General features: G+C 61.7%; 53 protein-coding genes and 1 pseudogene (1 of these 54 running past the window's edge). 34 read left to right on the top strand and 20 right to left on the bottom strand.

What is annotated here, in order from left to right; all coding sequences use genetic code 11:
- The 3 genes in view from AC628_RS13920 to AC628_RS13910 are tightly spaced (at most 34 nt apart) and all read left to right on the top strand, a layout consistent with a single transcriptional unit that may run on beyond the window.
- Positions 1–87, top strand: the 3' portion of a protein-coding gene (locus tag AC628_RS13920; RefSeq protein WP_074127370.1) for a thiolase family protein. Its footprint begins 1161 nt before the window's first position; the window shows 87 of its 1248 coding nt (coding positions 1162–1248); its start codon lies beyond the left edge, outside the window; its stop codon occupies positions 85–87.
- A gap of 34 nt (positions 88–121) precedes the next feature.
- On the top strand, positions 122–880 hold the full coding sequence (locus AC628_RS13915; protein WP_074127391.1) for an enoyl-CoA hydratase: 759 nt from the start codon (positions 122–124) through the stop codon (positions 878–880).
- A 22-nt stretch (positions 881–902) separates the two neighbouring features.
- Entirely contained in the window at positions 903–1865 is a 963-nt protein-coding gene (locus tag AC628_RS13910) for an NAD(P)H-dependent flavin oxidoreductase (RefSeq protein ID WP_074127368.1), read from the top strand.
- Positions 1866–2646: 781 nt separating this feature from the next.
- Here the strand turns inward: AC628_RS13910 and AC628_RS13905 are convergent.
- The 5 genes from AC628_RS13905 to AC628_RS13885 all read right to left on the bottom strand — a co-directional run bounded on the left by AC628_RS13905 (position 2647) and on the right by AC628_RS13885 (position 7301).
- The gene (locus AC628_RS13905) at positions 2647–3102 is read right to left on the bottom strand and encodes a VOC family protein (protein WP_074127390.1); all 456 of its coding nucleotides are present in this window, start codon (positions 3100–3102) and stop codon (positions 2647–2649) included.
- A gap of 17 nt (positions 3103–3119) precedes the next feature.
- On the bottom strand, positions 3120–4883 hold the full coding sequence (locus tag AC628_RS13900; protein WP_074127367.1) for an MOSC and FAD-binding oxidoreductase domain-containing protein: 1764 nt from the start codon (positions 4881–4883) through the stop codon (positions 3120–3122).
- A 65-nt stretch (positions 4884–4948) separates the two neighbouring features.
- Positions 4949–5812: a DUF427 domain-containing protein gene (locus AC628_RS13895; protein ID WP_074127365.1), complete on the bottom strand. Its 864-nt coding sequence runs from the start codon at positions 5810–5812 to the stop codon at positions 4949–4951.
- 42 nt (positions 5813–5854) lie between these two features.
- The gene (locus AC628_RS13890; RefSeq protein WP_074127364.1) at positions 5855–6715 is read right to left on the bottom strand and encodes an alpha/beta fold hydrolase; all 861 of its coding nucleotides are present in this window, start codon (positions 6713–6715) and stop codon (positions 5855–5857) included.
- On the bottom strand, positions 6681–7301 hold the full coding sequence (locus tag AC628_RS13885; protein ID WP_074127389.1) for a TMEM175 family protein: 621 nt from the start codon (positions 7299–7301) through the stop codon (positions 6681–6683). Before AC628_RS13885 ends, AC628_RS13890 begins: the two co-directional genes overlap by 35 nt.
- A gap of 210 nt (positions 7302–7511) precedes the next feature.
- On the opposite strand from AC628_RS13885, the gene AC628_RS13880 reads away from it, so the two are divergent.
- Positions 7512–9497, top strand: coding sequence for a transcriptional regulator (locus AC628_RS13880; RefSeq protein ID WP_143201591.1), 1986 nt, complete (start codon positions 7512–7514; stop codon positions 9495–9497).
- Between the two features lie 376 nt (positions 9498–9873).
- Positions 9874–10299 (top strand): YkgB family protein, encoded by a 426-nt coding sequence (locus AC628_RS13875; RefSeq protein ID WP_245321168.1) that lies wholly within the window; start codon positions 9874–9876, stop codon positions 10297–10299.
- A gap of 669 nt (positions 10300–10968) precedes the next feature.
- On the opposite strand, the gene AC628_RS13870 is transcribed toward AC628_RS13875, so the two are convergent.
- Together AC628_RS13870 and AC628_RS13865 are read right to left on the bottom strand one after the other, a co-directional pair.
- On the bottom strand, positions 10969–12114 hold the full coding sequence (locus tag AC628_RS13870) for a thiolase family protein (protein WP_074127361.1): 1146 nt from the start codon (positions 12112–12114) through the stop codon (positions 10969–10971).
- An 18-nt stretch (positions 12115–12132) separates the two neighbouring features.
- Positions 12133–12531: a Zn-ribbon domain-containing OB-fold protein gene (locus AC628_RS13865; RefSeq protein WP_083632878.1), complete on the bottom strand. Its 399-nt coding sequence runs from the start codon at positions 12529–12531 to the stop codon at positions 12133–12135.
- Between the two features lie 111 nt (positions 12532–12642).
- On the opposite strand from AC628_RS13865, the gene AC628_RS13860 reads away from it, so the two are divergent.
- The 6 genes from AC628_RS13860 to AC628_RS13835 all read left to right on the top strand — a co-directional run bounded on the left by AC628_RS13860 (position 12643) and on the right by AC628_RS13835 (position 18635).
- Complete coding sequence (locus AC628_RS13860) at positions 12643–13296, top strand: TetR/AcrR family transcriptional regulator (protein WP_143201590.1); 654 nt, start codon at positions 12643–12645, stop codon at positions 13294–13296.
- Positions 13293–14846 carry a class I adenylate-forming enzyme family protein gene (locus AC628_RS13855; RefSeq protein ID WP_074127356.1) on the top strand — a complete coding sequence of 518 codons (1554 nt, stop codon included), beginning with the start codon at positions 13293–13295 and terminating at the stop codon, positions 14844–14846. Before AC628_RS13860 ends, AC628_RS13855 begins: the two co-directional genes overlap by 4 nt.
- Positions 14843–15634 (top strand): SDR family NAD(P)-dependent oxidoreductase, encoded by a 792-nt coding sequence (locus tag AC628_RS13850; RefSeq protein WP_074127355.1) that lies wholly within the window; start codon positions 14843–14845, stop codon positions 15632–15634. Before AC628_RS13855 ends, AC628_RS13850 begins: the two co-directional genes overlap by 4 nt.
- Positions 15635–15643: 9 nt before the next feature.
- Positions 15644–16417 carry a crotonase/enoyl-CoA hydratase family protein gene (locus AC628_RS13845; RefSeq protein WP_074127354.1) on the top strand — a complete coding sequence of 258 codons (774 nt, stop codon included), beginning with the start codon at positions 15644–15646 and terminating at the stop codon, positions 16415–16417.
- A gap of 80 nt (positions 16418–16497) precedes the next feature.
- The gene (locus AC628_RS13840; RefSeq protein WP_083632876.1) at positions 16498–17394 is read left to right on the top strand and encodes an NAD(P)H-dependent flavin oxidoreductase; all 897 of its coding nucleotides are present in this window, start codon (positions 16498–16500) and stop codon (positions 17392–17394) included.
- A gap of 23 nt (positions 17395–17417) precedes the next feature.
- Positions 17418–18635 (top strand): ABC transporter substrate-binding protein, encoded by a 1218-nt coding sequence (locus tag AC628_RS13835; protein WP_074127387.1) that lies wholly within the window; start codon positions 17418–17420, stop codon positions 18633–18635.
- Between the two features lie 649 nt (positions 18636–19284).
- On the opposite strand, the gene AC628_RS42865 is transcribed toward AC628_RS13835, so the two are convergent.
- Entirely contained in the window at positions 19285–19557 is a 273-nt protein-coding gene (locus AC628_RS42865; RefSeq protein ID WP_143201588.1) for a hypothetical protein, read from the bottom strand.
- Positions 19558–20121: 564 nt separating this feature from the next.
- Between AC628_RS42865 and AC628_RS13830 the strand changes: the two are divergent.
- From AC628_RS13830 to AC628_RS13810, 4 genes and pseudogenes are all read left to right on the top strand, one after another.
- A pseudogene (locus AC628_RS13830) lies at positions 20122–20572 on the top strand (Hsp20 family protein).
- A 91-nt stretch (positions 20573–20663) separates the two neighbouring features.
- Complete coding sequence (locus AC628_RS13825; protein WP_210190203.1) at positions 20664–21182, top strand: hypothetical protein; 519 nt, start codon at positions 20664–20666, stop codon at positions 21180–21182.
- A 512-nt stretch (positions 21183–21694) separates the two neighbouring features.
- Positions 21695–21913, top strand: coding sequence for a Lar family restriction alleviation protein (locus tag AC628_RS46120; RefSeq protein ID WP_074127350.1), 219 nt, complete (start codon positions 21695–21697; stop codon positions 21911–21913).
- 146 nt (positions 21914–22059) lie between these two features.
- The gene (locus AC628_RS13810; protein WP_074127349.1) at positions 22060–22431 is read left to right on the top strand and encodes a TetR-type transcription factor C-terminal domain-containing protein; all 372 of its coding nucleotides are present in this window, start codon (positions 22060–22062) and stop codon (positions 22429–22431) included.
- Between the two features lie 73 nt (positions 22432–22504).
- On the opposite strand, the gene AC628_RS13805 is transcribed toward AC628_RS13810, so the two are convergent.
- From AC628_RS13805 to AC628_RS13775, 7 genes are all read right to left on the bottom strand, one after another.
- Positions 22505–23707, bottom strand: coding sequence for an ABC transporter substrate-binding protein (locus tag AC628_RS13805; protein ID WP_074127348.1), 1203 nt, complete (start codon positions 23705–23707; stop codon positions 22505–22507).
- A 99-nt stretch (positions 23708–23806) separates the two neighbouring features.
- Complete coding sequence (locus AC628_RS13800) at positions 23807–24577, bottom strand: enoyl-CoA hydratase/isomerase family protein (protein WP_074127347.1); 771 nt, start codon at positions 24575–24577, stop codon at positions 23807–23809.
- Between the two features lie 28 nt (positions 24578–24605).
- Positions 24606–26606 (bottom strand): acetyl/propionyl/methylcrotonyl-CoA carboxylase subunit alpha, encoded by a 2001-nt coding sequence (locus AC628_RS13795; protein WP_074127346.1) that lies wholly within the window; start codon positions 26604–26606, stop codon positions 24606–24608.
- A 17-nt stretch (positions 26607–26623) separates the two neighbouring features.
- Positions 26624–28231 carry a carboxyl transferase domain-containing protein gene (locus AC628_RS13790; protein WP_074127345.1) on the bottom strand — a complete coding sequence of 536 codons (1608 nt, stop codon included), beginning with the start codon at positions 28229–28231 and terminating at the stop codon, positions 26624–26626.
- Between the two features lie 168 nt (positions 28232–28399).
- Positions 28400–28819 carry a Zn-ribbon domain-containing OB-fold protein gene (locus tag AC628_RS13785; RefSeq protein ID WP_074127344.1) on the bottom strand — a complete coding sequence of 140 codons (420 nt, stop codon included), beginning with the start codon at positions 28817–28819 and terminating at the stop codon, positions 28400–28402.
- Positions 28816–29997: a thiolase C-terminal domain-containing protein gene (locus AC628_RS13780; RefSeq protein WP_074127343.1), complete on the bottom strand. Its 1182-nt coding sequence runs from the start codon at positions 29995–29997 to the stop codon at positions 28816–28818. Before AC628_RS13780 ends, AC628_RS13785 begins: the two co-directional genes overlap by 4 nt.
- A complete protein-coding gene (locus AC628_RS13775) occupies positions 29994–31535 on the bottom strand; it encodes a class I adenylate-forming enzyme family protein (RefSeq protein WP_083632870.1) in 1542 nt (513 codons plus the stop codon). Before AC628_RS13775 ends, AC628_RS13780 begins: the two co-directional genes overlap by 4 nt.
- Positions 31536–31667: 132 nt before the next feature.
- Between AC628_RS13775 and AC628_RS13770 the strand changes: the two genes are divergently transcribed.
- Positions 31668–32477, top strand: a complete 810-nt coding sequence (locus AC628_RS13770; protein ID WP_074127342.1) for an enoyl-CoA hydratase/isomerase family protein — start codon at positions 31668–31670, stop codon at positions 32475–32477.
- A 72-nt stretch (positions 32478–32549) separates the two neighbouring features.
- On the opposite strand, the gene AC628_RS13765 is transcribed toward AC628_RS13770, so the two are convergent.
- Positions 32550–34496, bottom strand: coding sequence for an AMP-binding protein (locus AC628_RS13765; protein WP_074127341.1), 1947 nt, complete (start codon positions 34494–34496; stop codon positions 32550–32552).
- 95 nt (positions 34497–34591) lie between these two features.
- On the opposite strand from AC628_RS13765, the gene AC628_RS13760 reads away from it, so the two are divergent.
- Complete coding sequence (locus tag AC628_RS13760; RefSeq protein WP_074127385.1) at positions 34592–35377, top strand: enoyl-CoA hydratase/isomerase family protein; 786 nt, start codon at positions 34592–34594, stop codon at positions 35375–35377.
- 7 nt (positions 35378–35384) lie between these two features.
- Here the strand turns inward: AC628_RS13760 and AC628_RS13755 are convergent, their stop codons facing one another.
- The 3 genes from AC628_RS13755 to AC628_RS13745 all read right to left on the bottom strand — a co-directional run bounded on the left by AC628_RS13755 (position 35385) and on the right by AC628_RS13745 (position 39095).
- Positions 35385–36185 carry a TetR/AcrR family transcriptional regulator gene (locus AC628_RS13755; protein WP_210190202.1) on the bottom strand — a complete coding sequence of 267 codons (801 nt, stop codon included), beginning with the start codon at positions 36183–36185 and terminating at the stop codon, positions 35385–35387.
- Between the two features lie 184 nt (positions 36186–36369).
- Positions 36370–37578 carry a TetR/AcrR family transcriptional regulator gene (locus AC628_RS13750; protein ID WP_074127340.1) on the bottom strand — a complete coding sequence of 403 codons (1209 nt, stop codon included), beginning with the start codon at positions 37576–37578 and terminating at the stop codon, positions 36370–36372.
- Positions 37578–39095 carry an AMP-binding protein gene (locus AC628_RS13745; protein ID WP_074127339.1) on the bottom strand — a complete coding sequence of 506 codons (1518 nt, stop codon included), beginning with the start codon at positions 39093–39095 and terminating at the stop codon, positions 37578–37580. The genes AC628_RS13750 and AC628_RS13745 overlap by 1 nt, the downstream gene beginning before the upstream one ends.
- Before the next feature lie 286 nt (positions 39096–39381).
- On the opposite strand from AC628_RS13745, the gene AC628_RS13740 reads away from it, so the two are divergent.
- The 12 genes from AC628_RS13740 to AC628_RS13690 all read left to right on the top strand — a co-directional run bounded on the left by AC628_RS13740 (position 39382) and on the right by AC628_RS13690 (position 53964).
- Positions 39382–40980: a carbohydrate porin gene (locus AC628_RS13740; protein ID WP_143201587.1), complete on the top strand. Its 1599-nt coding sequence runs from the start codon at positions 39382–39384 to the stop codon at positions 40978–40980.
- Positions 40981–41058: 78 nt separating this feature from the next.
- Positions 41059–42594: an MFS transporter gene (locus AC628_RS13735; protein ID WP_143201586.1), complete on the top strand. Its 1536-nt coding sequence runs from the start codon at positions 41059–41061 to the stop codon at positions 42592–42594.
- A gap of 7 nt (positions 42595–42601) precedes the next feature.
- Positions 42602–43822: a serine hydrolase domain-containing protein gene (locus AC628_RS13730; RefSeq protein ID WP_074127336.1), complete on the top strand. Its 1221-nt coding sequence runs from the start codon at positions 42602–42604 to the stop codon at positions 43820–43822.
- Between the two features lie 58 nt (positions 43823–43880).
- The gene (locus AC628_RS13725) at positions 43881–44756 is read left to right on the top strand and encodes an SDR family oxidoreductase (RefSeq protein WP_074127335.1); all 876 of its coding nucleotides are present in this window, start codon (positions 43881–43883) and stop codon (positions 44754–44756) included.
- A gap of 153 nt (positions 44757–44909) precedes the next feature.
- Entirely contained in the window at positions 44910–46160 is a 1251-nt protein-coding gene (locus tag AC628_RS13720; RefSeq protein ID WP_083632862.1) for an AGE family epimerase/isomerase, read from the top strand.
- A gap of 107 nt (positions 46161–46267) precedes the next feature.
- Positions 46268–49249, top strand: coding sequence for an alpha-mannosidase (locus AC628_RS13715; protein WP_074127333.1), 2982 nt, complete (start codon positions 46268–46270; stop codon positions 49247–49249).
- 136 nt (positions 49250–49385) lie between these two features.
- Positions 49386–50111: a helix-turn-helix transcriptional regulator gene (locus AC628_RS13710; RefSeq protein WP_074127332.1), complete on the top strand. Its 726-nt coding sequence runs from the start codon at positions 49386–49388 to the stop codon at positions 50109–50111.
- A gap of 189 nt (positions 50112–50300) precedes the next feature.
- Positions 50301–50936, top strand: coding sequence for an acyl-homoserine-lactone synthase (locus AC628_RS13705; RefSeq protein WP_074127331.1), 636 nt, complete (start codon positions 50301–50303; stop codon positions 50934–50936).
- A gap of 123 nt (positions 50937–51059) precedes the next feature.
- Positions 51060–51584, top strand: a complete 525-nt coding sequence (locus AC628_RS13700; protein WP_074127330.1) for a cysteine hydrolase family protein — start codon at positions 51060–51062, stop codon at positions 51582–51584.
- 306 nt (positions 51585–51890) lie between these two features.
- Positions 51891–52901, top strand: coding sequence for an ArdC family protein (locus AC628_RS13695; protein WP_074127329.1), 1011 nt, complete (start codon positions 51891–51893; stop codon positions 52899–52901).
- Between the two features lie 280 nt (positions 52902–53181).
- Entirely contained in the window at positions 53182–53328 is a 147-nt protein-coding gene (locus tag AC628_RS43960; protein ID WP_168193369.1) for a hypothetical protein, read from the top strand.
- A 15-nt stretch (positions 53329–53343) separates the two neighbouring features.
- A complete protein-coding gene (locus tag AC628_RS13690; RefSeq protein WP_245321166.1) occupies positions 53344–53964 on the top strand; it encodes a thermonuclease family protein in 621 nt (206 codons plus the stop codon).
- Positions 53965–54212: 248 nt separating this feature from the next.
- On the opposite strand, the gene AC628_RS44760 is transcribed toward AC628_RS13690, so the two are convergent.
- Complete coding sequence (locus tag AC628_RS44760; protein ID WP_210190201.1) at positions 54213–54359, bottom strand: hypothetical protein; 147 nt, start codon at positions 54357–54359, stop codon at positions 54213–54215.
- Between the two features lie 95 nt (positions 54360–54454).
- On the opposite strand from AC628_RS44760, the gene AC628_RS13685 reads away from it, so the two are divergent.
- From AC628_RS13685 to AC628_RS44755, 5 genes are all read left to right on the top strand, one after another.
- Positions 54455–55453 carry a DUF2285 domain-containing protein gene (locus AC628_RS13685; RefSeq protein WP_083632858.1) on the top strand — a complete coding sequence of 333 codons (999 nt, stop codon included), beginning with the start codon at positions 54455–54457 and terminating at the stop codon, positions 55451–55453.
- A gap of 162 nt (positions 55454–55615) precedes the next feature.
- Entirely contained in the window at positions 55616–55825 is a 210-nt protein-coding gene (locus AC628_RS13680) for a helix-turn-helix domain-containing protein (protein ID WP_083632857.1), read from the top strand.
- Between the two features lie 40 nt (positions 55826–55865).
- Positions 55866–56351 (top strand): S26 family signal peptidase, encoded by a 486-nt coding sequence (locus AC628_RS13675; protein WP_083632855.1) that lies wholly within the window; start codon positions 55866–55868, stop codon positions 56349–56351.
- Positions 56352–56998: 647 nt separating this feature from the next.
- Complete coding sequence (locus AC628_RS13670) at positions 56999–57310, top strand: DUF736 domain-containing protein (RefSeq protein WP_074127325.1); 312 nt, start codon at positions 56999–57001, stop codon at positions 57308–57310.
- Between the two features lie 104 nt (positions 57311–57414).
- The coding region (locus AC628_RS44755; RefSeq protein WP_210190200.1) for a hypothetical protein at positions 57415–57671 on the top strand (257 nt) is incomplete at its 3' end.

The raw sequence follows: 57671 nt of genomic DNA, 5'->3' as shown, positions 1-57671 counted from the left end.
ATCGCCGTCCAGGAAAATGGCGGTGGGCTCTGGGGGTTTGAGGAAGCCGTCGCCCATATTGCCGTGTTCGAGCGATCCGTTGCCTGAGCCGCCGATCTCTGTGACTGAAGGACCGCTCGTGATGGACGACGTGCTGACCGAAATCTGTGATCGGGTTCTGACCATTCGCGTGAACCGGCCGGACAAGCGAAACGCGCTCACGCGCGCGATGTATTCATGCCTCGCAGAAGCTCTTGAACGGGCCGAGACCGACGCTTCCGTCCGGGTCGTCGTCCTGACGGGGAGCGCTGATTGCTTTACGGCCGGCAACGACTTGTCCGACGGCATGATCGAGGGGCCAGACGGGCCGCACGGTCGGTTCATGCGTGCGTTGACGGAGTGCAGCAAGCCGATCATTGCCGCGCCATGCGGCATTGCCGTCGGCATTGGCGTGACGATGCTTCTGCACTGCGATCTCGTCTACTGCGGATCGCACACGAACTTCAGAATTCCATTCGTGCCGTTGGCGGTTTGTCCGGAGTGTGCATCGTCTTATTTGCTGCCCCGGCTGGTCGGACATCATCGCGCCAGCGAAATCCTGTTTACCGGAGAAGCGTTCGACGCGACGACGGCGCTGAAGCTCGGGATTGTGAATGGAGTGTTTCCCAACGATCAGGTTGAGGAGATTGCCAAGGCGAAGGCGGCGCTCATCGCGGCGCAACCGCCCGCATCGGTTCGAACGACGAAAATGCTGATGAAGCGATCGATTGCGGAGGACGTTCGCGAGGTGATCAAGGTCGAGATAGAGCATCTGGTTCGTCTCCAGCACGGCGCTGAAGCAAAAGAAGCTGTCGATGCGTTCAAGGAGAAACGCCGCGCCGACTTCTCGCGATTTAGCTGACTGTATGTAAAAGGTAATCGAAATGGGAAACTATGGCGATCCACAAGTGACCGCTCGGCTCAAGGCCAAGCTCAAGTTGCCGCTCTTTGTCGCGCCGATGTTTCTCGTTTCCGGTCGAAACCTCGTCGTGGCGTCGTCGTCAAACGGCATTCTTGGGTCCATTCCAGCTCTCAACGCGAGAACCACCGAGATCCTCGACTCCTGGATCAGCGATATTGTCGTGAAACTGGAAACCGCAGGCGCGACGGCTCCATTCGCGGTAAACCTCATTGCCCACGCGAGCAATACGAGACTCGATGCAGACGTCGACTTGATGATCAAGCATAAGGTGCCGATCGCCATATCCAGCGTGGGCGCCCCAGATCGTCTGATAGACAGCATCCATAGTTATGGCGGTCTGGTCTTTTCCGATGCCGCGACGGTTCGCCACGCAAGGCGCGCTGCGTTAGCCGGGGTAGACGGATTGGTGCTTCTAAGCGCCGGCGCGGGCGGCAATACGGGCTGGCTAAATCCATTCGCGTTCCTGGCGGAAGTCCGAAGCTTTTTTGATGGTCCGATCGCACTTGCGGGAGGTATTTCGTCAGGACAGCAGATCGCCGCCGCCGAAATGACGGGAGCGGATTTTGTGCTGATGGGCACCACTTTCATCGCAACGCGTGAAAGCGAGGCCGATCAACGGTATCGAGATATGCTTATCGAAAGTGGCGCTGACGACGTTGTTACGACCGACAAGTTGACTGGCATCCCGGCAAACATGCTGCGCGCCAGTCTGGAAAAGTCGGGCTTTATCGATGGCGGAAATCACAAAGGTTTCAGCGTAAATCGCGATACCGAACTTATGAAAATGTGGCGTGATATCTGGAGCGCCGGCCATGGAGTAGGGGGCGTAACAAAAATTGCGAGTGTACGCGATGAGGTCGAAAGATTAATGCAGGAGAGGGCGGCGGCCCTCAAGAGAAGTCTCTCAGTGGCAGAGGCGTATTAAGCGATCACAATCCGTCGACAGGGATTGCGCGGCCTTTCCAGTGTGACTTGACGTCCTGCCGATGACCGTCTGTTGCCGCCGCCGCTTGGGTTTCGGGTCGAACTGCGACGTACCTTCTGGCGCACAACGGACCATTCTGGCTGGCGCACAGTGGCGAGCGAACAGCAGGGACTAAAGTGTTCCTGATCTGCGACGGTATTTGAAGCGACGCCGCACCGGATCAGGTATGGTGGTCTTGTCTACGCAGGCACCACTGATGACCCGATTGACTCCGATAGGTGGCGAGATGGCCAGCATTGCGGGCAACTCAAATTTTTCTGTGAATTCAAGACCAAAAGAATGCGGCGGGCATACCGTCGGGATTTGTCCGTCAGGTGTGGACATTTGTACTTGCAAATCAAGGAGAAAACGTCGTCCGAAAGGATTGAGTGGGAGTAGTGGCAACGGCTGCTACCGCGTGGTTTGGCGTAGGTTATGTTGGGAGCCGTCCTCCACTTCCTTTCATAGCCGGGCACTCTCCAAAGTTGTGACTTTCATTTAACCTGATCGCGGTCAGACTTTCATCCTGCTTTCGCCAGGTGCGTACTGTGGCGCATTGCAGCGTGCAGAAAGGTCGGAGCTTGCGAGCTTGGGGCGCAAGGCTCAGTTGAAGGGAGGCAGCTCTCGGCGCAAACCGGTCGTTCGGCCGGTCCCGTATGTCTCAGAAGGGCCACGCGGGTGTCGGCATTCGGCAGCGCGTCCTGACGGGCCATCGGCGATTGGCTCGGGGTTCGACAATTCCCTACGAATTTCGGTAGCCCCGTTCCTGCAGCACCCAGCGATTGCCATCTGCGTCCGAGAAGTCAGCGAAACTTGCGTAGTCCCTGCGCGCAGGGTCGAGCCCCGCCGCAAAACCTCCGTTCCAGGCGTCAATGGGGAACTTGTGTCGCATCGCACTGACCTCGACGCCGCGTTCGAGTAGGCGCCTCCGCGCCGCCTCAAGGTCAGTCACGACAAGATATATGTTACGTAGAGATCCGGGGAGCGCATCGGTCAGTCCCTTACCGATCTGGATCGAGCAGCCAGAGCCCGGCGGTGTGAGCTGCACCACGCGAAAAAAATCGCTCGGCGCATAATCGACATCAAGCGCAAAGCCAGCCTGATCGACGTAGAATCGCAGCGCGCGATCGATATCGCTTACAGGTAATGTGATGACCTCAACTGAGAACTTTACGACCTCCGTACTGGTTGTATTCATCGTCAGACCTTTCCCAATCATAAATCGATAACGATGTCACCCGTCGGCTGAGAGCAGCAGATGAGTAGGTTGCCTTCCGGTGGCGTGTCGAGCGGCTGCGGCCCATAGGCGACCGTGCCGGAGATCAGGCCGCTTTCGCAGTTATGACAGACGCCGGTACGGCACGACCAGCGCACAGGCACGTCGCATGCCTCGGCTAGCTCCAGAATGTTTTGATAGGCTGACGCATTCCAGTGCGCAGCGACGCCGCTGCGCGCGAACGAAATCATTGGCCCTGTGTCGCTGTCGCCGGCGGGCGGATGCGGCGCGCGCGGTGCTGCGCCGACAATGCCGGGATTGAGCTGCTCGCCGCCGTTGAACATTTCGAGGTACTGGCGTTCCGGCGCCACGCCATAGGCGGTCAGCGCCACTTTCATGTCCGTCATGAAGCGATTGGGCCCGCAGATGTAGACGTCGGCCTCTCGCGGCATGCTTACCGCATCGAACGCTGATCGCGACAGGTGACCGGCCGCGTCAAAATCCTCGCCCATCCTGTCATGCGGGCCGGGCCGGCTGTAGCAGACATAGAGGCGGCCTTGCGGGAGCGCGCCAATCAGGCGGCGGACTTCAGCGGCAAAGGGATGGTGCTGTTTGTCGCGCGCCGCATGCAGCCACAGGATCCGGCGTGTCGAGCGCGCCTCCGCCAGCGCGGACAGCATCGCCAGCACCGGCGTTGCGCCGATCCCCGCGCTGAGCAGCACCACGGGCCGCTCGCCGGGTTGCAGCAGGAAGTTGCCGCGTGGCGTCGAAACGTCGATGATATCGCCTGTTCGGACATGGTCGCGCAGATAGGCGCCTGCAGTTCCGTTCGGCTCGATCTTCACGCTAATCCGATGCCGCTCCGTCGAAGGCGGACCCGATAGCGAGTAGCTGCGGAGCAGGGGCGGGCCATCGCCGGCCGGTCGCAGGCGCAGCACGACATACTGGCCGGGCTGTGCTGGCGGCAGCAGCCGGCCGTCCGGATCGCGCATCGACAACGAGAGCACGTCGGCAGACTCCCGATCGATCGCGGCGATCGCGAGCCGGCGAAATCCCGGCGCGACCGGATGTGCGGCCGACGCAGGCGCGAGCCCCGCATTGCCGCCCACGCTGCCGTTCGCCTGGCCCTTGAGCAAGGCCTCGAACGACCAGCGCCATCCCGGCGAAAGCGCTCCGATCCGCAAGGCGCGCTCGAGGCGGTCGCGCGGATGCTCGGACGAATAGAGCAGGGCGTTGATCCCGGCGACGGTCATGCGCTCGTCCGCCTCGCCGACCTTGACGATCGCATCGCCCGCGCCGACCTCGCCCTCGGCGAGGACGCGGAAGTAGAAGCCCGGCCGTCCACTCGAGGTCAGCAGGGCCGGCATCCGCGGCTCGCGGACCCGGATGCCTACGCGATAACAGGTCACGCGCGGCTGCGTGACCTCGAACAGCGCGCTGCCGATTCGGTAGCGGTCGCCGATGCACACGGTGTCGTCCGGCAGACCTTCGATCGTGAAGTTCTCGCCGAACTGGCCGTGGACGAAATCGGTCCGCTGTAACTGATCCTGCCAGTGGCGATAGGATTCGATCTGGTAGACGAACACGGCGCGCATCTCGCCGCCATGACCGGCGAGGTCGCCCTGGCCATCACCGGCGAGATTGAGCCGGCCGACCTTGCAGCGGCCCTGCACCGGATCCTTCCAGATCCCGGTGTGCACTGTGCGGCCCTTCCACGCGATGTCGCGCGGCAGTCCGACATTCACCGACAGCAGTCGCGCCATGTCCTGCTCCGCTTGAGATGGGTCAGCCTCGCGGTTCGCAGCGGCCGCGGGCTGCGCGCGACTGTTCACGCGCGGGCGAACTCTTCGACATCGAGGTTGCGGTCGGGGCCGTGCGGCACCACAGACTGGCCCGGCTCAAGACGCAGCTGAACGCCGTCGAGATGGACCGTGACCACGTCAGGCTCGAACGAGACCAGGTTGGCGATGCGGCGCACCTCGGGATAGGGGTCCGGATATGACCAGGCCGCCTGACGCGCGTCGCCGATGGAGAAGTAGCTGCACAGCCCCTTGTAGGGGCAGAAGGTCTGCAGCTTCACCGGCGCGAGCGCCGCTTCGGCGATGTCCTCGCGCGGAACGTACCAGCGCGGCGCGAAGCCGGACTCGTAGAGCACCAGCGGCCGCTTAGTGTCGGCGACGACGCGGTCGCCGTGGCGGACCACGAGATTGCGCGAGGCCTGGCGAATGTCGATGCGGTGGTAGGGATCGGCGGCGTGACCGACGATCCGCTCGTCTTCCTCGTAGAACGCATCCATCGCCCGCCAGGCGAAGGCGATGCGCCCCTGCAGGTCGCTGGCGTGGGCCGGCAGGCCGGTGTGCTGCCACGCCCCGCGCGCCGCAACGTGCTGCGCGTCGGCGCGGACGCTGTACCAGGCGGTAGCTCCGAGATCGGCATGCTGGGTGACTTGCTCGGCGCGCTCGAGGACGCCCGACGCGATATCGGCCTCGGGGAAGTAGGCGACCGGATAACGGGCCGGCTCGAACAGGAGCAGCACGTTTTCGCTATCGGCGACCCAGGCGCCGCCGAAACGCACTCGCATCCGCCGGCGCAGCCGCTCAACATAAAGCAATCGCTTCGGCAATGGCTCGGTCACGAGGAACCGGCCGACCGCGCCCGGTGACAGCGGACCTTGTTGCCAAGACAATCCCATGAGTTTCTCCTAATGCTCGAGGCCCTGAGACATTCTATGTTGTCACGCTTGGTCACCCAAGAAATCGTTGATGACTTTTGCGATTTCAGCGCAATGCGTCTCCAGCGCGAAGTGGCCGGTGTCGAAGAAGCGAACCTTTGCCTCTGGAATGTCTCGCTTGAACGCTTCGGCGCCAGACGGGAGGAAGAACGGATCGTTCTTGCCCCACACCGCCAAAAACGGCGGCTTATGTGTCCGGAAATATCGTTGGAATGAGGGATATAGCGCGACATTGCTTTTATAATCGCCCAGAAGGTCGAGCTGAATTTCATCCGCTCCGGGACGAGCCAAGTAGTAGTTGTCAAGGTTCCGACCGTCCGGCGACACAATCGTGAGATCGGGCACGCCGTGCGCGTACTGCCAAGCCGTCGTTTCGGCCGTGAGAAACGCGCGAAGCGCATTCCGGTTCGCTTGCGACGCGTTTTCCCAGTACGCTCGGATCGGGGTCCACCCATCACTGAGACCCTCTTCGTACGCATTACCGTTCTGCGAAATGATCGCTGTGATCCGCTCTGGATGACGGACGGCCATTCGAAAGCCGGTCGGCGCACCGTAATCGAAAAGATAGGGAGCGAAGCGATCGAATCCGACTATCTCCGTAAAGCGCTCAATCACGCGAGCGATGTTCTCGAATGTGTAAAGAAACTTCTCTCGCGCTGGCATCTCAGATTGGCCGAAGCCGGGAAGGTCCGGCGCGATCACGTCGAACTTTTCGGCAACGAGGGGGAGCAGATCGCGGAACATATGGCTTGCGGTCGGAAAACCGTGCAAGAGAAGCAGCTTCGGCGCGCCGACATTCCGCGCTTCGCGATAGAAAATCCTGATGCCGCTAACTTCGACTGTCTTGTATCTGACCGGACTCATCAGCCGCTCCTATTATTCGCGCTGGACTCAGGTAAACGAATAGACAAAGACAGATCAGCACTATGCCTGCGATCGGATAGCGAAGCGCTGCGATTCCTGCGGCGGCGAACACCGCCAGCGTCGCAAACGAGCGCATACGCATCATCGATCGGACTCTCGGCTCAACTTTGTGAGGCGCGGACCTGTCGACGGCCTCCAGGCACAGCAGCAGATACGTTACGTTGACCAAGAAGAAATCGCCCGCATAGAAGGCGACGGCGGCGGCGCCCAATCGAGTGGTCGCGATCCATGCGGTGGCAAACGGGATCAACGAGACGGCGAACAAATGCGCAAAATTTCCCCAGATTAAGCGTTGTGTTGCAGCATCGGGAAACCGCAAAACGTGATGATGATTTACCCAAACGATTGCGATGAATATGTAGCTGATCGTGTAGCTGATTGCGGTCGGCCATAGTTCCAACAACGCTCCGAAACTCGCTTCCCTTGGAGGGTGCAGTTCCAGCACCAGAACCGTGATGATCACCGCGAATACCCCATCGGAAAAGGCGATCACCCGATCTGGTGTGGCTATCTCTCTATTCGCCATCGCCATGCACCTTGGGCGCTATGATCACGACTGGTTGGCCGGCCTGGCCGGGTATTTGGTCGAGCATGCCGTTCGGAGCCATGCGCCTGATCTCATTGAATTTTCCTCTTCTTCTTGGCATGGCTGGAGTGTGCTAATTTGCTCGGTAGCCAGAAGATATCCTACTCCCCGCTGTACGCGGTCCTCGTTGGAGCGAGCGTTGGAGGGATCATGGAAATGGCGAGTCAGTTGACGGATCGGGTGCTTTTGCTGGGACCGCTTCAGGTCATCCACAATGGTCTCCCTTTGAACCAGCCACCGTCGCGAAAAGTCCGGGCCCTCCTTGGGTATCTCGCGATGTCGCCGCGCCCTGTCACCCGCGAAAAGCTATGCGAGTTGTTTTGGGACGTCGCGGACGACCCTCGCAGCGAGCTGCGTTGGTGCCTTTCCAAGCTACGCTCCCTTCTTGACCGGCCGACAAAGAAGCGGATTGTCGCTGACCGCAAGCAGGTTTGGATCGATGCACGTTCGCTTGATATCGACGCCCAGTCTGTCACACTACGGATGCAAAAGACGCTGGCAGATGCGTCGCCCGGAGAGCTTCGATCGCTATTGGCTTTGTTCAGGGGGAGCTTCCTCGAGGGTCTTTCGGTAGATGGCGCTCCATCGATCGACAACTGGCTTGCCGGCCAGCGGCACCGCTTCAGTCAGATGCGCCAGCAGCTTCTCGAACGGCTCAGTTCGGTCCTGCCGCCGGAGAGTGACGATCGTATCGAATTCCTGCGAGAATGCATCGAGGTGGCGCCGTTCGACGAAGCGGTGCACCTCGAACTCGTTCGCACGCTGCTCCGCCGCGGTCTTTATGCTGAGGCTCAGCACCAGATCGATGTGTCCTTGGCGCGCTTTCGCACTGAAGCCATCGATCCAGGACCGCTTGAGGCCGCTTTCGCCGCAGCACAACGAGTCACCTCGAAGCCTGGCGTCGTAAGCTTGATCGATAACGCCCGTTTCGACACTCCTTCGAGCTCACCAACCGCGAACACGCGAAAATCGACCCTACTTTTGCTGCCTTTCACGGCGGCACCGGAAAGCGTTGCAGACGCTGACAGCATCACCAGCGACATCATCTTTGGTTTTGCAAAATTGCGAAGCTTCAGCGTCATTGCCCGAGGAACGGCTTTTTCGCTGCGCAGCTTGCCTCCAGGAACGGCAGCAGCCCTGGTGAGTGCGGAATACGTGGCGTCCGGCCATTTGCGACGGGACGGGAATGCCTATGTTGTTTCGGTAGAATTGATCGACCCCAAAAGCGATCGCATCTTCTGGGTTGACGAGTTCAGATGCAATGCCCATGACTCCTACGCCGTACCTCCCTTGCTGGCCACGCGCATCATAACGGGTCTCGACGCAGAGATTCATGTCATCGAACGAAACCGCGCGCTGCTCATACCGCCGGCTTCGCTCGATGCATGGCAGGCCTACCATCGAGGTCTTACCAGCATGTCGCGCTTCACAAGAGACGGTAACCTGGAGGCTCAGCACTTCTTCAACAGGGCGATAGCCGGCGATCCGACTTTCTCGAGAAGCTATGCGGGATTGTCTTTCACGCATTTTCATAACGCCTTTCACCTGAACGTACGTGAAACAAAGCGCGAGATCGCTTTGGCCTTGGAGACTGCCGAGCAGGCGCTCTTGGCGGATCCGAGCGACCCGGCGGCACATTGCGCGGTTGGTCGCGCAAAATGGCTCGCGTATTCCCACAAGGGCGCCGTCGACGGCCTCAATCGATCCATTAATCTAAGTCCCAACTACGCTTTCGCTCACTACTCTCTTGCATTTGTGCAATGCCAGACGGGCGATCCCGAGAGCGCGATAGCTGCCGCCGATATCGCGGCTCGTCTCAGCCCGTTTGATCCGATGATGTTTGGAACCTATAGGGTGCGGACATTCGCGCTGCTTCGTCTCGGCAAAGTTCAAGAGGCCGCTCAGTGTGCCAAGCTTGTTGGGCTAAATGCCGGCGATCATGTTCATGCTCATGCAGTGTCGGCGCTGACGCTTGCGGCAGCCGGACGGCTAGACGAAGCTCGCGCAGAGCGTCGACGCATCGGCGATCTACGGCCGGATTACAATTTCAGGCAGTTCAAAGAGGTCCTTCACATGCTCGACGATCTTACGGATATTTATCGAAGTGCCGCAAAGTTGCTGGAGATCCCCGAGTAAGGCACGATCAACTCAACCCCCTGCGACGAACAGAAACAAAGAGGGTCCTCTGAGACTTTCGCTTGGTATGGCCTTAGCTTGGGTGACATGGACCCGACCGGCGGAATTAGCCCCGCTGGCCCCGACGCCGCAAACCGCGCTAAACGCTGTCGTATGGCTTGTCGATGTAATATTCCCAACATAACCTGCACAAAATCGTGACCCTTCATCAGCGGCGCCGCGCGTAACGAGTCGGTGGAGCCCGCGTACAGAGTGCAGCTGTGACGCGGTAGATCGCAGCGCGCCAATTGGCTGTGAGGGATCTGATGAAGGAAATGTTCAATATAGCCGAGAGCGGCGCGGGATCTTATCGATTCTGGCCATCTTGCGGTGGGTCATGGTTATCATATTCGTGTCGTTCGGAATGCAGAAGTTTACGCCGCAATCGGCGCAAGGAATCGCGCAGTTCATAACCAACAGCCCCTTCATTTCTTGGCTCTCGGTGCTCGGCTTGAGGGGCGAGGCATACTTCTTGGGAGTTGCGGAGTTCATCATCGCGGCGCTCCTTGTGGGAGGTGCGTTCAACCCACTTCTTTCAGCCTTGGGCTCATTTCTTGGCATCGTTACGTTCGCGATTACATGGTCGTTTTTCTTTACGACGCCCGGCGTCGTGAAGTGGAGCCTTTCGACCGATCCGATGGCCTGGAATCTGGCAGGAGAGTTCTTGTTCAAGGATATTGTCTTGCTATGCGTCTGCGTCGTTCTGTTTCTAGCGTCATTGCCACGAGCAGGGACGTGGTTACGCACCAAATCGTCGCCGTAGGCCCTCAACAGCGGCGGGGACGAGGAGTGAAAGCCCAATGTTGGGTCTTCAACTGTGTCAACAAGGGCAGCATCTACGTGTTTGAATGCGAAGCGGACTATGGCCGGCACACAGCAGTGGGAGTAGGCGGCGCCCGGGGCCAAGGCGCTTTCCTGATCTCTGACGGTAGCTGAGGCTCGGTGCCAGTGCGAGCAATGCCAGTCTTAGTCACGCACGCGGCGCGCCACCCAGTCGATAGACTCCGATAGGTCGCGAAATTGCCAGTGCTTCGTGAGGCGCAATTTTTTCTGTGAATTCAAGAGAAGAAAGATGCGGCGGGTATGCCGTCCGCATTTGTCCGTCAGAACTAGAAATTTGTGCTTGCAAAACAAGACGAAACGTCCTTCGAAATGATAGAGTGGGAGTAGTGCGATCGGTCGCTACTGCGCGGTTTGGCGTAGTCTTAGTGCGGGTGGTCTCATTTAGCTTTTTGCGTCCCGGCGGTGACAAGAGTTGTACACCTCGACTTGCCCCGATCGAGGTCCAGATTCCAACGCGGTCTTGCCGACGGCGTACCGCGGCGAATAACAGCGTGCAGATGGCTGGAGGTGCTTGGTCAATGCCTTTGCTTGGATGGCTGGCAGCTATTGGCGCTTGATTGGATAGCGATCTGCGTCGATCAGCCGACGGTCATCTGCAGCGCTCTAATATGTGCACGTAACATACAGCCCCGACACCGACCATATGGGCGAGCCCGACGAGTGCGTCGCGGTGCTGACGCGGTCCCGCTTCGCCACGCAACTGCATCACGATCTCGCCGATCTGACCGACCCCGGTCGGGCCGATGGGGTGACCCATCGCAATTAGGCCGCCGGACGGATTGACCGCGCAACGCCCGCCGATGTCGAGCGCGCCTTCCTTGAGCATCGCAATGCCATGGCCCTCGGGGCAGAGACCGATGCTTTCGATGTAGTGCAGTTCCTCGACGGTGAACGCGTCATGGAGCTCGATGATGTCGAGCTCGTGCGCTGACCGCTTTGCTTCCGCAAGCGCGAGCTCCACGGTCTCGCGTGTCAGCGCGGCGTCGAAGCCGACACCAGGCGGATAGACGCGTTCGCTGCGCCCGACCGAGGCGGTGACGCGAACGGCGCGATCGGGATTGATGCCGTGGCGCCTGATGCCCTCGTCGGAGGCGACGATGACGGCGGCTGCGCCTTCGCCGACCGGCGTGCATTGCAGCGCGGTCAGCGATCCCGAGACCTTCTTGCCGCCCAGCACTTCCGCCAGAGTTCGTTCCTGCTGACGCTGCGCGTTGGGGTTTTTGGCGCCGTTGCGATGGTTCTTCACCGCGACGCGTGCGATGTCGTCGACCGGCACGCGATGGCGGCTCGCATATTCATTGGTGAGTAGTGCGAAATGCGTGAAGGGGACGATGGCGTCGTCGGCGAGATGATCGATACCGGTGTCCGAACGCCTGACTGGATTGCGCTTGTCGACGCCGATGGCGAGTGCGACATCGCTGATGCCGCTGGCAACCTCGATGCAGGCATGCCGGAACGCAGTCGATCCCGACGCCGATGCGTTCTCGATGTGAACGAGCGGCGCGCCGCTCGCGCCGAGATGGCGCAGCATCTGTCGGCCCGAAGCCATGCCGAGCAGAGCGGTTGCCACATAGCTCGATTCCACCGCCGGCCATTCGATCCGCGCATCGGCCAAAGCCTCGCGAATCGCTGTTAGCCCGAGCGCGACATAGGGTGTCTCGCCCGGATTCTGGTAGCGGTGCCAGCCGATGCCGACGACGTAGACCGGCCGCAGTTCATTGAGGGTTCGTGCCATGGTGCAACTCCGATGATGTTAGCCAGCCGCGACGAAACGGAGATCGAAGACGGTTTCGCCATCGTCGCGCTGAAGGGACACCAGCTTCGCCGTCATGCGTTGCCCAGGTACGATGTCGCAGCTGTCGTCAGCCAGTAGCGTTCGAACGACCGGGCCGTCATCGAGCGCGACCTTGACGATGGTGAACGGGGCAGGGCGGCTCTTGTCCGCATGGAGATGCACCAAGGCCGAGGCGAGCAGCGTTCCGCGCGTCGACAGCGGCTGCGGCGTCAGTGCATTGCCACGACTGCCGCAGCGCTCGCAGCCGTAAACCTGCATCGGGAAAAACACATATCCGCAGCGGCATCGGCCGCCTTGCAGGATTGGATCGGCTGGACGTCCAGCACCGGGGTCTTCCGAATAGAGCTGCGACTTCAATAGTTTGATTGGCTGCATCGGGTTCCCTAAATACTTGTTGACTGACCAACAAACATTGTTCTAGATCGTTTGCAAGCAAAAACTGGCGACGAACAGGGAGTGGAGCAGAGCATGATCCGGACAGTGCGGCGCATGTCGGAGCGGCAGAGTGACACGCCTCTGCGCGAAGGGCGCACGCAGGCCGAGCGCCGCGACGAGGCCGAGCGCCGCATCCTGGAAGCCGCCGCCGACATCGTTGCCGAGGGCGGGTTCGAGGCGATCACGCTGGCGCTCGCCGGCGAGCGCGCCGGCTACAGCCGCGGGCTGCCGTCGCACTATTTCCGCACCAAGGACGACCTGCTGTCGGCACTCGGCGTCTACGTCGTCGAGTCCTTCATCACGCGACGCCGCGCGAGCGCGGGCGCTGCGACCGGCTTCGAAGGCCTCATCGGGTCGATCCGCTACTACTTCCAGATGCCGCCCGAGAGGCCGAACATGGTGCGCGCCTTCCACGCGGTGCTGGCCGGCGCGCTCAACACGCCGGCGATCGCGGCGACAGTGGCAAAGCTCAATCAAGACTCCGCAGCGGAGATCTCGGCGGGGCTGAGGGCCGGCGTCGCCGCCGGACAGCTGCGCGATGACATCGATCCGGACCTCGAGGGCAGGCTGATCCTCGCCACTCTGCGCGGATCGGTGGCGCAATGGCTGGCCGATCCCGAGCGGATCGACCTGACGCGCCTCGGCGCGCATTTCATTGCGAGCCTCGAACGGAGCTTGGCGAAATGAGCGGAATACAGCCGAATACTGTCGAGCACTGGGCGGCGACGAGGCCTGACGCGATCGCCTTCATTGAGGGCGACCGGCGTCTGACGTGGGCCGAGCTCGACGATGCGGCCAATCGCGTAGCGCATGGCCTGGCGGCGCGGGGAGTCGTCGCTGGCGATATCGTGGTGGTGCGAACCCAGATCCGGATCGAGTGGCCGATCCTGAGCGAAGCGATTAGCAAGCTCGGGTGCTCGCTCTTGGGGCTGAATTGGCGCCTGACGCCGACCGAGACGCAGTACGTCTTGTCGAACAGCGGTGCGACGGTCGTCGCCTGCGACGACGAGGATCCTGCCGCACTCACGCCTGCGTTCTCGGGCCTGCCGATCAAGCTCGCCGTCTCCATCGGAAAGCAGGCCCCGGGGTTCGTCACCTTCGACGACTTGCTGAGAGCCTCAGCGGAACCTCCGCTGTTCGGCAGGGGGCGTCCGCCGCTGATACTCTATACCTCTGGGACGACCGGTCTGCCCAAGGGCGTCGTCTCGGTGCTGCAACCCGGCGTGCAGATAGACGCCAGGACCAATGAATATCTGGCCGACGTCGCTCAAACCCGGCGGGGACAGCCCGGCGGCGTGTCGCTCCTGACGCTGCCGCTGCATCATGGCGCCGGCCCGTCGCAGATCTGGGGCGCGATCCAGCTCGGCAATCCCACGGTTCTAATGCGTCGGTTCGACCCGGAAGGTGCGCTGCGGCTAATAGATAGGCATCGCGTCAGCAACTGGGTCGGTGTTCCCACCATGTACAAGCGCCTGGCGGCGCTACCGCGTGCGGTGCTGGACGGCTGCGACGTCTCCTCGATCCGCTCGCTCTCGGTCGGCGCCGCGCCGGTGCCCTATGAGCTGAAGAAGTGGATCATCGGTTATTTCGGCGAAGGCTGTCTCGGCGAAGGCTATGGCGCAACGGAAGTCGGGATGATCAGCTTCCTGCCGCCGGACATGCAGGAGAAGAAGCCTGGCTCGAGCGGCCTGCCGCACAAGCATGTCGAGATCAGTATCCGTGACGCCGCCGGATGCGAGCTCCCGCGCAACCAATCCGGTGAGATCTGGATCAGGACGCCGGTGACGATCCGCAGCTATCTGAACGCCAAGCCGCTCGCTCCCGATACGCTTGATGCCGATGGATTCTTCCGCGTCGGCGACGTCGGCAAGCTCGATGATGACGGCTATCTCTTCATCACCGATCGCGCCAAGGACATGATCATCGCCGGCGGCGTCAATATCTACCCCGCCGAGATCGAGGCCGCGATCCTCAGGCACCCCGACGTGCAGGACGTTGCTGTCATCGGCATTCCCGACGACGAGTTCGGGGAGCAGGTCAAGGCCTTCTGCGAATTGAAGCCCGGTCATCGCGCCAGCGAGAGCGCCATCATCGACTTCTGCCGCGAGCATCTCGCCTCCTACAAGCGGCCGAAGTCGCTGTCGATCGTCGACGAACTGCCACGCAACACGATGGGCAAGCTCCTCAAGCGGGAGTTGCGCGAGCCTTACTGGAAGGGACGGGAGAGGAACGTATGAGTGAACTGCTCGATCTCAGGGACAAGGTGGCGCTGATAACAGGTGCGGGGCAGGGCGTGGGACGCCAGATCGCGCTGCATTTCGCGGCCCACAACGCCGCCGGCATCGTCGTCAATGATTACTTCATGGACCGTGCGGCGCAGGTCGCAAAGGAGATCAATGACGGCGGCGGCAAGGCGATCGCCGTACAGGCCGATGTCACCGATCTCGTCTCGGTGAAGGCGATGGTGACGAAGGCTGAAGAGGCGTTCGGCCCGATCGACATCCTCGTCAACAATGCCGGCAATGCCGGCGCGGTACCTGATCCGGACGCGCGAAAACCGTTCTGGGAGACGGGGCCTGCGGTCTGGAACAGCTTTATCGGCGTCAATCTCTACGGTGTCATCAACAGTGCGTCGGCCTGCATCCCGCGCATGATCGAGCGCCAGGGTGGCCGCATCATCACCATCATCTCCGACGCCGGCCGCGCCGGCGAAGCGGGCCTCGAGGTTTATTCGGGTGCCAAGGCGGGAGCTGCGGGATTTACCCGCGCGATCGCGCGCTCGCTCGGTCGCTACCAGATCACGGCCAACTGCGTCGCGATCGCCGCTACCATGACGCCGGCAATCGAGGCGCGACTGAAGGCCAACCCTGAGATGGCGAAGAAGATGATGGAGAAATACGTCATCCGCCGCCCGGGCCAGCCGACGGATGTCGCCAACATGGCGCTGTTCCTCGCCTCCGGTGCCAGCGCCTGGATCACGGGACAGACCTATCCGGTCAATGGCGGCTTCACCTTCGCACTCTGAGGCGGATCGATGACAGACAGCAATGAACAGGCAGTTCTGACCGAACGCCGTGGCCACATCCTCGTCGTCACGTTGAACCGGCCGGAGGCGAAGAACGCCTGCAACCTCGCGGTCGCACAAGGCGTCTCCGCGGCGATGGACCGGCTCGATGCCGAGGACGAGCTCTTCCTTGGTGTGATCACCGGAGCCGGCGGCAATTTCTCGGCCGGCGCCGATCTTAAGGCGGTCGCGCGCGGCGAACGCGCGGTGACCGATCGCGGTGGTTTCGGACTGTTCGGCCGACCTCCGCGCAAGCCGTTGATCGCGGCGGTCGAGGGCTATGCCGTCGGCGGCGGACTGGAGCTCTGTCTCTCATGCGATCTCATCGTCGCCGCGCGCGATGCCAGGATGGGATTGCCTGAGGTCCGGCACAACGTCGTCGCCATCGGCGGCGGACTGTTCCGGCTGCCGAAGCGGATTCCCTATCACGTCGCGATGGAGCTCGCGCTGACGGGCCAGTTCAAGACGGCAGAGTTCTTCGAGCGGATCGGGCTGGTCAACCGGCTGGTCGACCCGGGCCAGGCGCTGGAGGCGGCGGTGGCGTTCGGCAACGAGCTGCTGGCCAACGGACCGACCGCGCTCGCGGCGTCGAAGGAGATCGTCTTCCAGTCGGCCAACTGGACCGACGTGGACGGCTGGGCGCACCAGAGGCCGATCGCCGAGCGCGCGCTCAACTCCGAGGATCGCACCGAGGGACTGAAAGCTTTTGCCGAAAAGCGCAAACCGGTGTGGAAGGGCAGGTAGCTGTGCACACTCCGCGATCCAATAGAGCCCTGCCGGCCGCGATCGCCGCCCGGCTTCGCCTGCCGCTGATCGCGGCTCCAATGCTGCGGGTGTCGGGTGTCGATCTCGTGACCGAGGTGTGCCGGGCGGGCGCGATCGGCGCGTTCCCGACCGCGAATGCGCGCTCGGTCGAAGAGCTCGACGCCTGGCTCGGCCAGATCGCGAGCAATGTTGCCGGCCTCGATCGGCCAGCGGCGCCGCATTGCCCAAACCTCATCATCCGCCAACCGCGCTTCAAGGACGATCTCGCCTGCCTCGTGCGACACAAGGTGGAGATGGTGATCACCAGCGTCGGCTCGCCGGCCGCTGCGGTCGCGCCGCTGCACGACGTCGGCTGCCTCGTATTCGCCGATATCGCCTCGCTCCGCCATGCGGAGAAAGCGATCGAGGCCGGCGCTGACGGCCTGATCCTGCTCACTGCCGGCGCCGGCGGACAGACCGGCTGGGCCAATCCGTTTGCCTTCGTACGCGCGGTCCGCGCCATGTTCGATGGTCCGATTGTGCTTGCGGGCGGTGTCACCGATGGCGCTTCGCTGGCAGCGGCACGGCTGCTTGGTTGCGACCTCGCCTATATGGGCACGCGATTCATCGCGACGCGCGAGAGCATGGCAAGCGACGCCTATCGCCGGATGCTGGTCGACAGCACGCTCGACGACGTGATGCTGACAAAGGCCTTCACCGGGCTCGACGCCAGCATGCTGCGGCCATCGATCGTGGCGGCCGGTCTCGATCCATCGAACCTCGATGAATCGGTATCGGAGGCCCGCGCGAAGGAAAAATTCGGCGGCAAGAATTCCGGCGACGGACCGCGGCGCTGGACCGAGGTCTGGAGCGCAGGACACTCGGTGTCGGGTGTACGCGCGATTGAAGGTGCAGCCGAGCTCGTGGCGGAACTGGTCAGACAATATCAAGCGGCGTTCGCAGACTGCGTTCCATGAGCCGCGCATCCAGGGAGGACATCATGACGATCAATCGGCGGACGCTGCTCGCGGGAGCGGCGACGGGTCTAGCGGCTGGGCTGATATCGCGAACTGCACGTGCCACCGGGTCATACGATCCGGGCGCCAGCGACAAGGAGATCCGTATCGGGCAGTTCGGTCCCCTGAGCGGCCCGGTGTCTTCGTTCGGCGTGCTGGCGAACGCGATGGACGCCTATTTCCGTATGGTGAACGAACAGGGCGGGATCAACGGCCGCAAGATCACCTTCATCAACTATGACGACGCCTACAGTCCGCCGAAGTCGGTGGAGGCGGCGCGTCGGCTGGTCGAGGGCGACGAGGTCCTGTTTATCGCAGGCGCGATGGGAACGCCCGGCAACATCGCCGTCCAGAAATACATGAATGCACGGAAAGTCCCGCATCTATTCCTCGCGGCCGCTGCAGGCAAGCTGTCCGATCCCGCCAACAATCCGTGGACGATGGTGAGCGGCACGACCTACGAGGTCGAAGGTGCGGTGATCGGCCGCCACATCTCAAGCGCTTTTCCGGACGCGAAGATCGCGGTGCTCTACCAGAATGACGATGCGGGCAAGGCGACCCTGACCGGGCTGAAGGGCGGCCTTGCTGCCAGGGCATCGCAGATCATCTCCGAGCTCAGCTATGCGACCGGCGACCCGACGATCGATTCCCAGATCGTGCAGATGAAAGTTTCGGGAGCCGATGTCGTCAGCCTGATCACGATCCCCAGGATGGCGAGCCAGGCGCTGCAGAAGATGGCCGCACTCAACTGGAAGCCCCAAGTGTATCTCGGCTCCGGCAATTCCTCGACCCGCTCGAGCTTGAAGCCTGCAGGCTTCGAGAACGCGCAGGGCGTGCTGGCAGCAACTACGCGTCAGGATCCGGGCAATCCGCTGTGGGCCGTGCAGAGGGGTATGCAGGATTATTTGGCTTTCCTCGACCGGTACGTGCCGAATGCCGACCACGCCGACGATCTCTACGCGATCGGCTACACGATCGCGGCAACAACGTCGCATGTCATTCGCTCTTGCGGCGACGATTTGACCAGAGCGAACGTTCTTCGGCAGGCGACGAACCTCTCCAACTTCGCGGCTCCGCTGCTTGTTCCCGGGATCAGTATGAGTACGACGCCAACCGACTACGTTCCTATCAAGAAGTTTCAATTGATGCGGTTCAGAGGCAATGCGTATGAGAAGCTGGGTGATCTGCTGAGCGTTTCCTAACTTGAAACGCCACGAGAGCTGCCGCTCTCTGGACGAATCGGACGGTGGCCGAGGTCCAATGGTCCGTGAAAGGTCAACACGTGACCTCACCAGAGTGGCAGCTCTTGGGCGCAAAGCGGGCCTGAATGTCTGGGAAACGGAGTGGTCCGGTGAGCGGTACGGACGATCACTGTACAAACCGAACCAGGGATTTCCTGATCGTTGACGGTATCGGAAGCAAAGCCGTGCGAGTGTGGCGGTGTTTCTTACGGCAAAGCACGCGCGGCCACTTAGTCGATTGACTCCGATACTTGCCGATGCCGCCATTCCTCCAAGCGGTTTGAATTTTCCTGTGAATTCAAAACCAAAAAGTTAGCGCGGATATACCGTCGGGATTTGACTGTCGGCTTTGAAAATTTGCACTTACAAATCAACGCGGTAGTGTTGTCCTAAATGATTGAGTGGGTAGTGTGGTCGGCGGCTGACGCGCAGTTTGGCGTAGGTTTTCCTAGGGTTATTCTCACTCCTTTCATCTTGGTCGATGACCACCGTTGTATGCGTTGGCTTACGCAAAGGCGGAGTTGCTCTGAAATGGCTCATGCTGGCCTCAAGCCGCGTAACCATCGCACTGATATCCTTTCGAACGATAGGAGGATGAGATGATCTCGCATCAAATCATTGGCTCCGCTCGTGCGGAGAAGCACCAAAAGGGCCGTTCGCGCGTTGTCATTCGCAATTTGATGACAGCCTTGCTGGCTTCGGCTTTGACATTACCCTCGCTGGCCGCTTGGGGAACGGAGAATTCGCCGGTGCGAGCAGTGACGAGAACTGGTGGGACGCTGCCGTTACCGCCGCTCCGGTATCTAGACTCGATGCCCTGGATGAAATGGAACGCTTCGGCGCCGACGTTGAAGATTGATACACTGATGTCTCCAACTGTCACGCCCTGGGGTATCCTGGAAACTCCTCAGGATCGGACAAAGGCGCAACCAGCGTTCAGTTGACCGTCGTGTGGCTTGCGCAGTGCGGGCGGCGAGCGCCCTTACTGTGCTGAGACGTCTTTGCTTTGCTCATGTTGGAATTGCAAACCGCGACAAGATGGCCGTCCCCGACTGGCTGGCCCGTTCCGGCTGCGGACGATCACGTTCGTAGCTTTCTGATCGAAAGCGAGCAGCGGGTCGTTTTGCATTGCAAAAAATTACTCTGCGCCCCGAACTTATCCAGCGAAGAACAGCGCCGGCTGATGCGGCTGCTTGAGGATGCCGAAGCCAGGCTGCGGGATCTCGCTCCATGAGCCGCACCCCAAAATTGACCGCGGGAAATTCAGCCAAAAATTTTTGAGCGTGCTCTTGAAATCGCGTCGAACTCTTCTAGTTCGATTTTTGCCGCCTGTCGGCGGCGCCGGGCGCCAGCTTTGGGTCCGGCGGACTGACTGGGCGCCGGACAGGTGTCTTCACTGGTGTCTTGCGCTCCTTCGTACCCATCTTGCTCTTAGGAGGACCTGGCTATGAGGACTTACGATTTCGCTCCCCTGTGGCGCTCGACCGTCGGCTTCGACCGTCTTTTCGATCTCCTCGACGAAACCCAGCACCGGACAGAGGACAACTATCCGCCCTATAACATCGAGCGGCTTGGCGAAGATCGATATCAGATCTCGCTGGCATTGGCTGGCTTCAACCCGGATGAGATTGCGGTGACAGCCGAGCAGAACGTCCTGACAGTGGAGGGCCGGAAAGGCGATAAGGACCAGCACGAATATCTCTACCAAGGTATCTCGGCTCGGCCATTCAAGCGGCAGTTCAATCTTGCAGACTACGTCCAGGTGAAGAATGCGGCGTTCGACAACGGTCCTGCTTCGGATCGAACTCGTCCGCGAAATCCCCGAGGCCATGAAGCCTCGTCGCATCGCAATCGACGGTGCGACTGCTAGCGCGCAGATCACGAAGAAGGCGGCCTAAGCCTCGAAGGCGGCGACGTCATTGCCGCCGCCTTTGTCCCTAGACACACATCAACCCGTCTCTCGACGAAAGGAGCAAAAGGAGACAAGAGATGAGCCAGGTCGATCGCACCATCAAGAACGTTGTGCCCTTCTTTCACCCTGTATCGCACTACAACGCACCCCGAGACGTGTTGAACGATGCCAAACTCTCGACTGATGAGAAGCGAGTGATTCTCTCGTCGTGGGCGTCGGATATGTATGTTGTCGAATCCCATCCGGCTTTGCGTGAAATCCCGGGTATTCCGCACAGGTTGCGTCTAGATGATATTTTGGCGGCGCTGAAGCAGTTGGACGGCGAGGATGACCCGCCGCCACGCGGAGGATTGGCGATGCGACTGCCTCGTTTCAGCAGGCTCGATTGCATTGCTCTCGACCAGCCGCAGCGTTCGATCGGCAGGCAAGGGATGACGAGACGGCATGCGTCGATGCAAGCCTCACGTGCGCAGAGTCATTCGCGATGGACTCGCGAAGCAAATGTGAGGCGATATCGCAAACTCCTCAACACGCGACTGACCGACATCGAACGCAACTTTATAGAACGGCGGCTCGCTGAAGAATTGCGCGGTTGAGCATCCCAAGCTCAGCTCGTTGAATTACTTTGGCGTCTGCGACAAGGAGCGAAAGGACTGCCCTCGTAGGGAGTGCCTACGGAGAAGCGTAGAACCGAAAAGCAAGAAAGAAGGACGGATGAGTGCAGCTTCATTGGCTCAGGTTAAGATCGGTACCGAAGCTCTCGCTCTCTGCATCGCAGGAGTTCTGTGCGAACGGGATCCGTCACTACTGGCTGCCTTCCGAGAGAGAGTAGAAATACTTTATCGCGTCCTCGATGATCGTGGAGACCGCGAAGCGGCGGCAATGGTTAGCGCGTTTGGGAGAGCGCTGGTTGATCCGGCATTCAAACGTCCGTCGAACTAGAACATGGCCTCCCATTGCGGTCATGTGGTCCTTTGAGATGAACCGCATCCGCAGTGTGTATTGCAGCTTCCTGTGCTGATGTCGGCCCAATGACAAGCCAATTATAGCCGGCGCCCAACACGCCGCCCGCATTCTCTCTGGTGCGCAAACTAGACCAGGCTAGCGAATGGCAAGAACAGTTGGAGATAAATCCGCTTCCGATCCAACGCCCACGATCCTCCTCCTCTCTGGGTCGCTACGGCCGTGCCCTTTCTGCGCCTCATCGGACCTTTGGATCAGCAGTGACCTCGAGACGAAGTTCGTTGCCTGCAAGAAGTGCGCGGCGTTCGGCCCCACTGCGCCGACGGTCACCTTGGCCACGGAGCGCTGGAATAAGCGATCCTGATGACGATCGCGCATGGCGACGGGCGCTAACGATGCGAGCTATGAAGTGCTGGACAAAAGATACGTACCACGCGGGTGCGATGTCACACAAGTTCAAGGATATGGTCATAGTGCAGTCCGGCGGCGCGGATCGATCTCGAGACGCAGGTGTTCAGGAAATATCGCTTTCGCGATCGCCTCGAAGCGCTGATCAGGCGGCATCTCGAGGTCTTCGTCTCCGACACTGATCTCTGCCGCCTGTTTATCGCGGAAGTGCGGGGCGCGAGCGACTACGAAGGCTCGGCGATCCGGGAGATGAACCGGCGCTATACCTCGGTGTTGATCCGGATCGTCAAGGACGCCGTCAAGACCGGGGAGGTGAGGCCGGACGTCAATCCAAAGCTGCTGCGCGACGTGCTGTTCGGCGCGATCGAGCATCTGGCTTGGCGATACGTCAACGGTCGCGGGCAGCTCAGGGTGGCCCAGACCGCGCGTGAGCTGGCCGCGATGCTCGCCATCGGCATCTGCGTGGACGGGTAACGAGGAGCGGGCGTGCGAAACACGCCGACTGCATCGGCACGTCGCATTCGCTGAGGTACCTGACCCGATCAGCTTACTTCTTCAGGAGCTGGCATTTCGACTCGGAGACCGGCCGATAGGCGTCCTCGCCTTTGACGGTCTTGACGATGTCGAGGTAGTCCCACGGTTCTTTTGACTCGGACGGCTTCTTCACCCTTGCGAGATACATGTCGCGGACGACCCGGCCGTCCTCGCGCAGCTTGCCACCGTGCACGAAGGTGTCCTCGATCGGCAGTTCGCGCATTTTCGCCACCACCTTTGCCGGATCGTCCGTACCGGCTGCCTGGATCGCCTTGAGATAGTGCAGCACCGAGCCATAGACGCCGGTGTGGATCATCGTCGGCATCACCTTGGTTCTGGCGAAGAACTTCTTCGACCATGCGCGGGTCTTTTCATCCATATTCCAGTAGGAGGCAGTCGTCATGTAGGTGCCTCGTGCGGATTGCAGGCCGATGGCGTGCACGTCGGTATCGAACATCAAGAGGCCGACGAGTTTCTGGCCACCCTGCACGAGGCCGAATTCGCCGGACTGCTTGATCGCGTTGTCGGTATCCTGGCCGGCGTTGGCGAATGCCACCACATCCGCTTTGGAGTTCTGCGCCTGCAAAACGAACGAGGAGAAATCGGCCGTGTTGGTCGGATGCCGCACACTGCCGAGCACCTTGCCGTCCAGCTCCTTGATGAAGCGCACGGCGTCCTTCTCCAGTTGCTGGCCGAACGCGTAGTCGGCCGTCACAAAGAACCAGGATTTGCCGCCTTCATTGATGACCGCCGAGGCCGTCACCTTGGATAGGGCATAGGTATCGTAGGCGAAGTGAACGGTGTTGGGGCTGCACAGTTCGTCGGTCAGCGAGCTTGCACCTGGCCCCGAGAGCAGCGCGATCTTGTTGCGTTCCTTGACCATGTTGTGGATGGCGATCGCGATCCCCGAGTTCGGAATGTCGGCGATGGCATCGACCTTGCCATTGTCGAACCAGTCCCGCGCGATTTGCAGGCCGACGTCGGTCTTCATCTGGTGATCGGCACTGGCGATCTCGATCGGTTTGCCGAGCACCGTCGGGCCGAATTCCTCGACGGCCATTTTGGCCGCTTCGACCGATCCTGGCCCGCTATTGTCGCGTCCCCAGCTCGAAAGGTCGGTCAGCACGCCAATTCGGACGACATCGTCTGAGATCTGCGCTGAGGCTGTCGACGCTGTCGCCACGACGATGGCCAAGGCCAGGAAATGCTTTTTCACGAGTTCTCCCTCATTTTCTTCTGTTGAATTTTGGTGTCGTGCGCCCCGCAGGCGTGCGATCTGCGAAACGATGATGGTTGCGATGACGGCGAAGGTGAGCTACCGCTCGCCGAATTGCGGTTCCCGCTTCTCGCGAAATGCGCTGATGCCTTCGCGGGCGTCGGCATGCGTCAGCAGGAACGGAAAGCCATCGATCGCATGGCGCATCTCATCGCCGCCGAGGCCGCGGTTGTAGAACGACTTTGCCATCCGCACCGCAAGGCGCGGTTGCGCGGCAATGCGTTCAGCGAACGCCAGCGCGTCGGAAAGAAGCCTGTCGTCGGGGACGACGCGTGAAACGATGCCGAGCTGGCATGCCTCGGCGGCGCTGACGGGGTCGCCGAGCATGCTCATCTCCTTGGCTTTCGCGCGCCCGACGATGTCCTTCAGGCGGACGATGGCGAAGCCGGGTAGCAGTCCCAGCTTGATCTCGGGGACGGCGAAGCGGGCGCTTTCGGCGGCGAAGATGAAGTCGGACGCGATCGCAAGCTCGAAGCCGCCGCCATAGGCAATACCGTTGACGGCCGATATCACCGGCTTCAGCGCCCGTTCCGGGGCCGACAACACGTCCATGGCGCCGATGAAGAAGGCGCGGGCCTTGTCTGGATCGAAATCGAAGTTGCCGATATCTGCGCCAGCGCAGAAGGCTTTGCCGCCGGCGCCGGTGATGATGCTGACGCGCACCTGATCGTCGTTGTCGGCGCGCTTCAGGCCTTCGAGGATGCCTGCGCGAATGCCGGTCGTCAGTGCGTTCAGCTTGTTCGGCTCGTCAAGGGTCAAGATCGCGATGTTGTCCCGGACCTCATAGTTCACGCTTTCCAATCGTAACATGTGCTTTCCTGGTATCTCGAGAGGCGGGCTATTGCAGGGCGAGGTCCGGCTCGATTACGGCCACGACGGCATTTCGCTCGACCGTGTCGCCGGGCTTGAAATGGACTGCGGTCACGACGCCATCGACTTCGCTGGCGATGCGCAGTTCCATCTTCATGGACTCCATGATGACGGCGGCATCGCCGGCCTTGACGCGGGTGCCGACCGCAACATTGACCTTGAGCACCACGCCGGTCATCGGAGCACGTAGCTCGCCGCTGATGTCGGGACTTGTGCTGATGTACCGCAGATAGGGAATCGCGGTCATGGTATGGGCGGCGCGCGCGTCGTGGACGAAGATCGCCTGATCCTTCTGGAAGATACGCACGGTCTCGCGACGCGCGTTCACCTCAGTGGCGAAGTCCCCGTCAGGGAGCTGCGAAAGCTTCACCGAAATCCTGGCATCGTTGACGCCGATCAGCATCGTGCCGTCCGCCTGCAACGGCGCAAAGCGGATTTCCGCGCTGGCGCCGGCGCTCTCGAGGTGCAGGAGGGGGATCGGCGACATGCCGTCGTCTCCCTGCGCCATCTGCCAGCCGGTCAGCCCGCTGGATTGCCATGGGTTGTCGGAGCTGACAGCGCGCTGGCGCATCATCCAGAAATAGGCCCCAAGCGCCAACGCGTCGGCGGCGAGGCCATCGGCGCGCGGCGTGAGCGCGTCGATCTGCTCGTCGATGAGGCGGGTATGGAATGTCGCGGCCCGGGTCGCGGGTAGGGCGATCAGGCGCTGGAGGAACTCCCTGTTGGTGATGACGCCGAAGATCGACGTCTCGTCGAGCGCCTTGTGAAGCTGATCGAGTGCCTGGTCGCGGGAAGCCGCGTGAGCGATCAGCTTGGCCAGCATCGAGTCGTAGTAGGGCGTAACGGTCGATCCGCTCTCGATGCCGGTCTCGACGCGGATGCCATCGGACGGAAACCTGACATAGGCGACCTCGCCGGTCGACGGCATGAAGCCGTCGTTCGGATCCTCGGCGCAGATGCGCGCCTCGACCGCATGGCCCCGGCACGTCACATCGTTCTGCGCAACCGGCAGGCCTTCGCTTGCGGCGATGCGCAGCATGGTCTCGACGATGTCCATGCCGGTGACCAGTTCGGTCACGGGATGCTCGACTTGAAGCCGCGGATTGACCTCCAGGAAGTAATAGTCGGTGCCGCTGACAATGAACTCGACCGTGCCGACACCACGATATCGGAGCCTGCGGCCGAGCCGGACGGCGTCGTCGAGGATACGCTGGCGAACATGGGGCGGCAGGTTGGCGGCGGGCGCCTCCTCGATCAGCTTCTGGTGGCGGCGTTGCAGCGTGCATTCGCGTTCGAACAGGTGAATCACGTTGCCGTCGCCGTCTCCCGCGATCTGCACTTCGAGGTGCCGGCCTTGCTGGATCAATTTCTCGACGATCAGTCCCGCGTCGCCGAATGCATTCTTCGCCTCGCGCATCGCGGACTCGATTTCGTCGCGGAGCCTGTCGAGCGTCGTGATCGCCCGCATGCCCTTGCCGCCGCCGCCGGCTGCAGCCTTCAGCATGACGGGCAGTTCGAGCCGGCGAACGCTGCGTTCAATTTCGACGGGATCCTGGCTCGGAATTTCGCTGCCGGGCACCGTGGGGACGCCGGCCGCGACGGCCTCGCGTTTCGCCGATGCCTTGTCGCCGAGCCGTTCGATAGTTTCCGGCGCCGGTCCGACGAACACCAGCCCTGCGGCTTCGACCGCGCGGGCGAAGGCCGCGTTCTCGGCCAGGAAGCCGAAGCCGGGATGAATGGCCTCGGCGCCGGTGGACTTTGCTGCAGCTATCACCGCATCGATCCGCAGGTAGCTTTCCGAGGCCGGCGCGCCACCGATCTCGATCGATTCGCCGATGGTCCTGACATGCAACGCGTCTGCATCGGCGATGGAATGCACGCCGGCCACCGTGACGCCGAGACGGCGGCAGGTGCGGGCGATACGGCAGGCGATTTCGCCGCGATTGGCGATGAGGATCTTCTTGAACATGGCGGGTCTCCTGCCGACTACATCCGCAACACGCCGAAATCGGTGTGCTGATGCGGGATCCGACCGGCCAGATCGAGTAGCAGCGCCATCACGGTGCGGGTTTCGAGCGGATCGATCACCATGTCGCACCAGGTATTGCGGGCGAAATTGTAGGCATTGGCGAAGTCCTCAAATGTTCGCCGGGTCGGCGCCATATAGGCCTCGCGCTCGGCGTTCGTCCAAGTCGTGCCTTCGCGTTTGTGAACCTCGTCGCGGACCATCGCGAGCGTTGTGGCGGCCTGGTCAGGTCCCATGATCGCGGAACGGGCATTCGGCCACATCATCATGGCGTTCGGCCGGAACGCCCGACCGCACATCGCGAGGTATCCCGCGCCATAGGCATTGCCCATGATCAGCGTGTATTTCGGCACGTTCGCGCTCGCCATCGCCGTGATCATCTTCGCGCCGTTCTTGGTGATGCCGCCTTCTTCCGCCTCGCGGCCGACCATGAAGCCGGTGACGTCGGCCATGAACAGCAGCGGAATGTCACGCTTGCAGCAGAGGTCGATGAAGTGCGTCGCCTTCAGCGCGCTTTCGGAGAACAGCACGCCGTTGTTGCAGAGGATGCCGATCTCGAAGCCCATGATCCGCGCGAAGCCGGTGATCAGGGTGTCGCCGTAGAGCGGCTTGAATTCATGGAATTCGCTGCCGTCGACGAGACGAGCGAGGATGTCGCGATTGTTGGTGGGAACGCGGGGATCCGAGGAGATCAGGCCGTAGATTTCGGCCGGATCGAACAGGGGGGCGCGTGCGGGTGCGACCGTCCAGGTCTGCCGCGGGATTTCGCCGAGATTCGCTACGATCTCGCGCGTGATCGCGATCGCGTGTGCATCGTTCTCGGCGAGATGATCGGTCACGCCGCTGACGCGGCTGTGCATCTCGCCACCGCCGAGTGCCTCAATGCCGACTTCCTCCCGCGTTGCAGCATAGACGAGTTGCGGGCCGCCGAGGAACATGGCGCCCTGGTTTCGAATGATCACCGTCTCATCGCACAAGGCGGGAATGTAGGCGCCGCCTGCGGTCGAGGGACCGTGCACCACGGCAATCTGCGGGATGCCTTCGGCGGACATCCTGACCTGGTTGTAGAAGATCGAGCCGAACTGGCCGTCGTCGGGGAAGATATTGGGTTGGTCGGGCAGGTTAGCGCCGCCTGACTGGACCAGGGTCACGCAGGGGAGGCGATGCTGCCAGGCGAAGCACTGGGCGCGAACGTGCTTCTTGCAGGTGATGCCGTAATAAGTGCCGCCCTTCACCGTGGGTTCGTTGGCGATGATCATGCAGGGACGACCGGAGATCATGCCGACGCCGGTGATGATGCTGCCGCCGGGCGGCACTCCTTCGTACAAGCCTTCGCCGGCCAACTGACAGAATTCAAGGAACGGCGATCCGGGATCGACCAGCGCGGCGGTCCGTTCGCGCGGCAGCAATTGGTCGCGATCCTTGTGAAGCTTGCGCGCCCGTTCGGGGCCGCCGATCGCCGCGGCGGCCCGGCGTCGCCGAAGGTCGGCGACGCGCTCGGCGTAAGCGCTGCGGTTGCGTGCGTATTCCTCGCTCGAGGTTGCGACGTCCGATTTCATCATTGCCATTGCGAGTGGTCCTGGCGGCTGCGCGGCAAGCTCGTCGTCGGCTTGCCGTCGGTGTGAATCTTTCCACGGGGGGGGGGGCGCGATCCTCACGACGTGAACGAGGCGCCAAAATCTAACAATTGTTAGAATCGATCGCGCGGCGATGCAAGAGGAACTCATGCGCGCCTCTCAAGCCTTCCTGAATCGCGGCAGGGTGATGTGGTCGGAGACCTGGTCGAAGGCAAGCTCGACATCCATGTCGAACGTGACGTCCTTCGGGTCGCTGCCTATGAGAGTGCTAATCATGCGTGGCCCTTCCGCGAGCTCGACGAGCAACACAGCGTAGGGCACGTCTGCCTTGAATGCCGGGCCCGGAGCCCGGTGGACCACACTGAAGGAGTGAACCTTGCCGCGGCCGGTTGCCGGCCTGTGCTCGAGCTCGTCGCTGCCGCATTCGCGGCAAGTGGCCTGCTGGTAGTATTGCACGTGGTGGCATTGGCGGCAGTGCTGCAGTAGAAGCTTGCCGTGTTGCAGGCCGCGCCAGAACGCGGCCGTGTCGGCATCCGGCGCAGGCAGGGGCTTTCGGGTGGAATCTTCCGAGACCGTCACAGCGCTCCCCGTGTGCCCAGAATGGTCGTGGCGTTGGTGGCGAAACCAGCGCCAAGGCTGTGCACCAGCCCCAGGTAAGCGCCCTCGACCTGCCGTTCGCCACATTGGCCGCGCAACTGCGCGATCACTTCATGGAAGTGGAACAGTGAGCCCGGCATTCCCGAATGCGCGAATGATAGCAAGCCGCCATGGGTGTTGGAGGGAATTCGGCCGCCATAGCTCATCTGCCCGTCGGCGACGAACGGTCCACCTTCCCCCTTCCGGCAGAAGCCGAGGTCTTCGAGCATCATGATCACCGTGCCTGTGAAGCAATCGTAGATGCCGGCGACGTTCATGTCGGTTGGCCGGTAGCCGGCCATCGCATAGGCTCGCTGGCTGGATTCGACGGCGCCGGTCGTGGTGAGGGACGGCATCAGGAAGATGTGCTCATGGGTGTAGCACTCGCCGCAGCCGAGAATATAGACCGGCTTCTCGATCCCGAGCGCCTGCGCATGCTCGGCCGAGGTGAGGACAAACGCCGCACCGCCGTCCGAGATCAGCGAGCAGTCGAGCTTGCGATAAGGCGTCGTGACCATCGGCGAATTCAGCACGTCCGCGGTGGTGATCGGCGTCGTCTGCTGCGCGCCGCGGGTCCGCGCCGCGTGACGCCTGTGCACGACTGCGACCTCCGCCAGTTGCTCGGGCGTGGTGCCGAACTCCTTCATGTGCCGATGGGCCGTCATCGCGAAGGTGTTGGCGACGGGGACGCCGAACGGCATTTCGTATTGCTGATCCCGGCTTTCGGTCAGCGAACGCAGCGCGAGATCCGGCGTCAGCCCGGTCATGAGGCTGTCGGCCGCGACCACCAGCACCACCTTGGCGAGGCCGCCGTGAATGGCGGCCGCGCCGACACTGAACATCGTCGCCGCCGTCGCGCCGGACACCTGCAGCGTATTGGAGAAGGTCGGGCGAATTCCGAAATATTCGCTGAAGGCGACGCTGAAGCGGTGGAACGGGGAGGCGAAAGCGTGGCTCGACAGCACGCCATCCACCTCGCTCTGTTGCAGCCCAGCGTCCGCGAGTGCATTCCTGGCGGCCTCGGCCGCAAGCGAGAGCGGGCTGCGGCCCGGGACCTTGCCGACCGCCGATAGTCCGATGCCGATGACGGCGACCTTCCCGCGAAGACTGGTGTCGCTCATGTGGAAGTCTTCAAAAGCCGTTCGAGTTCGTGGCGCTGGACCTTGCCGCTGGTGGAGCGCGGGAATGCCGTAAAGGAGATGAAGCGGAATTCGCGCGGCCGCTTGTAGCCGGCCAATTCGCGGCGGCACAAATCGGCGAGCTCGGCTTCCGTCATTGGAGCGCCGTTGCGGCAGGCGACAAAGGCGACCGGCGCCTCGCCCCACCTTGCGTCGGCGGCGCGGACGACCGCGACTTCCGTGATCCGATCGTCGCTCAGCAGCACACGTTCGATCTCGGCGGGATAGATGTTCTCGCCGCCCGACTTGATCATGTATTTGGCGCGATCGACGAAATCGAGCGATCCGTCCGGGTTGCGCCTGAACACGTCGCCCATGTGAAACCAGCCGCCGCGGAAGTCGCGCGCATTGGTCTCGTCTGCCTTCCAATAGCCGGAAAACAGCGTCGGGCTGCGGATGGCCAATTCGCCGGGTTCGCCGGGAGCGACCTCGTTGTTGGAGGTGTCCACCAGCTTGATCTCGCAGAATGCGTTCTGTCGCTTGGACAGGCTGGCCGGCACTTCACCGGGCGGGATCAGCGCCCGCGTCGCCGGTGGCAGGCCGGTTTCGGTCGAGCCGAAACTGTTGAGATAAGGAGCGCGGAGCAGTTCGGTGACCGCGGCTATGGCGTGCGGGGGCACAAGGTCCGCCATGGCCCCGCACACACGCACGCCCTTCACCTTCGCGCGCTGCGTCTTCAGGCCGTCGATAAACGCCTCCACCATGCCTGGGATCAGGACCAGCCAGCCAATGTCGTGTTGGGATACGGCCGTCAGCAGCGGTTCCAACTGGAATCCGTCGATCACGATCACGGTTCCGCCGCGCAGCAAGGTCGCAAGTGCGTGGTCGGTCGACGCCATGTGGAACAGCGGCGTCCATGCCACGAACGTGTCGTGCGGCGCTATGCGAAGCTCGGAGGAAAAGACCAGCGCGCGCATCACCATCGCGCGGTGCGAGATGACGGCGCCTTTCGGTAGGCCGGTCGTGCCGCTGGTGTAGAGAATGACGAGTCCGTCTTCCGGCTCTGCCACACACGGGGCCGCGCGCCCGTCCTGCCGTACGAGTTCGCTTTCATATTCCGGCCCGATCTCCAGGATCGGATTCGCCCTGGCGGCGGGCGGGAGGTTTGCTGCGAGATCAGCTTCGACCAAGAGCAGCTTGGGCGACACCAGCTCAATACAGTAGGTGAGCTCGCGCTCGGCCAGCCGCCAGTTCAGGCACGCCGTGATGATCCCGAGATTGGCCGCTGCCAGCTCGATTTCGAGATATTCCGGTCGGTTACGCGACAGCAGGCCGAGCCGGTCGCCCCGCTGGAGGCCCCGCGCGGCGAGCACGGCAGTCAGGCGACGGACCCGGTCGAGCAGCTCGCCATAGGTCACGCGCCGGCCGCGGTGTTCAATTGCAAGTCTGTCGGCATGAAGTTCGGCGCAGGCCTGAAATAGCGTACCGACGGTTCCGATGTCGGATCCGGCGCCTATCTGAGTACTGAACTCGGTTGCCATCGACGTTTCCTCGAGCGCTGTCTTTCGACATTCTTGTCCCAAACCGGTGCTTGCGCCGGCGGATTACAAATTCTAACATCTGTTAGAAATAATTGGTAACGCTTCTTAGGCGCCAACAGCGGGAAGATCAACATGTCCAATCGATACGCCGCCTACACCAGGCTGAGGCTCGACTATCCATCGGAACGGATCCTAAGGATCACCTTCGATCGCCCCGAAACCTACAATTCCGTGGATGCGGAGACCCATACCCAGCTCACCCACATCTGGCGCGACATCGACAACGATCCCGATATCAACGCCGTGATCGTCACCGGGGCCGGAAAGGCATTCTCGGCCGGCGGCGATTTCGAGCTGATCAAGGGACTGCTCGACAATCCGGCGGCGCGGATGGCGACCTGGAAGGAGGCCAAGGACCTCGTCTACAACGTCATCAACTGCAACAAGCCGATCATCTCGGCGATCAACGGCGTTGCCGTGGGGGCCGGTCTCGTGGTCGGCATCCTCGCCGACGTGTCGATCTGCGGCAAGTCAGCACGGATCGTCGACGGTCACACGCGGCTCGGTGTCGCGGCAGGCGACGTTGCCTGCATCATCTGGCCGCTGCTCTGTGGCCTCGCGAAGGCCAAGTATTATCTACTCACATGCAAGCCGCTGTCGGGCGAGGAAGCCGAACGGATCGGCCTGGTTTCACTGTGCGTAGAAGATGCCGAACTCCAGAGGATCGCACTCGAGACGGCCCAAGATCTCGCGACCGGCGCACAGAGCGCGATCCGCTGGACCAAATATGCATTGAACAACTGGCTTCGCGTCAACGGGCCGCTGTTCGATACGTCGACTGCGCTTGAGATCCTCGGCTTTGCCGGCAACGAGGCGCGCGAAGGACTGGCCTCGCACCTGGAGAAGCGCAAGCCCACGTTTCCGAAGGATTGCCCGATCTAGGAGCGATGGGTCCTCGTCAAGGCAACTGACTTGGCCGGTTGCCTTGACGCCTGGATGAATCGGGGCCGGCTGCTACGCCTTGAGCTTGCGTCGGATGTGTTCGATGGCCTCCGGGTTGGCGAGCGCCGACAGATCGCCGGGGTCCTTGTCCTCGAAGACGGCGCGGAGCACGCGGCGCATGATCTTCATGTTGCGCGTCCTTGGCAGGTCGTCGACCAGCAACACCCGCTCGGGGCGGTATGATGTGCCCATTCCGTGCACCAGCGCTTGGGACAATTCTTCGGAGAGCGCGCGGGAATCCTGCGTGGTAGCGCTCGGCACGCAGGCGCACACGATTGCGGAGCCCTTCACCGGATGGGGAACGCTGAAGACTGCAGCTTCCGCCACCTTGCCGGTCGCGGTCAGTATGCCTTCGAGCTCCGCCGGGCCGACGCGCTTGCCCGAGATCTTGATGGTGTCGTCCGAGCGGCCGAGAATATAGTAGAGGCCGTCCTTGCCGCGCATGGCAAAGTCGCCATGCACCCAGATTCCCGGGATCGTTTTCCAGTAACTCTCCAGATAGCGCTGGTCGGCCTTCCACAGGCTCTTGGTCAGCCCGATCGATGCATGACGCAGGACCAGTTCGCCGACCTCGCCGTCGGGGACACGGTGACCCGCCATGTCGACGATGTCTGCGCCGACCCCGAGCGCTGGCCGGGAGAACGCGCACGGATTCATCGGATGGTTCGGGGTGCCGGTGAAGATACAGCCGCCGACTTCCGTTCCGCCGGAAATGTTGATGATCGGGATGTTCGACTTGCAGACATGCTCGAAGAACCATCGCCACGGCGTCTCTGTCCAGGCCTCGCCGCCCGACGCCGTTATCCGCAGGCTCGAGAGGTCGTATTGCTCGACCTCGTCGCCATACCGCATCATGCCGCGCACGATGGTCGGTGAGACACCGAGATAAGTGACCTTGTGTTCGGCGATCAGGCGCCAGAAGCGCCCCGTATCGGGATAGTCGGGGGTCCCCTCGGCGACCAGCAGTCGGCCGCCGGCGAAGCTCGGAATGCAGGCGCACATCGCGCCCACCATCCATCCCATATCGCTGAAGAAGAAAAACAGGTCGGTTGGCTTGAAGTCGCCGCAGATGATCATATCCCGCGTGACCATTGAGCCGATGAAGCTGATGTGTGTCCACACACAGCCCTTCGGCTCACCGGTCGTGCCTGACGTGTAGAGAAGGATGGCGGGGTCTTCGGCGTCCATCACGGCCGTCGGAAGCTCTGCTCCGTCCTGGGCGATCTCGTTCCACCAGTGGTCGCGTCCCGCCTGCATCGGCGTGTCGATGCCGAGGCCGCCGCGGTCGGCCACGATCACATGCTGAACGCTCGGTGCGGTTTCGAGTGCCTCGTCGAGCACCGATTTCAGAGGGGCTGGGGCGCCGCGCCGCCAGGTGCCGTTCGCCGTGATGACCGCCTTCGCCTCGCCGTGGTTGAGCCGCGATCGGATCGGGTCGGGGCCGAAGCCCGAAAACAGCGGCATCACGATCGCGCCGATCTTCAGGGTCGCGAAGAAGGCGACGAAGGTCTCGGGCAGGTTCGGCATGTAGATGGCAACGACGTCGCCCTTGCCGATTCCGAGCTTGCGCAGGCCCGATGCCAGCCGTCCGACGTCGGAGGCGAACTCGGCGTAGGTCAATCGTCGCTGCTCGCGCCTGTCTTCGCCTTCCCAGGCAAGGAACGGCGCGTGCCAGACCGCCGTTCCGCGATGCTTGTCGATGCAATTGAGGACGATGTTGGTGGTCCCGCCGACGCACCAGCGCGCCCACGGCTGGCCGCGTGCAAGATCAAGGATCTTCTCGGGCTGGCGATAGAAGCGGACGTCGCAGAACTTGAGCACTTCCTGCACGAGCCAGGCCGGGTCGGTGTCGGCCCTGGCCGCCAGTATGTCGTAGTCCGGCAGCCCGGTGGCGCGCAGGAACGCGCTGAGGTTGCTCTTGTCCACCAGTTCCGTGGGGGGCGTCCAAAGATACGCCATTGGTTTCCTCCTGCTTCAAGAGCTGCGCCATCTTCTTGCATTTGGCGAGTGGCGATGTATTCTAACAAGTGTTAGAATTCAAGGAAGAAGATATCGTGACCGACAAAGAGCAGGTCCGCTATTCGGCCGAGGGCGGAATCGCAACCGTGACCATCGACCGCCCCGAACGCAAGAACGCGCTCTCCGTCGAGGCGATGAACGGTCTGACCGAAGCGTGGAGCAAGGCCGAAGCCGATCCGTCCGTCCGCGTGATCATCCTGACCTCCGCAGATTGCGGCGTATTCTGCGCCGGGCTGGACCTGAAGCAGGCTGCTGAGATCCGGGCGAGGGACGGGGTGGATATCCTCACGCGAATGCGCGATCCCATGCAACACACGATGCGGAAGGTTTCGAAGCCGATCATTGCCGCGATGACCGGATCCCTGATGGCCGGCGGGATGATGCTTGCGCTGAAGTGCGATCTGAGGGTCGCCTTGCGCGGCACGCGTGCGGGGATAACCGAGGTGAAGATGGGGCGCGGGTCCCCATGGGCGGTGCCGATGCTATGGATGGTGCCGCAGCCGCTGCTGATGGAAATGGTTCTCGCCGGCGAGACGATGCCGATCGAGCGGCTTGCGGAGTACGGCTTTGTCAATTCGCTGGAAGATACGCCACAAGCCGTCCGCGAACGTGCGAACGAGTTGGCGCGGAAGATCGTCGAGGGAGCACCGTTGTCCGTCAAGGCGGCCAAGGCCAGCGTGCTCGCTGCGATGGATCTCGGTCATGCACAGGGGCTTGTCGAGGCCGAGCGGCTGCATGTGGAGGCCTATGCCAGCCTCGATGCGATTGAAGGGCCGAAGGCGTTCGCCGAGAAGCGCAAACCGGTCTGGCAAGGCAGATAGATGGGGGTCAGGGCTTGTTGACGCCTTCGAAGATCAGGGTCTCGGTGCGGCGAGCCAATTCGAGCACGGCATCCCTGTTCTCCAGCCTGAACCATTCGATCGTCCAGTTGAGAGCGCCGATCACGAACATGCGCAATGGCACAACCTCCATGTCGGCGCGGATCTCGCCAGCCTGCCTGGCATCGATGAACAGCTGGTCCCAATATTCTGCGTATGCGCGCCGCAGCGGCCGGTGTGGCCTCTTCAGTTGCTCCGGCAATTGTCCGTAGATTCGAATGTTGGCTGAAGTGAAGTCGCTTGTCTCGAGGAGTGCGACGAGATGGGCCTCGATTGCGAGGCCGATCCTGCGCCGGTGCGGCACCTTGCCGGCTCGTTCGACTGAATTCTTTACGGTCTCGAACACATGGCGGAGGCCCCGGTCCAGCACCTCGTCGAGAATCTGCTCCTTGGAGTCGAAATGGTAGTAGATGCTGCCCGCCTTGATTTTGGCCCTTGCTGCGATCTGACGCAGCGTGGTGGCCGAAAACCCCTGGCGTCGAAACAGCTGCGCAGCTGAGTGCAGGATGAGGTCCCGCGAGCGCTCAGACTTAGATGTTGCGGCCGCAGAGGTTTTGTCAGCCTGGGCCTTGCGCCCTCGGTTTGCGGATGGGACTTTCGGACGGCGCACCGCCGGTCTCGGGCCAGACCGGTCACCGGAACGCAGGGATGACCGCAACGCCTTCATGCTTAGCGCAAACTCCATCTCGAAATATTGGCCTGCCGGCTCGTGCAGCCAATGATCGCTGTCGAAGCAGATTCCGCTGTGCATGGCAACATCTGACAGACGGCACCTGCGATTAGCCATTCTCCATCATCAGCCTTTTTGCTCGGGTAGCTAGTGAGTCTCGGCTCTTCGCCCATGGTGCCGTTCGCGTCCGCCGTCCTGTTGAAGCTGGCTCAAACTGACTGACGAGGGACTGGAATGAGTTAAAGCTTTTCAACCGGTTATCCGGTCAAGCAATAGACCTTCCGTAGCCCTCAAAGAACGGCCGCACGAACAGATCGGCGACGTTCTCGACGGTCAAGTCGGGCACCCACGCCCGCAGGTCGACGGCAGCGTTGATCATCGATGAGAACATCCACGCGGCCACAACGGGCGAAGTGGTTCTGATCGTGCCATCCGCCATACCCTCGCTGAACAATAGGATGAACCCGTTGGTGATGCGGTCGGACTTGTGCAGCAGATCGGCGCGAATGTGCTTGGGGAGTGTCATCAGAGCGGACATCGAGAGCAGCGGCGCCTCTCCGAGCAATTGATGCTCGATCAGGTGGACGGTCAACGCCCAGAGTTTCTCTGCCCCCGAGGCTGGGAGACTGGCTGCCTGTTGTTTCGCCGACTGCACGAGCGCCAGCGAGCGTTCGAAACATGACACGACCAGATCGTCCTTCGCCTCGTTGTGGTGATAGAACGAACCTTTGGTGACGTTCAGCGCAGCCGATATGCGCTCAACCGATGCACCCGCATAGCCTTGCTCATTAAGCACTTTGGTTGCAGCTTTCAGGAAGTCCTCAGCCCGATCATCCCCATGCGGAGATCGATACGCCAAACCGCGAGGCCGTCCGCCGGCGAGGGGGCGGGGCGACACGCCGTCCAACCATATCTTGAGAACGATGCCGGCTATTGCGTCGTATTCGTCTTCGGAGTGCCGCTCGAGCAACGCCGGCATCCAGAAGATCCAGGAGAAGAGCAGGTGAGCATGGGCATTGGAAACCCGGCTCCGCCTGTCTGCGGGATTGCGCAGCAACTGACGAAACTTGCCGAATGTTTGAGCCATGGCATCATCAACGGCTGGGTCCGCAAGGACGCGAACCTCGTCGAAACGGACGATCGCAAGCGCACGTCCGGCCGCCACATCCTGAAGATACCGGCAGTAGTTGGACAGGAAGGACTTGAGCCGACTTTCGACGGTTGTTCCGTCTGCCGAAGCGATGAAGCCCTGGATGCGCTCCAGAGACGAAACGTAGCACGCGCTCGCCAGTTGCTCTTTACGGCGGAAATAATACGCAATGCCGGTTGCAACAATGCCGAGCTTGTTTGCAACTTCGACGAAGGTCATTCCTCTCAGGCCGACTTCGTTGATCAACTGGATCGCGACGCCAAGCACCGCCTCACGGCGACGGAAGCGTTTCGGCCTGGATTGGCTCGCTGCGGTAGGCGCCATCACTGCGATCCACCTTCAAGGGGCATTGGTTCCTTGTCCGGCACGCTCGATACCTCACCAGAAGCCGCCCCTTGTACGCGGTCGGCTCGCAACTGGAATCGTCGTACTTTACCGGCATCGTCTCGCAACGGATAGGCAACTATCTCTATGGATCGTGGGCGCTTGTAGCTGGCCAGGCGTTCTGCCAGATGGTCGTTGAGCTCGTCGAGGTCGATTGTTATGGGGGCCTGCACGATGGCATGAACGCGATGGCCGAGATCCTCGTCGGGAAGGCCGATGACGGCGCTCGTTGCGACAAGCGGATGTTCCTCCAGTGCCGCCTCGACCTCGGCAGGATAGACGTTAGCGCCTCCGACGAGGATCATGTCCGTGCGCCGGTCTGTGAGGTAGAGATAGTTGTCTTCATCCATCCAGCCGAGATCGCCTAGCGTCTCCCACTCTCCGATCCGCTCGGCACTGGCGCCGATGTAGCGGTATGTCGGCTTCCCGCTGCCGGGCATTCTCAAGTATACGGTGCCGACAATCCCGGGCGCTAGCTGTCGTCCTTTGTCATCGAAAATCGCTATGTCGCCGATGACCGGACGGCCGACCGATCCGCGGTGCAACAGCCAGTCTTGGCCTCCGATGACCGTGACTGCCTGGCTCTCTGTCCCGCCGTATAGTTCCCACAGCTTGTCCGCGCCAATCCATCCGATCCAGGCCTCCTTGAGCCGCGGTGGGCAGGGGGCGGCCATGTGCCAGACTGTGCGAAGCGAGGAAATGTCGTTTCGGTCCCGAACCTCCTGGGGCAGTTGCCAGATCCGGCGCATCATCGTCGGTACGAGATAAAGCCAGGATGCCTGGCGATGCGCTACAATTTGCAGAAGCTCTTCGGGATCGAATTTACGCATCAATACCAGGTGGGCGCCTGCAAGAATTGCGATAAGAGCCAGCGAGAACGGGGCGTTGTGGTGGAGCGGGGCGGGCATCAGGGCGATATCGCCCCTTTTGATCCCGTAGAAATCTCCCTCATCCGGTAGGACGACACCTGCTCGACCAGACACGATCAACTTCGGTCGCCCGGTGGATCCTCCAGACGTCGGAGCCTTAAGCGCGGGGGAGATCCGATCGGGTAGATCCGTCTCATCGATGGTTTCCCCAATCAGCATCGCCGGCGTCACGTCAGAAGGCCGCGCCACCGCAGCGCGGATCACCACGCGAGGGCAAGCCAGAGACAAGATTGCCTCGAGCTCTTTGTCCGGCAGCTTGGCGGAGACGGGTTGCGGAATGGCTCCAAGCTTCAGGACCGCACACGTCGCGACCACGAAATCCAGCCCGTTGGGCAAGGCAATGGTGACGAAATCCCCCAGGCTGACGCCTCTCGCTGCCAGTGCGTGAGCCATCCGGTTTGATGAAAGGTGCAATTCCTCCCGCGTCAGGGTGACGCCCTCGAAAGTGATGCAGTCCGCCGACGGCGAATCCCAGGCAAGATTCGCGATTTTTGCGCCGATTGAGATTGCGTGGGGTGTTTCGATCATCGCGCTGTCTGCCTTTTGTTGATCTGGATGGCCTCATCATAACCTGCACTCAACAAACCCAAAACAAAAATAAATGGAATTGAGTTTATTGCGCCATGCGTCGCGGTCGCGTCGTCTCGCGTGCTATCGGCTTGGTTTTGCCAGATATTTCGCAAAAACTTGCAAGATATAGCAGCCGCTTGCTGCGCTTGTGCCGGCGCTTGACGGCGCGATTGTTGGGGTTATAGAGGATACTCGAAACAAAAATAACATACTCAAACATAAAACATGACGGGGAGGATGGATCATGGATGGACTTGAGAGAGATTGCGGTGGCGCGCGGCGCGATCTTGGCGGCGGGCGAGCGCGCAGTCTGGCCGATGCCGCAATTGCACGGCCGACAACGTGGTTTCACGCGGGGATTGCCGCGTGTGCTTCGCTGGCCCTCCTGGTTGGGACGCCGGCGCACGCCGAGACGGAAGACGGCGCGGGGAGGGCGAAGGGGAGCCACCTGCCTGGAAAACAAGTAGCTGGGCGCAAGAAGCCGGCTCAGGCCGCGGCCCCAGCCGCGCCTCCGGCGCAGTCCGAACCTGCTGCGGCTGCAACCGTCTCGCGCGCCTGGTCCGCGGGGCCGAGTACGACATCGGCGCCAGCTGCTGGCGGTGCCATGTCTCCGGAGGTCGCGAAGATGATCAAGTTCGCCGCCTTCGACAAGTTGTCCATGAAGGGCTGGATCACTACCGTTCCGCCCGCTGCGGAATCCATCTTCCAGGATCCCAACGGGCTACGAACGGCGTTGGCCGAATATGGCATCGGCTACGTCGCCTACAGCACGAACACGTTCACCGCCAACATGCTGAACAACGCTCCGCCCAAGCCGCAAACCTATCAAGGGCAGATACCAACGACCTATTCCTTTTCGGAAGTGACGCTCAGCTATGACCTTGGCCGGGTGGGGCTGACGGGCGGCCAGCTCTCGGTCGGAGCCATGCTGACCGGGACAACCTGGGAGCCACTCGGCCCATCCGGAGCAAAGTTTGCGAACCTCTACTACTTCCAGTCGCTGCTGGACGATACCGTGCAGCTTCAGGCTGGCGTGTTCTACAACGCGCAGAACTACCTTGGCCTCCTTGTGGCTGCCAGCATGGCGACGGGGCCTCAGGCCCTTGTCCCCTACGAGCTTGGTCTCTCGCGGCAGGGTGTGCCTGCGCCAGGCGCCAATCTCATGATCAACCTGCCGTACAATTTCTACAACAAGGCTGGCGTGCAGCGGAGCATTTCGCCGGACGGAGCTGACATCGAACAGCAAGCCAATCCAATCGGCCTTGGATTCTCTAGCCCGGATGCCAAGGCTCTGTTCATCGATGAGTTCGGCTACAAGACGTTTTCGTCACCGACGCAGGGATCGGTCTGGGTGCGCGCCGGCGGCATGTACAATACCTCGCCCTATTTCGACTTTTCCGCCGGACGCAAGACCGACACCAACTGGGGATTCTACGCGGCGGCTGACGTTCAGATTTCCCAGATCTCGTCAGCCCCGTATGAGGCCTATCAAGGCTACTACGTGGGAGGTTTCTATATGACCTCCGACCCCAACAAGAACATGTATCAGAACTATTATGAGGGGCGCATCTACGGCATGGGGATCATTCCCGGGCGCCCGATGGATCAGACCGCCCTCATTCTTGGTTACACCACGCTGAGCAAATCCGCTCTCGACTTTCAGGCGGCACTCACCGGGATCAGACCCTTCGGCGACTATGCGTCGGTAACGGTCAGCAACTCGTTCCGGCTGAATCCGGGCGTCTATCTCATGTTGGGCACAAGCTACAACGTTCATCCGAGTGCGACGCCGCGGTTGAGGAATTCGCTCAACTTCATGGCGAGCTTGACGACCGCATTCTGAGCCGCGCGGCGCGTGTCCTTGCGGTTGAAGCCGTCAGACCAACTGGCAAAAGCACGGTGCGGGCTCACGAGCCCGACCGTGCGCCCCAAAAAGGTTTCTAACATGAATCTCAGAGCGAACTTTGACAGGACTGCTCCTTCACCACCGATGGTCGCGAATAGGCCGCCGATCAGTCCGGTCACGCGGTTACTCTACGGGGTTGGCTCCCTTGCATTCGGCATCAAGGACAACGGCTTCAATGTCCTCCTGCTGCTCTACTATAACCAGGTGATGGGGCTTTCCGCGCAATTGGTCGGAACCATCGCGATGGTTGCCTTGCTGCTCGATGCATTCATTGATCCGATCATTGGTCACGTTTCCGATAGGTGGCGCTCCGCTTGGGGAAGGCGTCATCCGTTCATGTATGTCGCCGCAGTACCGGCCGGACTGACCTATCTCCTGCTATGGAACGCACCGTCAAATTGGAGCCACGCGGCGCTCGCGATCTACTTGCTCGTGACCATTATCGTGGTGCGCAGCTTCCTGGCGCTCTACGAGATACCAAGCTCTGCCTTGGTCGCCGAGCTCTCGAACGATTATGACATCCGAACGGGCCTTCTCAGCTATCGGACGTTCTTCGCATGGTTCGGTGGTGTCAGTATGGCATTCGTTGCCTTCATCGTCTTCCTTCGACCGGACAGCGATCATCCTGTCGGCCAGCTCAACCCGGACGGATATGCAAACTACGGAGTTGTCGCGAGCGTCATCATGTGCGTTGCGATCCTCGTTTCTGCAGCCGGTACGCAGCGACAGATTCCCTGGCTTCAGCAGCCTGGACATAGGGCAGGAGGCGTCATCGCTGCCTTAAGAGAGATGGCGGGGAGCTTCTCCAATCGAGCGTTTCTGGTCCTGCTGGCCGCCGGCGTATGCAGTGCCATGGCGGCCGGAATCCAGATTACGCTGAGCACCTATTTCAACACCTACTTCTGGGGCTTCAACTCAGACCAGCTGTCGGTCTTGATGCTGGGAGTGCTCGCGGCGTCGGTCCTTGGTGCTGTCGCCGCGCCAAGGCTGTCGCGCCGTTTTGGCAAGAAACGGTCGGCCATCGCGCTTTGGCTGCTGTCGATCGTCTTCTACTATTGCCCATTCGTTCTGCGGCTGTCGGACTGCTTCCCCGCCAACGGATCTCCACTGCTCCTGCCGGTCCTCCTGGTCACGATCACTATCTCTCTAACATTGATCGTGAGCTCATCTATCCTCACAGCTTCCATGCTTGCCGATGTCAGCGAGGAAAGCGAGCTGTCGACCGGGCGGCGTTCCGAAGGACTGTTCTTCTCGGCAAACACATTCGCACAGAAATGCGTGTCGGGCGTCGGCCTCTTTACGTCAGGCATGATCCTTACCCTCGTGCATTTTCCTGAAGGGGCAGTGCCTGGTCAGGTTAGTGAGGAAGTCTTGAGAGATCTGGCGCTTACCGCGCTACCCATCCAGGCGGCTCTGTATCTGCTCTCAATCGGCTTGATCGCTGCGTTCCCCATCACGCGCGCGGCCCATGAAGCGAACCTGGCGCGCCTTGCATCGCGCCGATCCGTGGCCTCACGCCCGGCGTCGCAACAATCAAGTCATAAGAATTGAGAAGCGGATGCGCGTTATTGATGTTCTCAAGAGAATCGGTGGCAGCCAGATCGAGGGCCGCTACGATCGCGAGTTCGAGCCGGTCATGCAGGCGTTCTGCGCCAATTTTGTGGAGCGTGGCGAGCTCGGGGCAAGCGTTTGCGTCTTGCACGAGGGCCGCAAGGTGGTCGACCTCTGGGGCGGGCAAGCAAGTTCCAACGGCGCGCGCTGGACACGAGATACCATCTCGCTGGTGTTTTCGGCGACGAAGGGGGCAACGGCGCTCTGTGCCCATCTGCTGGTTGAACGCGGGCTGCTCGACCTCAATGCACCCGTTGCCCGGTATTGGCCGGAATTCGCGCAGGCTGGCAAAGAGAAAACAACCGTTGCCATGGTGCTCAACCATACAGCGGGCTTGCCGCACCTCCGGGAGGCAGTCAAGCCGGGCGGCTTCTACGATGCTGCGTACATGACCGATCTCATTGCGCGTGCCGAGCCATTCTGGCCGCCGGGGTCGCAGTGCGGATATCACGCGTTTACGTTCGGATGGATTATCGGCGAGATCGTGCGGCGGATCACCGGACGCAGCCTTGGTAAATTCTTTCGAGAAGAGCTGGCCATCCCAAATGGGCTGGACTTCTGGATCGGACTGCCGGTGGATCTCGAAGACCATGTAGCAGAGCTTTATCAGCCGCATTACGACGAGACGATCCCGTCGTCGCGGTTCATGCTCGCGGCGTTGCAGCAGCCAGACTCGCCGGCACATCTCTTCCTCGCCAATACCGGTGGCTTTGACTTCAGGAGCCGCGAAGGACGCGCGGCCGAAATTCCCGCGGTCAACGGTGTGACCAATGCGCGTGGTCTCGCCGGTCTCTACGCGCTGGTTGCGAGCAATCGGCTGCTGGCGCGGCACGCGATTGCACGCTTGCGCAAAGTGGCGGTGGCAACGAAGGAAGATGCGACGCTCCTGATGCCAACGCGGTTCAGTTTCGGCTTCATGAAGTCAATCGACAATCGCACCCTGCCGGGTCCGGATCAGAGCTGCGTGCTCTCCAGCCCAGCGTTCGGTCACGCGGGAGCGGGCGGGTCGTTGGGATTCGCAGATCCCCAAGCGCGCCTGAGCTTTGGATATACGATGAACCTGCTGGGTACCGGACTTATGCTCAACAGCCGGGGACAATCGCTCGTGGATGCGACTTACCGGGCTCTCGGCTATCGATCGAACCTCAAAGGCGTGTGGAAGAAGTAGGACTCAGGTCCCTTCGTTTGCCCGACTTTACAATCTACTCGAACATGGATCTTCCAACATGCATGTGCGTCAAACATCAATGCCTTTCAGCGACAAGGCATGGTCCCTGGATGGCAAGGTCGCATTCGTCGCCGGTGCATCTGGCGGAATCAATCTTGCTATCGGCCGCGCGCTGGCAAATGCTGGTGCGAGGATCGCCGTCGTCAGTCGCAATCAGGCCCGGATATCGGAGGCCGCCCGAACCCTCCTGGCTGATGGACACGAGGCTATCGGGCTCGTCGCCGACGTGCGGGACTACGGCCCGGTTGATACTGCCCTGGCGCAGACGGTGGAGCGCTTCGGAAGCATCGATATTGTGGTATCCGGAGCGGCCGGAAATTTCCTTGCGCCGGCGATAGGCATGTCGGCCAATGCCTTCAGGACGGTTGTCGATATCGACCTGATCGGCACCTTCAACGTACTGAGAGCGGCATTTCCGTATCTGCGTAGACCGGGTGCCTCCCTGATCTCGATCACGGCGCCGCAGGGCGCGACTCCGAGTATGTTTCAAGCTCACGCCTGTGCCGCGAAGGCCGGGATCAACATGCTGACGAAATGCCTTGCGATGGAGTGGGGTCCCGCTGGCGTGCGGGTGAATGCTATCTCGCCGGGACCAATAGCGGATACTGTCGGCATGGCGCGGCTGGCGCCTACGGCTGAACTCGAAGCACAGGCGAAGGGGCGAATCCCGTTACGTGACTACGGCACCAAGGACGATGTCACGAACCTCGCACTGTTTCTGGCATCCGACCTGGCGAGCTACATTACGGGTGCCATTCTGAATTGCGATGGTGGCGTCAGCCTCGGAGACAGCTCTGCGGATGCGGTCAACTTCTCGCGCGATGAGCCCGAGCGAGCGAAGGAGCTCGGCCGTCTGAAAGTCGACGGATCCTAGGCCGGCGGATCCAGCGTGTGTCCGAAAAATCGAGTGTCCAGATCTTCCGGCCTCCTCGATGATCTCGACACAAAGAGCTCGGAACCACCAAGTGCTCGCGGTCACGTTCGCATGACGGCATACACTTCTTACCACACGATAGGTCTCATATAGATGGAAGGTCAGTCATCTTCGACGCGATTGGCGGATCCGGGGGCAGGCTTCGCCGCGGCCCGACATGTGCATCAAAGGCTGAGAGCATGGCTACTGGATGACGCTGTTCCGCTGTGGACGAGTGTCGGACTCGATGCCGCCGGCAGCTTCTGTGAGGCCATTTCCCAAGGCGGCCACCCCGTGGTGGCCGCCCGGAGGGCCAGAGTGCCGGCGCGACAGATTTATGCTCTGCTCACCGCCAATCGCCTGGGCGCGCGAATGGAAGTTAAGCCAGTGCTGCGCAGCGTTGACAGATACCTCGCCGATTTTCAGCGCGCAGACGGCCTCTTTCGGAGTCTGCTCTCACATGACGGTATGATTCTGTCAGATGGAGCGGCGCTCTATGATCAAGCTTTCGCCATGCTTGCCGGCGCTGCGGTGGCCCGGCATTCCCGGCGGCGAGCCGAGCGCCTTGCACATTCGGTGCGCGACTGTCTGATAAGAACATATCGGCATTCTGCAGGCGGCTTTTTAGAGAGCGACCGCCCGTCATCGCTGCGCTATGCGAACCCGCACATGCACCTTCTCGAGGCGTGCTTGGTCTGGATCGAGCTTGACGCTAGTGGAACCTGGCATCAGTTGGCGCAGGAGATCGTCGACTTGGCGCTCACACGCTTCATCGGAGCTGGAGGGGCGCTCTACGAATGCTTCAACGCTGATTGGTCACCTCAGGCCGGTATCACCGGTCGCATCATCGAACCCGGACATCAGTTCGAATGGTCTTGGCTTCTGACCAAGTGGGCGAATTCGACGGGGAATGACGCAGTCTATCTGGTTGCTGATCAACTGCAGAAAATTGGCGAAGAACGTGGCGTTGCGCGCCCTCGATCGGTTGCCGTCGACGCTTTACTTGACGACTTCACGGTACTCGAAGACACATCCCGGCTCTGGCCGCAAACCGAACGGCTGAAAGCGGCTGTTGCACGCGCGGAGCGAGGGAATGATGCGTGGTGGGCCGTAGCCGCCGAAGCGGGCGGAAGCCTCGAGCGATTTCTGCAGACGCCGATCAAGGGGCTATGGTGGGACCGGATGTCCGCGAACGGGGAATTCTCCGAAGCAGCCACAGCGAGCTCACTTTACCATCTGGTATGCGCGATAGATACTCTTGATCAAGCGATCCAGCGGCGCGCGGCGGTGCAGGCATCGAGATCTTCGGGAATTGTGCTGATCGGACGTGGTGCCGGCGACTCTGCCGGCTCCGATGCGGGTTAGGAATGATCGATAGGATGGACAGGCGCAGGGAAGACCCGGCGGTCGCCCGGGCTCGCGGGCGCTACCCAAGGTACACGCGCGGCCGATTGGAGCGCTTTGCGCAAAGAATGCTGCGCAGGGTTCACTCCGATCGTGTGCCGGTGGTTTCCCTCGAGCTCGCCGGTCCGACAGAACGCATCGGTCTGCAAGACGCACTGAAGCTCGACTATCGGCCCGTTTCCCTGGGCCGGACACTCGGGCCGCTTTGGGCGACCTATTGGGTCCGCGTTGTGGCCGAGGTGCCCGAGAACTGGGCCGGTGCGAGAGTGGATCTCTATTGGGATAGCCGCTCGGAAGCCTTGCTTTGGCTGAATGGCCTATCGTCGCAAGGACTTAATCCAGGCCGCCACACCGCGACGCTGTCCCGGTCGGCGCACCGGGGAGAGCGCTTCACTTTCCATGTCGAGATTGCCTGCAATGGCCTGTTCGGCGCCTTCGGCAACGAGCCGCATGCGTATACACTGGCGGCGTGCGAGCTGCGTCGCTTCGATCCAGAAGCCTCGGCATTCTATTTTGATTTTGATGTCCTTCGCCAGCTCGAGGCCGATCGTGATCCCTCGACCAGATCGAAATCGTACGGAGGCGTCGGCGAGGTTGTGCAACCGGCCTTGGATAGAACATGGGCCGGCAGGTTGCTCCATGACCTCAACCGTGTATGCAACCTCGCGGATCCCGACGATCGAGCGACATGGCCACAGGCACAGGCGGTGCTCCGCGACTTGCTTGCTGCGCGCAACGGCAGCGTGGCCCATGAACTATCGGCGATCGGCCATGCCCATCTCGACACGGCCTGGCTGTGGCCATTGGACGAAACCCGGCGCAAGGCCCAGCGCAGCTTCTCAACGGCGATCGCGCTGATGGATCGTTACCCCGATTTCAAGTTCACGTGCTCGCAGGCCTATCAATACGCCATCATTGAACAGAACGACCCCGGCCTGTTCGCGCGGATCCGCGCCAAGGTCCAGGCCGGGCAATGGATTCCGGTCGGCGGCAGTTGGGTGGAGCCCGACTGCAACTTGCCTTGGGGGGAGTCGATTTGCCGCCAGTTCCTTTATGGCCAGCGCTACTTCGAGCGGACATTCGGCAAACGTTCCGACGTGTTCTGGAATCCCGACGTCTTCGGCTATGACGGCCAGTTGCCGCAGCTTATGCAACTGGCGGGCATGTCTCGATTCCTGACCCAGAAGCTCTCCTGGAACAAGTTCACCTCGCCGCCGCATCACAGTTTCCACTGGCGCGGCATCGACGGCACCACGGTGCTGACCCATTTTCCGCCCGCGGATACTTACAACGGCTCAGCACAGGTCGCGGAGCTTCGTTATCACGCGGCGAATTACAAGGACGCTGACCGATCGGCCGACGCACTCTATCTGTTTGGATATGGTGACGGCGGCGGCGGGGCCGACGAGACGATGCTCGAGACCTTGCAGCGCGCGAGCGACTTGCAAGGGGCGCCAAGAATCCAGATTCGTACCGCGGACGAGTTTTTTGACCGTCTCGCGCTATCAGCTGAAGATCTGGCCACGATCGAGGGTGAGCTTTATCTCGAATATCATCGCGGTACCTACACGACACAGGGAGAGATCAAGCGTCTCAACCGCGCATGCGAGGCCAGCCTTCAGGCCCTCGAATTCATGGCGACGATTGCGCGTGCATGGGAGCGGCCGGCACCGTCGGCGGCCGACATAGAAGGACTGTGGCGCGCGCTGCTAGTCAATCAGTTTCACGACATCGTTCCCGGAAGCAGCATTCGCGAAGTCTATGAGAGGGCAGAGGCCGATCTCGCTACGGTCGAGGAACAGGCCAAGGGCCGCACCCAAGCGCTGCTGGCCGCCTTGTGCGACTCCACCGGCGCCGGCTGGACCCCGGTCAACAGTCTCGGCAGCTCTCGCGCCGAGGTCACGTCCGATCCCGAGGGCGCGCTGGGCTATGTCGTCGCCGCGCCGTTCGCGGCCGGCGAGGCGGCCACGACGGAGGAGTGCGCCACGGTGTCGGCCGATCCGGACGGGTTCGTGCTGACGAATTCGCAACTCAAGGCGCGCATTGATCGCACGGGCCTTGTTCGGTCGCTGGTCCACTTGCCGACCAGCCGCGAAGCCCTGGCATCGGCCGGTGCCCGGTTTCTGTTGCTTGATGACAGGCCGCTCGACTTCGAGGCGTGGGACATCGATCCGTTTGCGCTGGAGACCGCTCGGGAATTGACGGGGGAGGTAAGCTTCAGCGTCTTGTCGGACGCTGGCCTGAGGGGCGAGGTACGGTTCGAGCGGGCACTCGGAAAGGCGAGCCGGCTCACACAGGTAATCCGATTGGATGCCGGTGCTCATCACCTTGAGTTTGAGACCACCGTCGACTGGCAGGAGCGCCGAACGCTTCTGAAGGTGATGTTTCCCGTTGCCTGCCGCGCATCGCGCGCGACCTATGAAACCATGTTCGGCGCGACCGAGAGGCCGACCCATGCCAATACGGATGCGGACACGGCCAGGTACGAGGTCCCTGGCCATCGCTGGTCGGATATCTCGGAGCCGGATTTCGGCGTGTCGCTGTTCAGCGACTCGAAGCACGGCTATTCGACGTTCGGCAACCAGCTCGCGCTCACGCTGCTGCGCGGCGCTACATCCCCCGATCCGAAAGCCGATATCGGGCAGCACCGCATGCGCTATGCGATCTACCCCCATGAGGGCGATTGGCGCGCCGCCGATACGGTCGGAAGAGCCCTGCGTTTTGCGCGTCCGGTGCTTTGGATCAAGGGGCGGCCACACGAGCCGTTGCAACAGTCCCTCCTGCGGGTGTCCCCGCCCAACGTGGTCGTCGATACGATCAAGCCGGCCGAGGACGGACGCGGCTGGGTGGTACGGCTCTACGAAAGCTCGGGGGTTCAGGCCCGTGCAAAGATCGATTTTGGTGTCGATGTTGCATCGGTGTGGATGAGCAGCATTCTTGAAGATAGACTTGAGGTCATCCCGGCCGGCAGCCGGACTTGCCACCTGTCCCTCCGTCCGTTCCAGATTGCGACACTCCGGGTGTTCCAGGCTGCTTTGCGTGACGACTAGAATAACATTCCATACTCACCTGCGAGCGCGATGATCCAGCAACGCGCGTCCTCGTCGCGCGGTAATCGCAACCTGCGGGGCGAGCCGAGAAAGCCCTCGAGATCGAGGCTCCTACCGGGAAGCGGGCTGCCGGCACATGAAGGCACCTGAACGTCTGCTCGAAGAGTTCGCCGATGCCATCCACACGGCTGAGGAGGCGAGTGGCTTTGAAAGGGTGGCAACGCGGGTAACCGAACAGCTGGGCTTTCGCTGGTTTGCTTACCTCGATGTTGCGAGCGGCGAGCCTGCAATCATCTCGTCCTACCCAAGGAGCTGGACGCGGCGATATGTCGAACATGACTATCAGCGGCTGGATCCGGTGATTCGCCGCGCATCCCGCGAAAACAAGCTGTTCGACTGGGGGAGCACAGCTCCCGATCGGACAGCCAACCAGGCAGAGCGCCATTTCTTCGATGAGGCCAGGACTTTCGGTATCAAGGCAGGACTCACGGTTCCCATCAGGGGCGGGTTTGGCCGGACCGTAGCATTCACGCTCGCCATGGATGAGAGATCGCCTTCGGTCGAGCATCCAGGACAGGACCTGCTTGAGGTCATTCAGCTGATTGCGTTCTATTTTCATGCGCATCTCTCGGCGCGGAGCGGCGGATATCCGCAGCGTTCAAATCCAGACATCTTGACGCAACGCGAACGACAATGTCTGGCCTGGAGCGCTCGGGGGAAGACCATGACGGACATTGCCGTGCTCGTTGGCATTTCGTCGCGGACCGTTTCGTTCCATCTTGAGAACGCACGAACCAAGCTTGGCGCGTCGTCGATTGCGCAATGCGTCGCCGAGGCACTTCGCCGGGGTCTGCTCTCATGAGTCGCCGAGAAGGCGGCCGGCGCAGCGCTGGATCGGTAAGAATGACTCTAAGTTGAGTTTATCTACCTCGTCCGCGGCTGGATCTGGCTAGATCATTCTTCCCAACGTTTGCATCCTGTCAGATTCAACAGGTGAAGCAAATAACACGCTCTGATTGTGTGGTCTCCGCCGGGGGTCGGGAGACTTTGCATGCACGCCGTCGCAATCGAGAGTCATCAGTTTGGGGAGAACGTTGATCTGCTAACGCGGATGTATCAGCTCAGGCGGCGGATATTCCACGATCGGCTCGAATGGGACGTATCTGTCAGTAACGACATGGAGCTCGACGTGTTCGATACGCTCAGTCCATCCTATCTGGCCGTCCTGTCCGATCGCAAGGAAGTGCTGGGATGTGTGCGCCTGCTGCCGACCACCGGCCCTACGATGCTTGGCGATGTATTCGCCTCGTTGCTTGCCGGCGCACCGATGCCACGCGATCGTCGCATCCTCGAAAGCTCCCGTTTTTGTGTTGATACGCAAAGGCTCGCAGATACATCGCCCGGGGGACTGAGCCGTGCGACCTTCATGTTGTTTGCTGCCATGATCGAGTATCTGCGACGCACCGAGTCCTGCTCGATCGTTACCGTCACCGACGTCCGGATGGAGCGAATTCTTCGTCGGGCGGGATGGCCTCTGCAACGCATTGCGCCACCGCAGCCGGTCGGCAGAACGATGGCGTTGGCCGGGTACTTGCACGGCAATGACAGCGCATTCTCTGCATTATGCCGACAGGCGCATATCTCATCACCCGTCCTGGGCATTCCCATGGAATCGGAACAAGCCTGAGTTGGCGCCCTCCGCAGGCGGAGCAGCTCAAGCTGCAAGGGACGAACGGCCATCCTCGCCGACGATGGCGTAATGCTCGGCGTGTCGTGGCAAGGAATTGCCTGAAGTGGATTGGTTGCGGGTATGCTGGCAGATCCTCGAACGAGCAGGGTTGTCCTTGTGAATCCTGCGCGGGTCTTGTCAGCGGGTGAAACCCGCGAGCGGGCGCGAAAGGCGAGAGAAAGCCTGAGGCTTCTTGCTGCCTGCCATGAGTGGTTCGCTGTCCGGGCCTTCGCTATTGGAGACCTCGGTTCGACTGCCTTCGATCCATCGATCAGCCGTCTTTCGAGTGACGCACTAGACCTTTGGACGGATACTGAATTCATCGCTGATATCGAGGCCTCGCAGGGCTGCTGCGTCCTCCTGGGTGGGGGCTGGGTCGACGAGGACATCCTGATGCTCGCGCTGCAGGGGGCGTGGCTCGGCTACGATGTGCGATTGCTGCTCGATCTGTCGTGCGAGCGGTGCGAGGGCGACGAGGCCCTGGTTGTCAAGCGGCTTGTGCTTCACGGTGTGATACCGACGACCGTTCGCCAAACAATGCTGGAGTGGTCGGTTCAGATCGGCGACCGGGATCTCAGGCAATTGGTGAGACAATTCCTGGGCTGACCGGGTGATGAGGACGGTCGCGCATTTCGCGGCGGCGGCGTTGAGCCGGCCTCAGGCGGCCGGCGCTCTCTTGTTTGCGGCCCCCATCGGCGGGGTGGGCGGCGCTCTCGTGTAGCCCCGAACCGGCAAGCCGCAACCGCGCTTCGATCAATCCCCACTTAACAACCTTGTCTTTGAGCGCGGTCCTCCGCTGCCGCTCCGGCCATTCCGGTGCGGCTTGCCTCTGCGTTCGGGGCCGTCCGGTCGCTTTCGCCGCCCACCCCACCTCCGGGGACCTGCGCGGGGAAGAGAGCAAGGACGAGAAACATGTCATACAAGCAAGGCCAGCGCGCGGAGAGGCCGCGCGCGACGCTTTATCAAGAAGTCACCGACCGGATCGTTTCCGAACTCGAGCAGGGCATTGTGCCGTGGGTGCAGCCTTGGGGAAGCGGTGTGGAGCAATCCGCAATAGGCCTGCCGCGTAACGCGGCGACCGGCCGGACCTATTCCGGGATCAACATCCTGATCCTGTGGGGCAGGCTGTTCGACGAAGGCTATCCCTCGCAGCAGTGGCTCACCTTCCGGCAGGCCATTACGCTTGGCGGGACGGTTCGCAAGGGCGAACATGGCGTCGGTATCTGCTATGCCGACAGGTTCGTGCCCAAGGAGCGCCAAACGAATTCGCAGGGCGATCCCTCGTACGCACCGAACGAGGCGGTCGAGCCGCAAGCGGTCGCGTTTCTGCGGCGCTATACCGTGTTCAACGCCGCCCAATGCGACGGCCTGCCGGACCATTGTCACGACCAGGCATCGCCTCTGCCCGAACGGGCGATCGTGCCGGAGGCAGAGGCGCTTGCCCGCGCAACGCTCGCGGATATCCGCCACGGCGGAGACGAGGCCTATTACGAGTGCGAACGGGACTACGTCCAGCTGCCGCCGCACCCGGCCTTCTTCGACCAGATCAACTACTACCGCACCCTGTTCCATGAGCTTGGGCATTGGACCGGGCACGCCAGCCGGTTGAAGCGCGATCAGACCGGCAGTTTCGGGTCCAAACCCTACGCCAGCGAGGAACTGGTCGCCGAGCTGACGGCGGCATTCGTCTGCGCAACGCTCTCCATTCGTCCCACGGTCCGGCATGCCGACTATATCGGCAACTGGATCGATGTTTTGCGCGGCGACAACCGGGCGATCTTTCATGCCGCGAGCAGGGCCTCAAAAGCCGCGGACTTCCTGCTGGCCTTCCGCCCGCAGGTTCTCGCCGTCTCAGCGGCAGCCGTCGATGCGTCAGACATGACCGCCAACGGCGCAGCCGACCATCTGCGACGGCCCGGTTGACGCGGGGAGGGAAAGAGCAGAGGCGGCGGTGACGCTGTGCGTGGCGCGACCGCCTCACGCTCATGACGCTTGGAGCGGCCGACGGCCGAATGGATTCGGCGCAAGCGGAGGCTAACCTTACCGATTCGCAGGCGGAGGCCTCCGCCGCAACCGCCTGTCGGGAGTCCCCAAGTCGTGAACCAAGCCCTAACGCCCCAGGAAATAAGCTTGCGGCACCGGCACAACGACTCAGACTATGAATCCGGCTCGATCCACGGAACGAACTGGACGGAGCCGGCCCATGCCAAATGCATTCAGCATCTTTGTTGACGGCCGTGCCATGGTGAAGCTGTGCGTTGCGCAATTTGTGGTCGGAGGGGCGACGCTCACCGCGACGCTCGTGATGCTGCTGCGGGTTGGGCCCTCGCTGACCGTCGGGGGGCCATAGGCAACGGGTCCGGACATGTGCAAACCGGCCATCCGGGAAGATCGCGTCAGCGCGCACCATGCCGCCGTTCCAGCGAGGCTGGATCAGGTTGATGAGGTGATGCAACTCGCAAGGCGCGCCTTCGCGCTGCTCGTGATGGTCTCGACACCGGCCGATTGGGCGCGCGCCGGCGACGTCGCCGGGCAGGTGAGCGTAATCGATGGTGACACCCTCGAAATCCATGGCACGCGCGTGCGTCTCTACGGGATCGACGCGCCAGAGCACGACCAGCTCTGCCGCGATCCGCACGGCGGCCATTATCGTTGCGGGCAAGTGGCCGCAAACGCTTTGGGCGCCTATATTGGCAGGCAGGCCGTGGCCTGCGTGGAGGTCGATCGCGACCGGTACGGGCGGTCGGTCGCCGTCTGCAGCGTCGGCAAGGTCGACCTTGCCGATTGGCTGGTGCGCGGCGGGCTTGCGATCGACTGGCCGCGCTACAGCAAGGGTGACTACGCGCGGGCTGAAGCCGAGGCGCGAGGCAAGCAAAGCGGCATGTGGAGCGGACGATTTGTCGAACCCTGGCGCTATCGTCAATGCGTCAGCGCCGGAGGACGGCCAAATGCCTGCTCCGCCGAAGGAACGGGCGGGCAGCGATAGCGAGCCGCCGTCATAGGCGTGACCGCAGCGAACGACAGCCGCTGCAACAAGGATCCGTAGCTGGAAGCAAAGAAACCGGACCCATGTGCATCAATGCAGTGGCTGCTCGAGCCTTCTGCACATGGGGCCGGCCTGATCGTCGCCGCGGCTCGGAATGGGCACCTTGCGATGCATCCGGCCTTGTCGTCGCCTTGATCGGCAGGACTTGCAAGGCCGCGGCGGCCTAAGCGTGCGGAAAAGCCGCGCGCTTACTTCTTCATCTTCTTGGTCTTCTTGGCGACCTTCTTGGTCGCCTTCGCCGTCTTCTTCGCTTTCTTGGCTTTCTTGGCCATGTCGTCCTCGTGCTTGGTTGGCTTGACGAATGTGCGAGCGCCGCGAACCGACGCGCGCACCATCAAGCTAATGCTAAGCTAGCAAGATTGATACCAGGTCAGGTTAACGCGTTGCGGTGGGCGTCGCGGACTGATCGGCCATACAGAGGGTGCCGCTCATGCGCTACGGATCCGGACGTTGCGATCCGTCCCCGGAGGCCGCACTTGCCTCTTGTCGACGATCCGCGAGCCCGTCGCACGTGCTTTACGCGTGGCGTCGTCCCGAGAGTCGTTCTCTTGCCCAAATCGACCGGAACGATCATAAGCGCAACCTCGAGGCGTGGTGGACCTTCTTGAACATGCCGCATCACAGACGGGCACGGCAGGGCGCCGGCGCATGGGTTTCCGAGGAGACCCGCTTCGACGCAGCCGATTGGGCGTGGGAGTTCCTGCGGCGCAACGCCAACTATGCCGCGGACTGGCGACGCTCCGTCCCGCAGCATCTGCCATGCCTTACGCTGATCGACGGCACGCGGTTGTTACGGTTGCCCCGGCGCTTCCCGCCTGCGGAAAAGTGGGGCCTTCTGGCCTTCTCGGACCCTGCGCTCGCCGCGCGTCAGGCGCCGGTATTTTGGCATCCGCGCGCCTTGAAAAGAGTGGTGCGGTTGAGGGCGGTGCCGCCAAGTCTGGGTGATCGCGAGGGGGCCCAGGGGGCCCAGGTGCTCGCCGACTTCATGGTCGAGCGTCACGCGGTCATCGACCCTGACGGCTTGCGGCTCCTGCTGATGAAGGGCAGGGGCGTCCATGTCGCCGTCGAACTCCACGATCTCCCGGTTCTGACCCGGCGGTTCCGGCCGGTCTTCGAACTCGAAAGCCTGTCGGACCTTGCGACCCAGACTGAGCTCTTGAAGCGCCTGCAGCGCTTCATGGTGAGAGAGACCGTGTCCTCTGGAACCTCGCCGTTTGGTAGCGACGAGCGGCTCCGCCAAGCGCTGCTCGCCCTCGACGAAAGCCTGAACGGCAAGACCTACCGGCAGATCGCGACCACGATCTTCGGCGCGAAGATGGTCGCCGACGAATGGCAGGGACCGAGTCAATTTCTGAAAGACAGGACACGACGGCTGGTCGCCAAGGGCACCGAGCTGATGAAGGGCGGATACCGCGATCTTCTCGGCTGAAGGGGCAACCTGCCGCTCGCTGGACGAGACTGCCCGCCCGGGGTGGCAAACCGCGCTGGTTGATCTTCGCCACTCGGATTCCCGTGCGATCTGACGACGCTTCTCGTCGCATCCCGTGCCTTGCGGGCTCTGCGAGAGGGAGCGCCGGACGACATGACAAAAATGGAAGACAAGCAGCCTGACAGGCCATTCCTGAATACGGCGGAGGCGGCCGCCTGGCTCAGGCTCACCAAGAACACCCTGGAAAAAATGCGCGTGCAGGGGCGCGGGCCCGTGTACCGGAAGCACGGCCGCTACGTCCGCTATCATATCGAGGATCTCGTGGAATTCTCGCAAGCCAGCAAGCGGAGGTCGACCTCCGATGCGGATTGATCCACGCCGTCGCTTCAGAAGGGGCGCGATCCTCGCAACGATGTGCGGCGGCATCGTCGCGGTGCTCGTTGCCTCTGCCGATCGCGCACCGCTCCTGATCTACAACGCCTCCGGCAGCGCGCCGCTTGGCTTCTACTATCTCGAGCAACGACTGCCTGTGAGGGGAGAGCTTGCGCTGCTGAGGCCACCGCCTTCGATCGAGCTCCTGATAGTTGCGCACGAGATCGTGCCGCCCGCAGTTTCGCTGCTCAAGCAGGTGGCGGCGGTTGCAGGCGATGAAGTCTGCCGCTCAAAGCAACCGGATGCGATTTCGATCAATGGAAAGGTCGTTGCCGAAGTGCAGGAGAAGGATCACGCAGGCCGGCCTCTGCCGTCCTGGGAAGGCTGCATGCGGCTCGTCGACGGCGAGTATTTTCTGCTGCAGCCTCATCCTCTCTCGTTCGATTCCAGGTATTTCGGGCCGGTCCTGAGGTGCGACATTCTTGGCGTCGCGCGTCCGCTCTGGACGTGGAACCCGGATAACTGAGTGGCCGGTGACGACGGGCGCGCGCCCGGAAAGGGCGCGCGCCTTCCTCCAATTCCCGCGGGCGCGAGCCTAATGGCACGTAGCCGGTCCGATCGATGCAGAGCGCCAGGTCCTGACGCAAGCCGTTTCTCCGACCCGGGATACGATCCGTCGAGCTCTCGCCGTTTGCCGCAGGTGGTGATCAGAGCGGACGCTGCGCCCGAGTGGACAATTCTGGCGGCGCCATCGTTTCCTCGTGCGAAATGCGACTGGGGTCGCCGCGCTCGCCGAATTGCATCTTCCTTGCGATTGATCTGAGATGTTGGCGCTCGGCCGGATCGATTGCGCCGTGTCCCTTCGCGCTGTCCCGGAAGCCACGGAAATCTTCGTCAGTTCGAGCCTGGGCTCGCGTCCAACGCACCCTCGAATGGGCTGATCAGGGCCGAGGGACGGCAAGAGCCTCGATCGCCCTCCCGCAACAGCTCACGCCTGCTTTTTTCCCCTGCCGGCCTGGCGGCGGCATTCCTCGCGAGAAGACAAAAAAGCAGGCTCTCGCCGTCCTCCGCTGGCGCTGCGGGCCTTACGGCTGCGGGCCGATCGCTCCTCAAGCCTAAGGATCGCCATCGAGGCTGCGATGGACGCGGCCCGAGCAACAGAGGAAGATTACCATGGCTACCATCGGCACCTTCACCGCTTCGGACAACGGCTACACCGGCTCGATCAAGACGCTGACCCTGAACATCAAGGCCAGGTTCACGGCCTCCGAGAAGGACAACGACAAGGCTCCCGACTACCGCATCTTCGCAGGCGCGACCGAGTTCGGCGCCGCCTGGAAGAAGACCGTCCGCGACAGCGACCGCGAATATCTCTCGGTCAAGCTCGACGATCCGAGCTTCCCGGCTCCGATCTACGCCTCGCTGGTCAAGGTCGAAGGCGAAGAGGGTTTCACCCTGATCTGGTCGCGCCGCAGCGGTGACTGATCGCACCGGATCATCAGCCCCGCCTCCTCGGAGGCGGGGCTTTTTTGCGTTGCTTGCGCCGCTTTGGAGGGAGAAGAGGAGCGCTTTTGTGTTCAGAAGAGGGCTTGGCCGCCTGCAAAATGCGATCAACCGAACGGATTTCGGGGCAGTCTTTTGGGCTCGGCGATGAGGATTTCGCGCCGGTTCGAGCTTCGATTCTCGATCTTCGGAGATGTTATTTTGCCAGCCCCAAGCGCGGCAACGACCCGTTGCTGCAGCGAAATTGTGTTGTTGATGAGCGTGGCATCCTGCGCGGCGCATCGGAATTTTCGCGGCCGGCAACGCTGCGTGGCGTCGATGCAAGGACCTTGTTACGGCAGAG

Source organism: Bradyrhizobium sp. NAS96.2, from assembly GCF_001908235.1.
In the GTDB taxonomy this organism is placed as follows: Bacteria; Pseudomonadota; Alphaproteobacteria; order Rhizobiales; family Xanthobacteraceae; genus Bradyrhizobium.
This window is presented reverse-complemented; position numbering and strand designations above follow the sequence as displayed.

Bases quoted from the DNA above. Each gene is read 5' to 3' on its own strand.
- AC628_RS13915 (WP_074127391.1), top strand. From the start codon at position 122: ATGGACGACGTGCTGACCGAAATCTGTGATCGGGTTCTGACCATTCGC.
- AC628_RS13910 (WP_074127368.1), top strand. From the start codon at position 903: ATGGGAAACTATGGCGATCCACAAGTGACCGCTCGGCTCAAGGCCAAG.
- AC628_RS13905 (WP_074127390.1), bottom strand. From the start codon at position 3,102: ATGAATACAACCAGTACGGAGGTCGTAAAGTTCTCAGTTGAGGTCATC.
- AC628_RS13900 (WP_074127367.1), bottom strand. From the start codon at position 4,883: ATGGCGCGACTGCTGTCGGTGAATGTCGGACTGCCGCGCGACATCGCG.
- AC628_RS13895 (WP_074127365.1), bottom strand. From the start codon at position 5,812: ATGGGATTGTCTTGGCAACAAGGTCCGCTGTCACCGGGCGCGGTCGGC.
- AC628_RS13890 (WP_074127364.1), bottom strand. From the start codon at position 6,715: ATGAGTCCGGTCAGATACAAGACAGTCGAAGTTAGCGGCATCAGGATT.
- AC628_RS13885 (WP_074127389.1), bottom strand. From the start codon at position 7,301: ATGGCGAATAGAGAGATAGCCACACCAGATCGGGTGATCGCCTTTTCC.
- AC628_RS13880 (WP_143201591.1), top strand. From the start codon at position 7,512: ATGGAAATGGCGAGTCAGTTGACGGATCGGGTGCTTTTGCTGGGACCG.
- AC628_RS13875 (WP_245321168.1), top strand. From the start codon at position 9,874: ATGGTTATCATATTCGTGTCGTTCGGAATGCAGAAGTTTACGCCGCAA.
- AC628_RS13870 (WP_074127361.1), bottom strand. From the start codon at position 12,114: ATGGCACGAACCCTCAATGAACTGCGGCCGGTCTACGTCGTCGGCATC.
- AC628_RS13860 (WP_143201590.1), top strand. From the start codon at position 12,643: ATGATCCGGACAGTGCGGCGCATGTCGGAGCGGCAGAGTGACACGCCT.
- AC628_RS13855 (WP_074127356.1), top strand. From the start codon at position 13,293: ATGAGCGGAATACAGCCGAATACTGTCGAGCACTGGGCGGCGACGAGG.
- AC628_RS13850 (WP_074127355.1), top strand. From the start codon at position 14,843: ATGAGTGAACTGCTCGATCTCAGGGACAAGGTGGCGCTGATAACAGGT.
- AC628_RS13845 (WP_074127354.1), top strand. From the start codon at position 15,644: ATGACAGACAGCAATGAACAGGCAGTTCTGACCGAACGCCGTGGCCAC.
- AC628_RS13840 (WP_083632876.1), top strand. From the start codon at position 16,498: ATGCTGCGGGTGTCGGGTGTCGATCTCGTGACCGAGGTGTGCCGGGCG.
- AC628_RS13835 (WP_074127387.1), top strand. From the start codon at position 17,418: ATGACGATCAATCGGCGGACGCTGCTCGCGGGAGCGGCGACGGGTCTA.
- AC628_RS13825 (WP_210190203.1), top strand. From the start codon at position 20,664: ATGAGCCAGGTCGATCGCACCATCAAGAACGTTGTGCCCTTCTTTCAC.
- AC628_RS46120 (WP_074127350.1), top strand. From the start codon at position 21,695: ATGGCAAGAACAGTTGGAGATAAATCCGCTTCCGATCCAACGCCCACG.
- AC628_RS13800 (WP_074127347.1), bottom strand. From the start codon at position 24,577: ATGTTACGATTGGAAAGCGTGAACTATGAGGTCCGGGACAACATCGCG.
- AC628_RS13795 (WP_074127346.1), bottom strand. From the start codon at position 26,606: ATGTTCAAGAAGATCCTCATCGCCAATCGCGGCGAAATCGCCTGCCGT.
- AC628_RS13790 (WP_074127345.1), bottom strand. From the start codon at position 28,231: ATGGCAATGATGAAATCGGACGTCGCAACCTCGAGCGAGGAATACGCA.
- AC628_RS13780 (WP_074127343.1), bottom strand. From the start codon at position 29,997: ATGAGCGACACCAGTCTTCGCGGGAAGGTCGCCGTCATCGGCATCGGA.
- AC628_RS13775 (WP_083632870.1), bottom strand. From the start codon at position 31,535: ATGGCAACCGAGTTCAGTACTCAGATAGGCGCCGGATCCGACATCGGA.
- AC628_RS13770 (WP_074127342.1), top strand. From the start codon at position 31,668: ATGTCCAATCGATACGCCGCCTACACCAGGCTGAGGCTCGACTATCCA.
- AC628_RS13765 (WP_074127341.1), bottom strand. From the start codon at position 34,496: ATGGCGTATCTTTGGACGCCCCCCACGGAACTGGTGGACAAGAGCAAC.
- AC628_RS13755 (WP_210190202.1), bottom strand. From the start codon at position 36,185: ATGCACAGCGGAATCTGCTTCGACAGCGATCATTGGCTGCACGAGCCG.
- AC628_RS13750 (WP_074127340.1), bottom strand. From the start codon at position 37,578: ATGGCGCCTACCGCAGCGAGCCAATCCAGGCCGAAACGCTTCCGTCGC.
- AC628_RS13745 (WP_074127339.1), bottom strand. From the start codon at position 39,095: ATGATCGAAACACCCCACGCAATCTCAATCGGCGCAAAAATCGCGAAT.
- AC628_RS13740 (WP_143201587.1), top strand. From the start codon at position 39,382: ATGGATGGACTTGAGAGAGATTGCGGTGGCGCGCGGCGCGATCTTGGC.
- AC628_RS13730 (WP_074127336.1), top strand. From the start codon at position 42,602: ATGCGCGTTATTGATGTTCTCAAGAGAATCGGTGGCAGCCAGATCGAG.
- AC628_RS13725 (WP_074127335.1), top strand. From the start codon at position 43,881: ATGCATGTGCGTCAAACATCAATGCCTTTCAGCGACAAGGCATGGTCC.
- AC628_RS13720 (WP_083632862.1), top strand. From the start codon at position 44,910: ATGGAAGGTCAGTCATCTTCGACGCGATTGGCGGATCCGGGGGCAGGC.
- AC628_RS13715 (WP_074127333.1), top strand. From the start codon at position 46,268: ATGCTGCGCAGGGTTCACTCCGATCGTGTGCCGGTGGTTTCCCTCGAG.
- AC628_RS13710 (WP_074127332.1), top strand. From the start codon at position 49,386: ATGAAGGCACCTGAACGTCTGCTCGAAGAGTTCGCCGATGCCATCCAC.
- AC628_RS13705 (WP_074127331.1), top strand. From the start codon at position 50,301: ATGCACGCCGTCGCAATCGAGAGTCATCAGTTTGGGGAGAACGTTGAT.
- AC628_RS13700 (WP_074127330.1), top strand. From the start codon at position 51,060: ATGCTGGCAGATCCTCGAACGAGCAGGGTTGTCCTTGTGAATCCTGCG.
- AC628_RS13695 (WP_074127329.1), top strand. From the start codon at position 51,891: ATGTCATACAAGCAAGGCCAGCGCGCGGAGAGGCCGCGCGCGACGCTT.
- AC628_RS43960 (WP_168193369.1), top strand. From the start codon at position 53,182: ATGCCAAATGCATTCAGCATCTTTGTTGACGGCCGTGCCATGGTGAAG.
- AC628_RS13690 (WP_245321166.1), top strand. From the start codon at position 53,344: ATGTGCAAACCGGCCATCCGGGAAGATCGCGTCAGCGCGCACCATGCC.
- AC628_RS44760 (WP_210190201.1), bottom strand. From the start codon at position 54,359: ATGGTGCGCGCGTCGGTTCGCGGCGCTCGCACATTCGTCAAGCCAACC.
- AC628_RS13685 (WP_083632858.1), top strand. From the start codon at position 54,455: ATGCGCTACGGATCCGGACGTTGCGATCCGTCCCCGGAGGCCGCACTT.
- AC628_RS13680 (WP_083632857.1), top strand. From the start codon at position 55,616: ATGGAAGACAAGCAGCCTGACAGGCCATTCCTGAATACGGCGGAGGCG.
- AC628_RS13675 (WP_083632855.1), top strand. From the start codon at position 55,866: ATGTGCGGCGGCATCGTCGCGGTGCTCGTTGCCTCTGCCGATCGCGCA.
- AC628_RS13670 (WP_074127325.1), top strand. From the start codon at position 56,999: ATGGCTACCATCGGCACCTTCACCGCTTCGGACAACGGCTACACCGGC.